This is a genomic window from Klebsiella sp. HMSC25G12 (assembly GCF_001807705.1).
Taxonomy (GTDB): Bacteria; Pseudomonadota; Gammaproteobacteria; order Enterobacterales; family Enterobacteriaceae; genus Klebsiella; species Klebsiella variicola.
The window spans coordinates 115,100-171,789 of record NZ_KV789804.1 but is presented as its reverse complement, the minus strand read 5'-3'; the positions used below and the strand labels follow the sequence as shown (position 1 = coordinate 171,789).

At 57.5% G+C, this 56,690-nt stretch carries 50 protein-coding genes and 1 pseudogene (1 of these 51 cut by a window edge); 24 read left to right on the top strand and 27 right to left on the bottom strand.

Annotated features, from left to right (window positions below; translation table 11 throughout):
- Window positions 1-166: 166 nt before the first annotated feature.
- On the bottom strand, window positions 167-1,117 hold the full coding sequence (gene pbpG / locus HMPREF3096_RS03380; protein ID WP_008804044.1) for a D-alanyl-D-alanine endopeptidase: 951 nt from the start codon (window positions 1,115-1,117) through the stop codon (window positions 167-169).
- Window positions 1,118-1,305: 188 nt separating this feature from the next.
- Entirely contained in the window at window positions 1,306-1,893 is a 588-nt protein-coding gene (locus HMPREF3096_RS03375) for a Yip1 family protein (protein ID WP_008804043.1), read from the bottom strand.
- 153 nt (window positions 1,894-2,046) lie between these two features.
- Between HMPREF3096_RS03375 and HMPREF3096_RS03370 the strand changes: the two genes are divergently transcribed.
- Window positions 2,047-2,616, top strand: coding sequence for a DedA family protein (locus HMPREF3096_RS03370; protein ID WP_023323029.1), 570 nt, complete (start codon window positions 2,047-2,049; stop codon window positions 2,614-2,616).
- A 32-nt stretch (window positions 2,617-2,648) separates the two neighbouring features.
- On the opposite strand, the gene mdtQ is transcribed toward HMPREF3096_RS03370, so the two are convergent.
- Complete coding sequence (gene mdtQ, locus HMPREF3096_RS03365; RefSeq protein WP_070544297.1) at window positions 2,649-4,088, bottom strand: multidrug resistance outer membrane protein MdtQ; 1,440 nt, start codon at window positions 4,086-4,088, stop codon at window positions 2,649-2,651.
- A 128-nt stretch (window positions 4,089-4,216) separates the two neighbouring features.
- On the opposite strand from mdtQ, the gene HMPREF3096_RS03360 reads away from it, so the two are divergent.
- Window positions 4,217-4,951 (top strand): class I SAM-dependent methyltransferase, encoded by a 735-nt coding sequence (locus tag HMPREF3096_RS03360; protein ID WP_008804040.1) that lies wholly within the window; start codon window positions 4,217-4,219, stop codon window positions 4,949-4,951.
- 33 nt (window positions 4,952-4,984) lie between these two features.
- Here the strand turns inward: HMPREF3096_RS03360 and HMPREF3096_RS03355 are convergent, their stop codons facing one another.
- The 5 genes and pseudogenes from HMPREF3096_RS03355 to dusC all read right to left on the bottom strand — a co-directional run bounded on the left by HMPREF3096_RS03355 (window position 4,985) and on the right by dusC (window position 12,042).
- Window positions 4,985-6,379, bottom strand: coding sequence for a glycoside hydrolase family 1 protein (locus tag HMPREF3096_RS03355; RefSeq protein ID WP_023323030.1), 1,395 nt, complete (start codon window positions 6,377-6,379; stop codon window positions 4,985-4,987).
- A gap of 15 nt (window positions 6,380-6,394) precedes the next feature.
- Window positions 6,395-8,369: pseudogene (gene bglF, locus HMPREF3096_RS03350) on the bottom strand (PTS beta-glucoside transporter subunit IIABC).
- Between the two features lie 30 nt (window positions 8,370-8,399).
- Window positions 8,400-9,233: a transcriptional antiterminator BglG gene (gene bglG, locus HMPREF3096_RS03345; protein WP_002912842.1), complete on the bottom strand. Its 834-nt coding sequence runs from the start codon at window positions 9,231-9,233 to the stop codon at window positions 8,400-8,402.
- Between the two features lie 155 nt (window positions 9,234-9,388).
- A complete protein-coding gene (locus tag HMPREF3096_RS03340; RefSeq protein ID WP_023323031.1) occupies window positions 9,389-10,753 on the bottom strand; it encodes a carbohydrate porin in 1,365 nt (454 codons plus the stop codon).
- Window positions 10,754-11,109: 356 nt separating this feature from the next.
- Complete coding sequence (gene dusC / locus HMPREF3096_RS03335; RefSeq protein WP_012541036.1) at window positions 11,110-12,042, bottom strand: tRNA dihydrouridine(16) synthase DusC; 933 nt, start codon at window positions 12,040-12,042, stop codon at window positions 11,110-11,112.
- Window positions 12,043-12,400: 358 nt separating this feature from the next.
- Between dusC and HMPREF3096_RS03330 the strand changes: the two genes are divergently transcribed.
- The 7 genes from HMPREF3096_RS03330 to HMPREF3096_RS03300 all read left to right on the top strand — a co-directional run bounded on the left by HMPREF3096_RS03330 (window position 12,401) and on the right by HMPREF3096_RS03300 (window position 17,189).
- Entirely contained in the window at window positions 12,401-12,805 is a 405-nt protein-coding gene (locus tag HMPREF3096_RS03330; protein WP_004201620.1) for a CidA/LrgA family protein, read from the top strand.
- A complete protein-coding gene (locus HMPREF3096_RS03325; RefSeq protein ID WP_008804035.1) occupies window positions 12,795-13,490 on the top strand; it encodes a CidB/LrgB family autolysis modulator in 696 nt (231 codons plus the stop codon). The genes HMPREF3096_RS03330 and HMPREF3096_RS03325 overlap by 11 nt, the downstream gene beginning before the upstream one ends.
- A gap of 128 nt (window positions 13,491-13,618) precedes the next feature.
- Window positions 13,619-14,503, top strand: coding sequence for a cytidine deaminase (gene cdd / locus HMPREF3096_RS03320; RefSeq protein ID WP_012967554.1), 885 nt, complete (start codon window positions 13,619-13,621; stop codon window positions 14,501-14,503).
- 292 nt (window positions 14,504-14,795) lie between these two features.
- Window positions 14,796-15,527 (top strand): outer membrane permeability protein SanA, encoded by a 732-nt coding sequence (gene sanA / locus HMPREF3096_RS03315; RefSeq protein WP_008804033.1) that lies wholly within the window; start codon window positions 14,796-14,798, stop codon window positions 15,525-15,527.
- A gap of 114 nt (window positions 15,528-15,641) precedes the next feature.
- On the top strand, window positions 15,642-16,163 hold the full coding sequence (locus HMPREF3096_RS31300) for a hypothetical protein (RefSeq protein ID WP_023297992.1): 522 nt from the start codon (window positions 15,642-15,644) through the stop codon (window positions 16,161-16,163).
- Window positions 16,096-16,746, top strand: a complete 651-nt coding sequence (locus tag HMPREF3096_RS31295) for a HipA domain-containing protein (RefSeq protein ID WP_227538828.1) — start codon at window positions 16,096-16,098, stop codon at window positions 16,744-16,746. Before HMPREF3096_RS31300 ends, HMPREF3096_RS31295 begins: the two co-directional genes overlap by 68 nt.
- Complete coding sequence (locus tag HMPREF3096_RS03300; protein WP_012541033.1) at window positions 16,743-17,189, top strand: helix-turn-helix transcriptional regulator; 447 nt, start codon at window positions 16,743-16,745, stop codon at window positions 17,187-17,189. Before HMPREF3096_RS31295 ends, HMPREF3096_RS03300 begins: the two co-directional genes overlap by 4 nt.
- 41 nt (window positions 17,190-17,230) lie before the next feature.
- Here the strand turns inward: HMPREF3096_RS03300 and mglC are convergent, their stop codons facing one another.
- The 6 genes from mglC to folE form a co-directional block, all read right to left on the bottom strand.
- The gene (gene mglC, locus HMPREF3096_RS03295; RefSeq protein ID WP_002912871.1) at window positions 17,231-18,241 is read right to left on the bottom strand and encodes a galactose/methyl galactoside ABC transporter permease MglC; all 1,011 of its coding nucleotides are present in this window, start codon (window positions 18,239-18,241) and stop codon (window positions 17,231-17,233) included.
- Between the two features lie 15 nt (window positions 18,242-18,256).
- Entirely contained in the window at window positions 18,257-19,777 is a 1,521-nt protein-coding gene (gene mglA, locus HMPREF3096_RS03290; RefSeq protein ID WP_008804029.1) for a galactose/methyl galactoside ABC transporter ATP-binding protein MglA, read from the bottom strand.
- Between the two features lie 118 nt (window positions 19,778-19,895).
- The gene (mglB, locus tag HMPREF3096_RS03285) at window positions 19,896-20,894 is read right to left on the bottom strand and encodes a galactose/glucose ABC transporter substrate-binding protein MglB (protein ID WP_008804028.1); all 999 of its coding nucleotides are present in this window, start codon (window positions 20,892-20,894) and stop codon (window positions 19,896-19,898) included.
- Window positions 20,895-21,190: 296 nt separating this feature from the next.
- The gene (gene galS / locus HMPREF3096_RS03280; RefSeq protein WP_012967553.1) at window positions 21,191-22,213 is read right to left on the bottom strand and encodes an HTH-type transcriptional regulator GalS; all 1,023 of its coding nucleotides are present in this window, start codon (window positions 22,211-22,213) and stop codon (window positions 21,191-21,193) included.
- 155 nt (window positions 22,214-22,368) lie between these two features.
- Window positions 22,369-23,526 (bottom strand): DUF418 domain-containing protein YeiB, encoded by a 1,158-nt coding sequence (gene yeiB / locus HMPREF3096_RS03275; RefSeq protein ID WP_008804026.1) that lies wholly within the window; start codon window positions 23,524-23,526, stop codon window positions 22,369-22,371.
- A 15-nt stretch (window positions 23,527-23,541) separates the two neighbouring features.
- Entirely contained in the window at window positions 23,542-24,210 is a 669-nt protein-coding gene (gene folE, locus HMPREF3096_RS03270; protein ID WP_008804025.1) for a GTP cyclohydrolase I FolE, read from the bottom strand.
- A 360-nt stretch (window positions 24,211-24,570) separates the two neighbouring features.
- On the opposite strand from folE, the gene fghA reads away from it, so the two are divergent.
- Window positions 24,571-25,404, top strand: a complete 834-nt coding sequence (gene fghA, locus HMPREF3096_RS03265) for an S-formylglutathione hydrolase (RefSeq protein ID WP_008804024.1) — start codon at window positions 24,571-24,573, stop codon at window positions 25,402-25,404.
- Between the two features lie 70 nt (window positions 25,405-25,474).
- Here fghA and cirA read toward each other — a convergent pair whose 3' ends face one another.
- From cirA to yieE, 3 genes are all read right to left on the bottom strand, one after another.
- On the bottom strand, window positions 25,475-27,448 hold the full coding sequence (gene cirA, locus HMPREF3096_RS03260) for a catecholate siderophore receptor CirA (RefSeq protein ID WP_016161549.1): 1,974 nt from the start codon (window positions 27,446-27,448) through the stop codon (window positions 25,475-25,477).
- Window positions 27,449-27,743: 295 nt separating this feature from the next.
- On the bottom strand, window positions 27,744-29,213 hold the full coding sequence (locus HMPREF3096_RS03255; RefSeq protein ID WP_008804022.1) for an amino acid permease: 1,470 nt from the start codon (window positions 29,211-29,213) through the stop codon (window positions 27,744-27,746).
- 176 nt (window positions 29,214-29,389) lie between these two features.
- Window positions 29,390-30,256: a DNA-binding transcriptional regulator YeiE gene (gene yieE / locus HMPREF3096_RS03250; RefSeq protein WP_008804021.1), complete on the bottom strand. Its 867-nt coding sequence runs from the start codon at window positions 30,254-30,256 to the stop codon at window positions 29,390-29,392.
- A gap of 265 nt (window positions 30,257-30,521) precedes the next feature.
- Here yieE and HMPREF3096_RS03245 point away from each other — a divergent pair, with 265 nt between their 5' ends.
- Together HMPREF3096_RS03245 and nfo are read left to right on the top strand one after the other, a co-directional pair.
- Window positions 30,522-31,571 carry a YeiH family protein gene (locus tag HMPREF3096_RS03245; RefSeq protein WP_002912935.1) on the top strand — a complete coding sequence of 350 codons (1,050 nt, stop codon included), beginning with the start codon at window positions 30,522-30,524 and terminating at the stop codon, window positions 31,569-31,571.
- 71 nt (window positions 31,572-31,642) lie between these two features.
- Window positions 31,643-32,497, top strand: a complete 855-nt coding sequence (gene nfo / locus HMPREF3096_RS03240; protein ID WP_012967549.1) for a deoxyribonuclease IV — start codon at window positions 31,643-31,645, stop codon at window positions 32,495-32,497.
- 51 nt (window positions 32,498-32,548) lie between these two features.
- Here nfo and fruA read toward each other — a convergent pair whose 3' ends face one another.
- The 3 genes from fruA to fruB are packed head-to-tail and all read right to left on the bottom strand — an operon-like array spanning window position 32,549 to window position 36,329.
- Complete coding sequence (gene fruA / locus HMPREF3096_RS03235) at window positions 32,549-34,243, bottom strand: PTS fructose transporter subunit IIBC (RefSeq protein ID WP_012541027.1); 1,695 nt, start codon at window positions 34,241-34,243, stop codon at window positions 32,549-32,551.
- Window positions 34,244-34,259: 16 nt separating this feature from the next.
- Entirely contained in the window at window positions 34,260-35,198 is a 939-nt protein-coding gene (gene fruK / locus HMPREF3096_RS03230; RefSeq protein ID WP_004103928.1) for a 1-phosphofructokinase, read from the bottom strand.
- Complete coding sequence (gene fruB, locus HMPREF3096_RS03225) at window positions 35,199-36,329, bottom strand: fused PTS fructose transporter subunit IIA/HPr protein (protein WP_008804018.1); 1,131 nt, start codon at window positions 36,327-36,329, stop codon at window positions 35,199-35,201.
- 334 nt (window positions 36,330-36,663) lie between these two features.
- On the opposite strand from fruB, the gene setB reads away from it, so the two are divergent.
- On the top strand, window positions 36,664-37,845 hold the full coding sequence (setB, locus tag HMPREF3096_RS03220) for a sugar efflux transporter SetB (RefSeq protein WP_008804017.1): 1,182 nt from the start codon (window positions 36,664-36,666) through the stop codon (window positions 37,843-37,845).
- Between the two features lie 34 nt (window positions 37,846-37,879).
- On the opposite strand, the gene HMPREF3096_RS03215 is transcribed toward setB, so the two are convergent.
- Together HMPREF3096_RS03215 and HMPREF3096_RS03210 are read right to left on the bottom strand one after the other, a co-directional pair.
- The gene (locus HMPREF3096_RS03215) at window positions 37,880-39,016 is read right to left on the bottom strand and encodes an HlyD family secretion protein (protein WP_070544294.1); all 1,137 of its coding nucleotides are present in this window, start codon (window positions 39,014-39,016) and stop codon (window positions 37,880-37,882) included.
- A 1-nt stretch (window position 39,017) separates the two neighbouring features.
- Entirely contained in the window at window positions 39,018-39,362 is a 345-nt protein-coding gene (locus HMPREF3096_RS03210) for a DUF3302 domain-containing protein (RefSeq protein WP_016161554.1), read from the bottom strand.
- Window positions 39,363-39,575: 213 nt separating this feature from the next.
- Here HMPREF3096_RS03210 and HMPREF3096_RS03205 point away from each other — a divergent pair, with 213 nt between their 5' ends.
- Window positions 39,576-40,508: a LysR family transcriptional regulator gene (locus tag HMPREF3096_RS03205; protein ID WP_070544292.1), complete on the top strand. Its 933-nt coding sequence runs from the start codon at window positions 39,576-39,578 to the stop codon at window positions 40,506-40,508.
- 2 nt (window positions 40,509-40,510) lie between these two features.
- Here the strand turns inward: HMPREF3096_RS03205 and HMPREF3096_RS03200 are convergent, their stop codons facing one another.
- A complete protein-coding gene (locus tag HMPREF3096_RS03200) occupies window positions 40,511-40,765 on the bottom strand; it encodes a YkgJ family cysteine cluster protein (protein WP_008804013.1) in 255 nt (84 codons plus the stop codon).
- Between the two features lie 147 nt (window positions 40,766-40,912).
- Between HMPREF3096_RS03200 and yeiP the strand changes: the two genes are divergently transcribed.
- The gene (gene yeiP / locus HMPREF3096_RS03195; protein ID WP_002912951.1) at window positions 40,913-41,485 is read left to right on the top strand and encodes an elongation factor P-like protein YeiP; all 573 of its coding nucleotides are present in this window, start codon (window positions 40,913-40,915) and stop codon (window positions 41,483-41,485) included.
- Window positions 41,486-41,556: 71 nt separating this feature from the next.
- Here yeiP and uxuA read toward each other — a convergent pair whose 3' ends face one another.
- Complete coding sequence (gene uxuA / locus HMPREF3096_RS03190) at window positions 41,557-42,747, bottom strand: mannonate dehydratase (RefSeq protein ID WP_016161555.1); 1,191 nt, start codon at window positions 42,745-42,747, stop codon at window positions 41,557-41,559.
- 207 nt (window positions 42,748-42,954) lie between these two features.
- Between uxuA and HMPREF3096_RS03185 the strand changes: the two genes are divergently transcribed.
- The 9 genes from HMPREF3096_RS03185 (at window position 42,955) to yejF (ending at window position 54,611) form a co-directional block, all read left to right on the top strand.
- Entirely contained in the window at window positions 42,955-44,421 is a 1,467-nt protein-coding gene (locus HMPREF3096_RS03185) for a mannitol dehydrogenase family protein (protein ID WP_049162199.1), read from the top strand.
- A gap of 120 nt (window positions 44,422-44,541) precedes the next feature.
- Entirely contained in the window at window positions 44,542-45,519 is a 978-nt protein-coding gene (locus HMPREF3096_RS03180) for a CobW family GTP-binding protein (protein WP_070544290.1), read from the top strand.
- 37 nt (window positions 45,520-45,556) lie between these two features.
- Window positions 45,557-46,270, top strand: coding sequence for a phosphatase PAP2 family protein (locus tag HMPREF3096_RS03175; RefSeq protein WP_162494464.1), 714 nt, complete (start codon window positions 45,557-45,559; stop codon window positions 46,268-46,270).
- 426 nt (window positions 46,271-46,696) lie between these two features.
- Entirely contained in the window at window positions 46,697-47,266 is a 570-nt protein-coding gene (mepS, locus tag HMPREF3096_RS03170; protein WP_004201653.1) for a bifunctional murein DD-endopeptidase/murein LD-carboxypeptidase, read from the top strand.
- 188 nt (window positions 47,267-47,454) lie between these two features.
- Window positions 47,455-49,017, top strand: a complete 1,563-nt coding sequence (locus tag HMPREF3096_RS03165) for a cyclic di-GMP phosphodiesterase (RefSeq protein WP_012541019.1) — start codon at window positions 47,455-47,457, stop codon at window positions 49,015-49,017.
- A 68-nt stretch (window positions 49,018-49,085) separates the two neighbouring features.
- Entirely contained in the window at window positions 49,086-50,891 is a 1,806-nt protein-coding gene (locus tag HMPREF3096_RS03160) for an extracellular solute-binding protein (protein ID WP_063105985.1), read from the top strand.
- A 9-nt stretch (window positions 50,892-50,900) separates the two neighbouring features.
- The gene (locus HMPREF3096_RS03155) at window positions 50,901-51,995 is read left to right on the top strand and encodes a microcin C ABC transporter permease YejB (RefSeq protein ID WP_008804006.1); all 1,095 of its coding nucleotides are present in this window, start codon (window positions 50,901-50,903) and stop codon (window positions 51,993-51,995) included.
- Window positions 51,995-53,020, top strand: a complete 1,026-nt coding sequence (locus HMPREF3096_RS03150) for a microcin C ABC transporter permease (RefSeq protein ID WP_012541016.1) — start codon at window positions 51,995-51,997, stop codon at window positions 53,018-53,020. Before HMPREF3096_RS03155 ends, HMPREF3096_RS03150 begins: the two co-directional genes overlap by 1 nt.
- Before the next feature lies 1 nt (window position 53,021).
- Window positions 53,022-54,611, top strand: a complete 1,590-nt coding sequence (gene yejF, locus HMPREF3096_RS03145; protein ID WP_022065452.1) for a microcin C ABC transporter ATP-binding protein YejF — start codon at window positions 53,022-53,024, stop codon at window positions 54,609-54,611.
- A gap of 3 nt (window positions 54,612-54,614) precedes the next feature.
- Here the strand turns inward: yejF and HMPREF3096_RS03140 are convergent, their stop codons facing one another.
- The 3 genes from HMPREF3096_RS03140 to rsuA form a co-directional block, all read right to left on the bottom strand.
- Entirely contained in the window at window positions 54,615-54,959 is a 345-nt protein-coding gene (locus HMPREF3096_RS03140) for a YejG family protein (protein WP_002912974.1), read from the bottom strand.
- 330 nt (window positions 54,960-55,289) lie between these two features.
- Window positions 55,290-56,486 carry a Bcr/CflA family multidrug efflux MFS transporter gene (locus HMPREF3096_RS03135; protein WP_008804003.1) on the bottom strand — a complete coding sequence of 399 codons (1,197 nt, stop codon included), beginning with the start codon at window positions 56,484-56,486 and terminating at the stop codon, window positions 55,290-55,292.
- Window positions 56,483-56,690: the 3' end of a 16S rRNA pseudouridine(516) synthase RsuA gene (rsuA, locus tag HMPREF3096_RS03130; RefSeq protein ID WP_023298006.1), read on the bottom strand. 512 nt of this gene lie beyond the right edge of the window; 208 of the gene's 720 nt are visible here — the last part of the coding sequence; its start codon lies off the right edge, out of view — the gene reads right to left on this strand; it ends in the stop codon at window positions 56,483-56,485. The genes HMPREF3096_RS03135 and rsuA overlap by 4 nt, the downstream gene beginning before the upstream one ends.

The window sequence follows — 56,690 nt, the reverse complement described above, 5'->3', positions numbered from 1 at the left end:
GCCCGGATAAGGCGCAATGCGCCGCCATCCGGCACAAACGCGGCACGGTGTCGGGTATATTGCCCGGCGGTGCTGCGCTTGCCGGGCTTGCGAAGGGGGCGAACCCGGTGCCAAATCACGTAGCCCGGATAAGGCGCAATGCGCCGCCATCCGGGGGACAGGCAGATTAATCGTTCTGCGCGGTCTGCGCGCCGCCTTTCAGCATCGCCTCTGCCATCTGCGCTTCGCGCTGCTTTTTATAGCTCAGCGCCGAGGCGGGTACCGGCATCACCTTCCCGGTTTCAATCCAGGTCCGCAAGCGGCTGGCGTCGGCGAAGTGGGTGTATTTACCGAAGGCATCCATCACCACCAGCGCCACCGGGCGTTGGTTAATCACCGTACGCATAATCAGGCAGTGGCCGGCAGCGTTGGTGAAGCCGGTTTTAGTCAGCTGGATATTCCAGTTATCGCGATACACCAGATGGTTGGTGTTGCGGAACGGCAGGCTGTAGGCCGGATGGGCGAAGGTGGCGGTCTCTTCTTTGGTGGTGCTCAACTGACCGATCAGCGGATACTGCTCGCTGGCGATCAGCAGTTTGGTCAGATCGCGGGCGGTGGAGACGTTATGCACCGACAGGCCCGTCGGCTCCACGTAGCGGGTATGAGTCATGCCCAGCGCCTGGGCTTTGGCGTTCATCGCGCGAATGAAGGCATCGTAGCCGCCTGGATAGTGATGCGCCAGGCTGGCGGCCGCGCGGTTCTCGGAAGACATCAGCGCCAGCAGCAGCATCGTGCGGCGGCTGATTTGGCTGTTGAGGCGCACGCGGGAGTAGATCCCCTTCATTTCCGGCGTATGGCTGATATCCACCGTCAGCATCTCATCCATCGGCAGATGGGCATCGAGCACCACCATGGCGGTCATCACTTTGGTGATTGACGCCATCGGGCGCACCAGATCCGGCTGGCTGGCATAGATGATTTTTTTGGTTGCCAGATCGACGATCATGGCGCTGCCGGAGGCGATATCCGGCTGCGAGGCGGCAACCGCCGCGGAGGTTTTTGCTAACGCCTGGGGCGCAAAAGGCACAGCCAGCAGCAAGGTCAGGCTGAGCAAAGAGACTCGAAATTTCGGCATCATGGGCATTCTGAAAAGTATTTTTGCACGTTATGGAACGTACGCCGCGAGGTTAAGTGGGCAACATCGCTGGCAAACGCCATCATACCGCGCCGTAAGGCCCTGTGCCTAATAAGAATCGTGAAGAAATGCTGCATTGCCGACACAAAATACATATTTGCCGGCAATGCATATTATCCAGTGACGTGCGATCAGAAGAGTCGGTAACCATACCCCCACAGTACCACGGTGATCGCCAGCAGCACTTCCAGTACCAGCACTCCGATGGCCAGCGTCGAACTGGCGAAGCTTAAACCCTCTTCCCGGTTAATGCTCAGGAAGGTCGGGATGCCCAGATAGAGCAGATAGCCGGTGTAAAACAGCGCGATGGTACCGATCAGCGCGCACAGCCAGACCAGCGGATAGAGCGCCACAATCCCGCTCAGGAACAGCGGCGTGGCCACATAGCCTGCAAACACCATGCAGCGTTTCAGCGAAGGCTGCTGCGGATACTGCCTGGCCATCCACCAGATAACCCGCCCCATGATCGCCACCCCGGCCAGCATCACGGCGTAAAACAGTACCGCCAGCGCCAGACCGGTCAACATCGACAGTTTAATAACGGTGCCGTCGCCGAAGTTCCAGCCCAGCTGCGTAGTGCCGATAAAGGCGCACACCACCGGAACCGCCGCCATCAGCAGCACATGGTGCGTATAGTGATGAGAAATGGTTTCATTCTCGCTCTTTATCACGCTCATCTCCCGGTTGGGATGAGCGAAGAGCCCCCAGACATGGTTCATAGCGTCCCCCTTGTCACGGCTTCGTACTGCACTGATCCAAGTATAATTCACCCTGTAGATTATTTTGTGTACAGCGCAAAAAAACTGCGTCGCCGCGTTTTGGTCAGCAGGGTGTATGATTAACAGGTGATGAGATAAGGAGATAAGCTGTTTATGGATATCAATCACCTGATTTCCCAGTATGGCTACGCGGCGCTGATCCTCGGCAGCATGGCGGAAGGTGAGACCATTACCCTGCTGGGCGGCGTCGCAGCGCATCAGGGGTTACTGAAGTTTCCCCTGGTGGTGATCGCCGTCGCCCTCGGCGGGATGATTGGCGATCAGCTGCTCTATCTGGTCGGCCGCCGCTTCGGGGGACGCATTCTGCGCCGTTTCGCCAGCCAGAAGGCGCGAATACGTAAAGCGCAGCGCATGATCCAGCACCGGCCGTGGCTGTTTGTCATCGGCACCCGCTTTATGTATGGCTTCCGGGTAATCGGCCCCCTGCTGATCGGCGCCAGCCGCCTGCCGCCGCGCATTTTCCTGCCGTTGAATATTGTCGGAGCGCTGGTGTGGGCCCTGCTGTTTACCACCATTGGCTATCTCGGCGGCGAGGTGGTTGGCCCGTGGCTGCACCATCTGGACGCCCATCTGAAGCACTGGATCTGGCTGATCCTCGCGGTAGGACTGGTGGTCGCCGCCCACTGGTGGCTCAGGCGGCGAGAAAGGAAGAAGAAAGACTAAACGGCGCCCCCGCAGGCGCGCCGTTGCGCCGGTTATTTCACGCTCTGGTGATAGCCGCCGCCGAGAGCAGAAGTCAGCTGAATGCTGGCGTCAATCCACTGGCCGTGCAGGCGCAATGCGGTAATGCGCTCCTGCAGCGCCGGGAGCTTCGCCATACTGACTCTGGAGCCGGGTAAGATCCCCGCCGCCATTCGGGCCTGCGCCAGGTTCACCACCCGCTGGGCGTCTTTTTCAACCTGCTGCTGCTGCTGGCTTTTGGCCATCAGCGTCTCGACCTGGCTGGCGGTTTTCGCCACCTGGTTGACGGCATCCACTACCGCTTTGTTGTACTGCGCTATCGACAGGCTGTTCTGCGCGCTGGCAATATCCAGATTGGCATTGAGGCGGCCGCTGTCAAAGATCGGCAGCGTCAGTCCGGCGGTGACGCCCATCTGCTGCGCCGAGTGACGGAAAAGATCGCTTAAGTGCAGGGCATCCTGCTGCAGGAACGCCATCAGATTGATGTCGGGATAAAACGCCGCTTTCGCCGCGTCCACTTCGCTCAGCGATGCCTCAATGTACCAGTGAGCAACCTGCAGATCCGGGCGGCGCGCCAGCAGCTCATAGCCGAGGGTATCAGGCAGCTGCGCGCTGACCGTCGGCAAGCTGACCGGTTTGAGGTTCAGCGACTGGCTCTGGCTGTTGGTCAGGGCCATCAGGCGCGCTTCAATCTCTTTCATCGTGCCCGCCACGTCCGCCAGCTGCTGGTCGGTTTTGCTGACGTTAATATCGTTCTCCGCCCCCTCGGCGGAGTTGGTGATCCCGCGCTGCAACAGGGCCTTGTCGACCGTCACGATATTATTTTGCTCACCCTTCACCTGCTGCAGCACCGCTTTAATCGCCGCTTCCGTCTGCCACTGCCAGTACAGGCGCGCCACGCTGCCAGAAAGCAATTCGCGGGTCTGGGCCTGCTCCGCCACCTGGGCTTTCAGCTCGCCGATGCGCGCTTTCACCAGCGCGCGGTTTTTACCCCACAGGTCCAGAACCCAGCCAGCGGTCAGGCCGAAGGTGCCGTTGGTGTACCACGGGCCGGTATTGCCGTCGGTGTCGGTGGCGAACGGCCCCATCAGGCCTTCGGCCGACATGCGCTGGCGTTCAACATCGGCGGAGAAATCCATCTCCGGGCCAAGATTCGCCTGCGACATTCGCGCCTGCGCTTCGGCAAGCCTGATGCGCTGTTCGGCAATTTGCATATCCGGCGCATTGGCGAGTGCGCGCTGAATCAGATTATCCAGTTGGGCATCGTGGTAGTCTTTCCACCAGTCGGTCTGCGGCCAGCCATTTTTGACGGCGGCAGGGAGATCCATGGAAACATGGGAGGCTGGAATTTGCTGCTGCGGCGGATTAGCAACCTCATGAGATGGCGCGCAGCCAGCCAGCGCGATGGCCAGGGGCAATGCCGCCAGCACGCTTTTATTTAATATCAATTTCATTAGACAGGTCAGATAACTTAATCAGGTTGGTTATCATAAGTTAATTGAATTAAACGCGTTTAGTAAAGCGTGTGACTAAATTATTAGTTAGCTAAAAATAAACAACCTTATCAATTCAAGGGATGAATATGAGTCAGAATATTTATGACGACCCGCAGTTTTTTGCCGGCTATGCGACCCTCGATCGCTCGGTGAAGGGGCTGGATGGCGCACCGGAGTGGCCTTCCCTGCAGGCAATGTTGCCGCCGATAACCGGTTTGCGGGTGGTGGATCTCGGCTGCGGCTACGGCTGGTTTTGCCGCTGGGCACAGCAGCAGGGAGCCAGCCAGATAACCGGTTTTGATATCTCCCAGCGCATGCTGGCGCAGGCGCGGGAGATGACCCGCGGGGATGAGATTGTCTACCGCTGCGCCGATCTGCAAACCCTGACGCTGCCCGCCAACAGCTGCGATCTGGTCTACAGCTCGCTGGCGCTGCATTATTTACCGGACATTGCCCCGCTCTTCGCCACCCTGCAGCAGGCGCTGGTTCCCGGCGGCACCCTGGTCTTTTCCGCCGAACATCCCATCTATACCGCCCCCTTGCAGCAGGGCTGGCGGGTGGATGACCAGGGACAGAAAAGCTGGCCGGTCAGTCACTATCAGCAGGAGGGTGAGCGCGTCAGCAACTGGTTTGCCGAGGGCGTCATCAAGCAACATCGCAAGCTCTCAAGCTGGATAAACGCGCTTATCGCCGCGGGTTTTGTGCTGGAGCAGCTGGATGAGTGGGGTCCGAGCGCCGAACAGATTGTCCAACAGCCCGCCCTGGATGAAGAGAAAGAACGTCCGATGATCTTTTTACTGCGCGCGCGTAAACCGGGCTAATCCCCCGCCCGGCGATGGCCGGGCGGGCATCCTTTACGCTTTCAGGCTGGCGCCGCGGCTGGCAATCACCTCTTTATACCAGTCAAAACTCTTCTTCTTACTGCGCGCCAGGGTGCCGGTGCCGTCATCATGGCGGTCAACATAGATAAAGCCATAGCGCTTCGACAGCTCCGCCTTCGAGGCGCTCACCAGGTCAATCGGCCCCCAGCTGGTAAAGCCCATCAGCTCAACGCCATCGTCAATGGCTTCCCGCGCCTGCACCAGATGGTCGTTCAGGTAACTGATGCGGTAGTCATCGTTAATGCTGCCATCGGCTTCCACCTTATCCTTGGCGCCCAGACCATTTTCCACGATAAACAGCGGCTTCTGATAGCGATCCCACAGCACGTTCAGCAGCGTACGCAGGCCCAGCGGGTCTATCTGCCAGCCCCATTCCGAGCTCGCCAGGTGCGGGTTCGGCACCATGCTGAGAATATTGCCGCGCGCCTGCTGGTTCAGCGCCTCGTCGGCGGTGACGCAGCCGGTCATGTAGTAGCTAAAGGAGATAAAGTCGACGGTGGTTTTCAGCGCCTCGCGATCGGCATCGGTGATGGTGAGCGTGATGCCGTTGTCGCGGAAAAAGCGCAGCATATAGCCCGGGTACGCGCCGCGCGCCTGCACGTCGCCAAAGAACTGCCAGCTGCGGTTCTCCTGCAGCGTCTCAAACACATCTTCCGGTTTGCAGCTCAGGGGATACATCAGCCCGCCGAGCAGCATATTGCCGATTTTGCCCTCGGGCACCAGCTCGTGACAGGCTTTAACCGCCAGGGCGCTGGCCACCAGCTGGTGGTGAATCGCCTGATACACCTCGCCTTTGCTGCTGCCGGCCGGCAGGCCGACGCCGGTCATCGGGGCATGCAGCGACATATTGATTTCGTTAAAGGTCAGCCACAATTTGACCTTATTTTTATAGCGGCTGAACACCGTGCGGGCATAGCGCTCAAAGAAACCAATCACCTCCCGGCTGCCCCAGCCGCCGTAGTTTTTTACCAGCGCCCACGGCATTTCATAATGCGACAGCGTCACCAGCGGGGTGATGTTGTGCTTCACCATCTCGTCGAACAGCTTGTCGTAGAACGCGAGACCGGTTTCGTTGGGCTCGGCGTCATCGCCGTTGGGATAGATGCGGGTCCAGGCGATGGACACCCGCAGGCAGTTAAAGCCCATCTCGGCGAACAGAGCGATATCTTCCGGGTAGCGATGGTAAAAATCGATCGCCACATCCTTAATACCGCTGTCGCCGGGTACGCGCTCGACCACCTCGCCGAACACGCCGTGCGGCTGCACATCGGAGGTGGATAAGCCTTTGCCCTCTTCCAGATAAGCCCCTTCCACCTGATTCGCCGCGGTCGCGCCGCCCCATAAAAAATCCGCCGGGAATGTTTTCATCTCTCTCTCCTGTGATTAATGGCTGACTGACAACAGCGGCTGGCCGGCTTCGACGGCGCTGGACGCCACCGTATCAATTTCCCGGTAGTCGTCGCTGTTGCTGATAATGATCGGGGTCGCCAGGTCGTAACCGGCATCCAGAATCGCCTGACGATCGAACTCGATCAGCAGATCGCCGGCCTGCACCCTGTCGCCCTCTTTGACATGTGCGGTAAACGGCACGCCGTCGAGTTTGACCGTGTCGATGCCGACGTGGATCAACAGCTCAATGCCGCTGTCGCTCTGCAGGCCGATGGCATGTTTAGTCTGAAACAGGGAAGCCACTTCGCCCGGGAACGGGGCAATCACTTGGCCCACCGCCGGGATAATGGCGACCCCTTTACCGAGCAGGCCGCTGGCGAAGGTGCTATCCGGCACCTGCTCGAGGGCGATAACGCTGCCGCTCATCGGCGCCAGAATATCGTTTGCCGAGGCCGGGGCTACCGTCACGGCGCCCGGTGCAGCGCTGGCGCGCGGCATGCCGGCGAAGAAGGTCAGCACGCAGGCAAGCACGAAAGCCACGCCGGTGCCGATAAGCCCGCCCCAGACGGTGGCGTCAATCCCGCCAGGCGGGATCATCTGCGCCGGGAAAAAGATATTCGGCACACCGAACGAGTAAGCATGGCTATTACTGAAGGCAGTGATCGCCCCGCCGATGGCGCCGGCGATACAGCCGAAGATAAACGGACGACGCAGCGGCAGGGTCAGACCGTAGATAGCCGGCTCGGTGATGCCAAACAGCCCGGCAGAGAAGGCGGAACCGGCCAGCATCCGCTGACGCGCATCGCGGGTGGCCAGCAAAATCCCCAGAACCGCCCCCACCTGGGCAATCACCGCCGGAAGAATAATCGGCAGCATGGAGTCGTGACCAAGTACCGTCATGTTGTTGATCATCAACGGCACCAGCCCCCAGTGCAGGCCAAAAATAACGCACACCTGCCACATGGCGCCCAGTACCGCGCCCGCCAGCCATGGGGCAAACGCATAAATGAACTGGTAGCCGTTGGCCAACAGATGGCTCAGCCAGGTGGCGACCGGGCCAATCACCAGGAAGGTGAGCGGGACCACCACCGCCAGGCAGATCGCCGGGGTGAAGAAGTTTTTCATTGATGACGGCAACAGCGCGTTGCTCTTGCGCTCCAGCCAGCAGCAGACCCACGAGGCGAGAATAATCGGGATCACTGACGAGCTGTAGTTGATAAAGGTCACCGGAATGCCGAGAAAGTGCTCCACCGCCGCGCCCGGCGCCTGGCTGGCCTCAAAGGCCTGAATCATCAGCGGGTGGGTTAACGCCCCGCCAATCACCATCGAGATAAACGGGTTGCCGCCAAACTTCTTCCCAGCGGTATAGCCAAGAAACAGCGGGAAGAAAAAGAACAGCGCGTCGCTGGCGGCAAACCAGATTTTATAAGTCCCCTGCTCCGGCGTAAGCCAGCCGCAGGTCACCGCCAGCGCCAGCAGGCCTTTCAGCAGACCGGTCGCCGCCATCACGCCGATAAACGGTGTAAAAATGCCGGAAATGATGTCGATAAGCTGGCTTAACACCGATCCTTTAGCCGCTTTTTCCCCGGTAACCGGTTCGCTGTCATCGCTTAACCCCGCCTCCTGGCGCACCGCCAGCCAGACGTCGTGAACGTGGTTGCCAATCACCACCTGAAACTGGCCACCGCTCTCCACCACCATAATGACGCCCGGATTGGCCTTCAGCCCTTCGGCATCGGCTTTGCCGTTATCTTTCAGTTTAAAACGCAGACGTGTCGCACAGTGAACCAGACTCACAATGTTCTCTTTGCCGCCGACGCGGTTGAGAATATCCTGCGCGAGTGCTTTATATTCCATGCTCTTTTCCTTACTGCCGCTGCCCGCAGACAACCGGCGACTGAGTAGTAAAAAATAAAAAAACCCGAGAACCACGCCGGTGGGCGTCGCGCTCAGGTTTTGCCTGCATCATGCAGTAACAATCCAGTTTTGTTGGGGGGAATTAACGCCCCTCTTTTCTTACCCGTTCGATATGAATGGCAAGAAACATAATCTCTTCGGTGGTCAGCGACCGCTGATACTGCTTTTGCAGATGCGTCGCCACCGTTTCCGCACACTTCCACGCTTTAGCGTAGTTATCTTTCACCGCGCTGTGCAGCGAGACGTCGTCATCTTCCACCACCGTGCGCGTCAGCATCCGCTGGGCGAAGAACTTGAGATGAGTGACAAAGCGCTGATAGCTCAATGACTCTTCGTCATAGTTAAGCTGCAGCTGATACTTCACCAGCTGCAGGATCTCCTGCATCACCCGGGTCACGTGCATGACCTCCGGCATTTCGCTGTTGAGCTGCGCCGTCACCAGATGCAGGGCGATAAATCCGGCTTCATCCTCCGCCAGCTCCACACCAAGCCTTTTGGCAATAATGGCCCTTGCCTCCTGACCCAGCGCGAACTCCTTCGGATACAGCCGCTTAATCTCCCACAGCAGCACGTTACGCAGTGCGATGCCCTTTTTCTGCCGCTCGATAGCAAAATGACAGTGATCCGTTAATGTGATGTACAAACTTTCCTGTAGCTTGCCCAGCCGCCCGCGTGCCAGGTCGATAATGCGATCGCAGGTGGTCATCACTTCTAACGGTATCTGACTGAGTAACTCACCTAAGCGGCCTACCAGTTCATCGCTCTGTAAGGCGAAGACTTTTTCAATTTTACTGTCGTCCAGCACGTCGCCCGGGCGTTTCTGAAAGGCCAGCCCTCGCCCCATCACCACCTGTTCGCGCCGGTGCTCGTCAAGAACCACCACCACATTGTTATTGAGTACTTTGGCGATTTGCATATAGACCCCAGAAACAAAAAAACCTGACCCCCGACGAAACGCCAGGTGATCAGGTTTTGCCTGCCGCAGCAGTTGCAATCCAACACCCGCACTGTAACAACTTCTGCTGCGCGCTCAACCTGACAAGTGAAAAAACGTGATTAAGATCGCGACTATCAGAAAGTCACCACCGTTTTCCACTCCACCACCCATGCGTCCTGGGTCTGCGCAACGCCGCCCGGACGGTGCCAGTACTGCAGGCCCGGCTGCAGCTCCAGCCAGGAAACCGGGCGGAAGCGATAATAGAGCTCGCCGTTCAGCGAATGACCGGCCACCGGCTGGTAAGCCGGATCGTTATAGTCGGTGGCGCCGCTGAGTTGATTCATATAGCGCTGGTTACGTGCGTAGTGGCTGCTCATGTCGATCCACGTCAGACCAAAGCCAATCCAGTCCTCCGGGCGGGCGTCAAACAGCCCGCGGTAGCGCATGGAGGCGGCGACGGCGGAGTGGATATAGTTGCTGCGCTGGTCGCTGAGGCTGCCGCTCAGCGAGACGCTCATCCCCCGCAGCGGGTCGTCGGCGTGGCGGGTGATCTGCTGGTTCAGACCAGCGTACATAAACCAGGTGCTGTCGTGCTCGGCGTAGCCTTGCGGATCGGTCGCCCCGGCGCCGCCGGATTTGCCGCTGTAGAGGTCGGTTTGCGGCGCGTTGGTCCAGACCACACCCAGGTTATAGGCTCCCGGCAGGCCATTCATCAGCGGACGGGTTTCGATCTCCATCGGCAGTAAAATGCCTTTGCTGCCCTTCGTCGACCCGCTCCAGGCGTGACTGCGCGCGGTAGCCTGCGGGTTTTGCTCCATCACCCCGCCTTTCAGGGTGACCGTCGGCGTCAGCTTGTACTCCAGGGTGGTGCCCCAGGTGTGGATGTTCCAGTTATTCCAGGTCAGCGAGTTGGCCGATTTCCCACCGCACTGGGTCAGTAGCTGAAAATCGCAGGGAATGATCTGGTCGAAAGTTTGCACCTTGTTCATCATACCGATGCGCCAGGTCAGGCGACGGTCGTCAAAGCTGCGGGCAAAGGTCAGCCAGCCGAGGCGGGTGATCGACCCGCCGCCCCAACTCTCCTGCGACAGATCGTTGAAACTCACCCGCGGATCCTGCAGCCGTTTCGTGGTGAGGTTATCATCGTGGTTACGGTTGACGATGTTGCCTTCGAGACGCGCATCCGGTATGCCGGTCCAGCGCTCCAGATCCTGGGTAAAGGTCAGCGCCACCTGGTCAATATAGGCCAGGTGTTTATCATGGTCGTAACCGCCGCTGGCGTTGTAGGCCATCTCGTTAAGATACCCGAGATTATAATGAAAGCCGTTCTCTTCGAGGATCGGACGAATGCCCAGCATATCGCCCAGCAGCCCCTGCTGCCCGGCTTCGAACCCCAGCACGCTGCCGTTCCACGCCGGAGTTTCCGCGGCGCTCACGGCAGGCACCATTGTCGCCAGCGCCGCGCCGATCAAAAGCTGATTTATTTTTTTGTTATGCATTGTGATATCCACCGTGACTGAATAAAAACAAAGGGGATCCCCAGGCTATTTATTTATCTGTTTTCTTTTTTAAAAAATGAATGGCAAAGGGCGTCCGCCGGTAATAAAACCGCGACGATGCCAGAGAAAACGTTAATTACAACCTATTGTTTTACATAACCATTTTTTCACCATTGAATTTTAGCCAAAAAAAAACCTAAGCACTTTCCGCCACGAATGACGAAAGTGCTTAGGTTTTGCCTGGGTTCAGTAGCAATCCTGAATTGATTGACCGCACATTATCACTTTATTCAACTCATGCCTACCAGCAATAGGCAGGCAAGTAATAATATGTGAAGCAAATAACAGTATGGTGTTTAATAGCGGGCGATGGCCGCCGCTATTTCAGCAGACGTTTGCAGGGCGCGAATTTCATTAAACAGAGTCAGCGCCTCACTATATTCCTTGCGTAAATAGCCTAACCATTGCTTAATTCTCGCCACATGATACAGACCGGTGTCGCCCTGCTTTTCCAGGCGGGTATATTTTTGCAACAGCTGAACCACCTGCGGCCACGGCATGCGCGGTTCGTTGTATTTGATCACCCGGCTGAGGTTCGGCACGTTGAGCGCCCCGCGGCCAATCATCACCGAATCGCAGCCGGTGACGGCCATACAATCCTGGGCGCTTTGCCAGTCCCAGATCTCGCCGTTGGCCACCACCGGAATGGTCAGACGCTGGCGGATCTCACCGATCGCCTGCCAGTTAATGCGTTCGGCTTTGTAGCCATCTTCTTTGGTGCGGCCGTGAACCACCAGCTCGCTGGCCCCGGCCTGCTGCACCGCATCGGCGATTTCGAAGCGCCGTTCGCCGCTGTCCCAGCCGAGTCGCACCTTGACGGTCACCGGCAGATGATCGGGAACCGCTTCGCGCATGGCTTTCGCACCGCGATAGATCAGCTCCGGATCTTTCAGCAGCGTCGCCCCGCCGCCGCTGCCGTTCACCAGCTTAGACGGACAGCCGCAGTTTAAATCCACCCCCCACGACCCCAGCTCCACCGCGCGGGCGGCGTTTTCCGCCAGCCACTCGGGATATTGTCCCAGCAGCTGGACGCGCACGCGGGTGCCGGACGGCGTGCGGCTCTGATGATGCAGTTCCGGGCACAGCCTGTAGAACGATTTTACCGGCAGCAGTTGATCCACCACGCGCAGAAATTCGGTGATGCACAGATCGTAATCGTTAACCTCGGTCAGCAGCTCGCGCACCAGCGAATCGAGCACGCCTTCCATCGGCGCCAGTAGAACACGCATATCGTTATCCGGAAAAAAAAGAGGCGCTATGGTAGCGCCTCCAGGCATTGGTGGAAAGCGCTCAATGCGTCCGGCCTGCCGTACGCCATTCCCCGTTCGGCGAATGCGGCAAAGCGAGGAGATAATCTCTATGCTTTACAGGAGTCTGCGGCGTCTCATGCCGCCTTTATTTGCCGCGCCTCGTTCAAAAAGGTAGCGTGGGACTCCATATACCCTAAGCTGCGAGCTGTCGGGTCCTGCCGGGAGAGGCTATTGTTCCCGTACGCTATCAGCGCTATGCGTAGAATTCATGATGTGATCGGTAGCACATTTTAGGGATTAATTGTATGATGAATGCACTTCATCAAGGGTTATTACCATGAGTAAATCGCTGACTATTATCTGGCAGTACCTGCGGGCCTTCGTCCTGATTTACGCCTGCTTATACGCCGGAATTTTTATCGCCGGACTGCTGCCCATCACTATCCCCGGCAGCATCATCGGCATGCTGATCCTCTTCGTGCTGCTGGCGCTGCAAATTATGCCGCCGCAGTGGGTCAATCCTGGCTGCAATATCCTGATCCGCTATATGGCGCTATTGTTCGTGCCCATCGGCGTCGGCGTGATGCAATACTGGGATCTGCTGCGCGCCCAGCTGGGGCCAGTCGTCATCTCCTGCGCCATCAGCACGCTGGTGGTGTTTGTGGTGGTGAGCTGGAGCTCTCACCTGGTGCATGGCGAACGTAAAGTGATTGGGCAAAAGGAAAAGAAAAATGATGCATGAAATCTGGTGGTCGCTGCCGCTAACCCTGATCGTCTTTTTTCTCGCCCGCAGGCTGGCCGCCCGCTTTAAGTTCCCGCTGCTCAACCCGCTGCTGGTGGCGATGGTAGTTATAATTCCGTTTCTGCTGCTGACCGGGATCTCCTATGAGCGTTATTTTGCCGGCAGCAAAGTCCTGAACGATCTGCTGCAGCCGGCGGTGGTCGCGCTGGCCTTTCCACTGTATGAGCAACTGCACCAGATCCGCGCGCGCTGGAAATCAATCATCACCATCTGCTTTATCGGCAGCTGCGTGGCGATGATCACCGGTACTACCGTCGCCCTGCTGATGGGCGCCACGCCGCAAATCGCCGCCTCTATTCTGCCTAAGTCGGTCACTACGCCAATTGCCATGGCGGTCAGCGGCAGCATCGGCGGTATTCCGGCCATCAGCGCCGTGTGCGTGATTTTTGTCGGCATCCTCGGCGCGGTATTCGGCCATACGCTGCTTAACCTGATGCGCATTCGCACCAAAGCGTCACGCGGCCTGTCAATGGGTACCGCCTCGCACGCCCTCGGCACCGCCCGCTGTGCGGAACTGGACTACCAGGAAGGGGCGTTTAGTTCGCTGGCGCTGGTGCTGTGCGGGATCATCACCTCGTTGATGGCACCGTTCTTATTTCCGCTGATCCTCGCGGTAGTGGGATAAATTGTGATTTAAATCACATTTTTTAATGCAACAAATCAAAGTTGCATAAACAATGAGATATTCGTCACATATGAGACTGCTGGACGCCCGTACACTGGCTTCCCATTACATTGTTATGAGGCAACGCTATGCACTCACGTTTTCAAGCTGCTTTGACGACTCTGGCAGCAGACCTGCAGGCGGCCATCGCCCCGATGCTCGCCGACCCGCACTTCCCGGCGCTGCTCGAAGCCGATCAGGTGGCGACGCTGCAGCAGGCGACAGGTCTGGACGAAGACGCGCTGGCCTTTGCGCTACTGCCGCTTGCTGCCGCCTGCGCGCGCGCCGACCTTTCTCATTTTAACGTCGGGGCGATCGCCCGCGGCGTCAGCGGCCGCTGGTACTTTGGCGGCAATATGGAATTTCTCGGGGCGACCATGCAGCAGACCGTTCACGCCGAGCAGAGCGCCATCAGCCACGCCTGGCTGCGCGGCGAGACCTCCCTGCGCGCTATTACGGTGAACTACACGCCGTGCGGCCATTGCCGTCAGTTTATGAACGAACTGAACAGCGGACTGGCGCTGCGCATTCATCTGCCGGGCCGCGAAGCGCATGCCCTGGAGCACTATCTGCCGGACGCCTTTGGTCCGAAAGATCTGGAGATAAAAACCCTGTTGATGGATGCACAGGACCATGGCTACCCGGTGAGCGGCGATGCCCTGACCCAGGCAGCCATTCAGGCCGCCAACCGCTGCCATGCGCCCTACAGCCACTCGCCCTCCGGCGTGGCGCTGGAGCTGAAAGACGGCACCATTTTCAGCGGCAGCTATGCGGAAAACGCGGCGTTCAATCCGACGCTGCCGCCACTGCAGGGGGCGCTGAATCTCCTGAGCCTCAACGGCTATGATTATCCCGCTATCCAGCGGGCAATCCTCGCGGAGAAAGCCGACGCGGCGCTGATCCAGTGGGATGCCACCGTCGCCACCCTGAAGGCGCTGGGCTGCCAGAATATCGAGCGCGTCCTGTTAGGTTGATCAGCCTGAGCAGATTGCCGGATGACGGTTTCGCCTTATCCGGCCGACCTGATATACCGTCGACCTGATATACCGAGATGTTGTCGGGTGGCGCTACGCTTACCCGACCTACGGTTCGCGCCATGGCGAGCTGAAGATCACTATGCCGGGTGTCGGCTCACGCCTTACCCGACCTGCGTTCGGCGATCTGTCTGTATTGCTGAAAATCCCCGCAATCAAACGCGGGTTTCTTGCGCTTACCCGGCGGGTAAAGTAGCCTGAAGACTCCGTTGTCTATTATTGAGCCAAGTTCATGTTAAAGCGTGTGTTCTACAGCCTGTTAGTCCTGCTCGGCCTGCTGCTGTTGACCGTGCTGGGCCTTGACCGCTGGATGAGCTGGAAAACCGCGCCCTATATCTATGATGAGCTGCAGGACCTGCCCTACCGTCAGGTCGGCGTGGTGCTGGGCACCGCCAAATATTACCGCACCGGCGTCATCAATCAGTATTACCGCTACCGCATCCAGGGCGCGCTGAACGCCTACAACAGCGGCAAGGTCAACTATCTGCTGCTGAGCGGCGATAATGCTCTGCAAAGCTACAATGAACCGATGACCATGCGTCGGGACCTGATTAAAGGCGGCGTCGATCCTGCCGATATCGTGCTGGACTATGCCGGCTTCCGTACGCTCGACTCGATTGTCCGCACCCGCAAAGTGTTCGATACCAACGACTTCATTATCATCACCCAGCGCTTCCACTGCGAACGGGCGCTGTTTATCGCCCTGCATATGGGGATCCAGGCCCAGTGCTACGCGGTGCCGTCGCCGAAGGATATGTGGAGCGTGCGGCTGCGCGAGTTCGGCGCCCGCTTTGGCGCGCTGGCGGACCTCTATATCTTCAAACGGGAACCGCGCTTTCTCGGCCCTCTCATCCCGATTCCGGCTCAACAGCATGACGTACCGGATGACGCCCAGTCCTACCCGGCAGTCACTCCGGAGCAGCTGCTGGAACTGCAGAAAAACACAAAACCCGCCAATGAGTGATATAAGATGCATTAATCATGCGATGCCAAAACAATGCGTATTATAAGTAACGTTAATTGCATGAATGCTCTTTAATGCGTAATATTTCACTCATCATCCTTTTTGGAGGGCGCGATGGAAACATTAACGGTACAAGCCTTTCTCAATGCGGAGTGGCAAGACATTGCGTTGATAAAATTCCCCGGTAGTGAGCAAGGGGACTGGTTTACAACACAAATCGACTATCTTACCGATTACGCCATCGACTTTCTGGAACGCGATGACTTTCACGCCGTGTCGCTCAACCATCCCGTTTCGCTTTATTTTGAGGATCACGGAAATCCTGGATGGTTAAGATTTATAGACGATATCATTCCAGGCGGCGCCAGCCGACGTTACTGGGTTAACTTTTTAGATATCAGTGAACTTCCTCAGGGCCAGCAGAATTTCATCTTGCTCAAATTCGGCACGATGTCGCCAGTGGGAAATTTACGCATTAAAGACTCGGTGCCGGACTGGGATAGTCTGGCAAGCAGTAAAACGTTCTCTGTCACTGATGTCATGAATCGTGCCAGTGATTTTCTCGACTATGACCAGGAACGAGGAGCCGCAGCAGGAGGGGCTACATTATCCCTCTCTCTGGTTGCCGCGATTTGATATCAGAAGAGACGGTGATGGCCGGATAATGAGATTGGGAATGGAGTCAGTCTATTCTCTGTTACAAAAAGCGCCAGCGACGATACTTGATCATGAAACCACGCTGCGGATCCTAATCGAAAAGATCACATCCAGTAATATGGTAAGAGTACAGAATTATCGCTTTGATGTTCAAGGATTTACCATCGATTGGGTACGTCGAGACTTATTAAACATTATTTTTGGCAATAGTGATAACCATGGACGTAATACTGCATTTATGAAAGCAGATAATGAAATTATCCTTGCGCCAATCTACGATTTTGCACCAATGAAAGCCGACCCGGAAGGTATACCGCGCACGATGAAGTGGTCATTAGCCTGCGAATCAGGAGGAGAATATAACTTTGGCGCCATCGCACAAGCTTTGGCTGAATGGATCGCCCCTGACACATTGCTTAATGCTTTAAGTGAAACCGCATCTCAACTCGTTGATTTACCATCCCGTCTTAAAGCACGCGGCGTTCCTGTTCAGATTCTGGAAATGCCATCAATTGGTTTTAAATTTATACCTGACAAACTCGCTCGCTGGGGGCTGTTATGAAGACCCTGAATAAAAAAGAAACAGAAATCCAAAATACCTTAGCCAGGCTGCGGGCGGATAACCCACCATCCCTACCCGCCACCGGGGTAACGGCTACGGAAAAAAAAGCTCGTTCAGAGATAAGCAGACAACGCGTCTCGGCTGGTTTAAAAAAAGTCAAAACGGTCGATCGTCAGGCGGTCATTCACGCCATTATCCATGACATCATGCTAGGCGCCATCAGCCAGGGAGAGGCCCTGAAAAAACTGAGAGTAGAAGTTCTGGGTTTACGCCAGGATGAATATGCCCGGCTAGTGGATGTCTCTCGTAAGACCTTATCTGATGTGGAAAATGATAAAGGCAATTATTCTGCCGAGATCATTAATAAAATCTATAAGCCGTTTGGCCTTGAAACAGGACTCGTCCCTATTTCTAAAACACTTATTTCTTCTCTATTTAAATAGTAAAAACCCGCGCCAGGCGCGGGTTTTTGATGCGTTCAATCTTATTTCTTACGGGCGTATTTCAGGGAGTCCAGCGCCACGGCGAAGATAATAATCGCCCCCTTAATAATGTACTGCCAGTAAGGGTTGACGCCGATATAGGTCAGGCCGTAGTTGATGACGGTGAAGATAATCACCCCTGTCACCACGCCGAATACGGTCCCTACCCCGCCGCTGAACGAAACGCCGCCCACTACGCAGGCGGCGATGGCGTCCAGTTCGTACATAAAGCCGAGGTTATTGGTCGCCGAGCCGATACGCCCGGCTTCCAGCAGGCCGCCGAAGGCGTAGAACACCCCGGAGAGGGCATAGATCATCAGCAGGTTCAACGCCACGTTAACCCCGGAGACTTTCGCCGCTTCCGGGTTACCGCCGATAGCGAAGATGTTTTTACCAAAGCGCGTCTTGTTCCACAGGATCCAGACAAAGAAGACGGCAATCAGCGCGTAGAAGGTAATGTAGGACAGGCGGAACGAGCCCAGCGCCACAAACCCCTGGGCAAAATGGGAGAAGTGGCTGTCAAAACCGGAGATCGGCGACGCGCCCACGAAGTCGTAGTACAGCGAGTTAATGCCGTACACGATGATCATAGTGCCGAGGGTGGTAATAAACGGCGTCACGTTCAGGTAGGCGATGACGATCCCGTTAATCAGGCCGATGACCGCCCCGATGGCGCACACCAGCAGGATCACCAACGGGATCGGCATGGTCGCCATATCCGGGAACACCTTGTTGGCATTATCCACCGCCTGCAGCATGGTGGCGGCAATCACCGCCGCCAGTCCCACCTGACGGCCGGCGGAGAGGTCGGTCCCCTGCGTGACGATAAGTCCGGCCACGCCCAGGGCAATAATAATACGCACCGAAGACTGAGTCAGGATATTACTCAGGTTGAGCAGACTTAAAAATGTCGGATCCTGGAAAATAATAATGGCCAACAGGACCAGAAGGACGACATATATCCCACCCTCTTTCAGGTAAGTGAGAAAACTCTTTTTATTTAACGCACTCATGTGAAGCCCCTGATCTTAAAGGTGCAATGACGCAAGACGCAGTATTTCGTTTTGCGTGGTGGTTTTAGTCTCTACAATGCCCGCGACAAGGCCATTGCTCATCACCAGAATGCGGTCGGTAATCCCCAGCAGTTCCGGCATTTCGGAAGAAATAATAATGATCCCTTTGTCTTTTTTAGCCAGCTCGGCAATCAGCTGGTAGATCTCGAATTTGGCGCCGACGTCGATACCGCGCGTTGGCTCATCCAGCATCAGGATCTCCGGCTGGGTCAGCAGCCAGCGGCCTATAATGACCTTTTGCTGGTTACCACCGGAAAGCGAACCGATCTGCGTATGCTGGCCGGGGGTTTTAACGCGCATCGAGTCAATAACCCACTGGGTGTCGCTCTTCATTCGCGAGTTATCCAGCAAGCCGATGCTGTTTTTATATTTCTTAATATTGGAGATCAGCGAGTTAAAACCGATATCCAGATAGGCATAAATCCCGGTGGAGCGCCGCTCCTCGGTCACCAGTGCAAAACCGTGGTTAATCGCCTCGTTGGCGCTGTGGTTGTTGATCTTCTTACCGTGCAGGGTGATGGTGCCGCTGGCCTTCTCACGGATCCCGAACAGGGTCTCCACGATGTCGGTGCGTTTAGCGCCTACCAGGCCGGCGATACCGAGAATTTCGCCCTTATGCAGATCAAAGGAGACATCGCGAATGGAGGGTTGACGCAGCGAGGTGAGATTGCGCACCTGGAGGATCACTTCTCCCGGGGTATTTTCGCGATCCGGAAAACGCTGGTTGAGCGAGCGCCCGACCATCATGGCGATAATCTTGTCCATATCCAGCCCTTCCAGCGGCTGGGTGGCGATCCACTGGCCGTCGCGCAGGATGGTTATTTCATCGCACAGCTGGAAAATTTCTTCCATTTTATGCGAGATATAGACGATACCGCAGCCGCGATCTTTCAGCTTGCGGATGATCTTAAACAGATGGTTGACCTCTTTTTCCGTCAGCGATGACGTCGGCTCGTCCATGATGACGATTTTGGCGTCATAGGAAAACGCCTTAGCGATCTCAATCATCTGCATCTGGGATACCGATAAGGTACCGACGCGGGCACGCGGGTCGATATCAATATCCAGCTCATCAAAAATGGCCTTGGTATCCCGGTACATTTTGTCCTGATCGACAAACATGCCTTTGGTGGGATAGCGTCCGAGCCACATGTTATCCATGACTGAACGCTGTAAAACCAGGTTTAATTCCTGATGCACCATCGATATACCGTTTTCCAGGGCTTCTTTCGCCGAATGGAAATCGATCTCTTTTCCCTGAAAAAGAATGCTACCGGAATCTTTTTGATAGATCCCAAAAAGGCATTTTAATAATGTCGATTTGCCGGCGCCGTTCTCACCCATTAACGCATGAATGGAGTGCGGACGAACCTTCAGGTTGACATTATCAAGAGCCTTGACGCCAGGAAACGATTTGTTGATGTTGGTCATTTCCAACAAATATTCGCCTGACCGTTCGCTATTATTGCTGACCATAGTTATACCTGGCTGCGTTCATGCACGCCCCGTCCGGCGCAATTACGCCAGCAGGAGTCTGGTTCTGTATCAGGAATAATCGGGCGTGGTTAAACCACGCCCGCAACTCACATCACGATTACTTGCCGGTAAACTGGCTCAGGTTGTCTTTATCGACGCCCACGTACGGTACGCGAACAATCTTGTTGTCAATTTTCCAGTTGGTGCCCGCCGCGGCTTCTTTACCTTCCGCGAGGTTTTTCGCCAGATCGAAGGTCGCTTTCGCCTGGTTGTTGGCATCGTTCAGCACGGTACCGGCCATCGCGCCGGATTTCACCAGCGCCAGCGCTTCTGGCAGGGCATCGACGCCAAACACCGGAATGCTGCTCTTGTTGTGCGCTTTCAGCGCTTCAACCGCGCCCATCGCCATGGCATCGTTGTTCGCGATCACTACTTCAATCTTGTTCGCATTCGGGCCGGAGAGCCAGGCGTCCATTTTGTCTTTCGCCTGCGCGGTATCCCACATGGCGGTATCCAGTTGCAGCTGCTGGGTCTTCAGACCTTTATCATTCAGCTCTTTGATAACGTAGGTGGTACGCGCTTCCGCATCCGGATGGCCCGGCTCGCCTTTCAGCAGGACGAACTGGATCTGACCGTCTTTATTCAGATCCCAGTTCGGGTTGGCTTTCCAGTGCTTGGCGATCAGATCGCCCTGAATAATCCCGGACTCTTTCGAATCGGTACCGACGTAATAAGCTTTGTCATAACTATCCAGCGCTTTGCGGGAAGGCTCTTTGTTGAAGAACACCACCGGAATATTCTGCCCGCGCGCTTTTTCAATCACCGTTCCCGCTGCCGCCGGGTCAACCAGGTTAATCGCCAGCGCCTTCACGCCTTTCGCCAACAGCACGTCAATCTGATCGTTTTGCTTCGACTGGTCGTTCTGCGAGTCATTCATCAGCAGCTGGACGTCAGGCGCGGATTTGCCATCTTTTTCAATCGCCTTACGCACCACCGACATAAAGTTGTCGTCATATTTATAAATCGTCACGCCGATACGGGTATCTGCTGCGTGTGCGGCGGCGCCAAATAACAGACCAGCCATTACAGCAGACAGGGTAAACACCTTCTTATTCATGGAATCTCCGGTTTTATTATGCAGGGTCATTATTGTGAAAAAGTGCGGGCGGGGTTTGTTGCATTAGTGTTACCGCACAACGCATTTCACGACGAAAATTCGGTCTTCCGTGTCGGGTAACGCTCCAGAAAGATACGGCTCTAAAACTCGTTTAACGCCTTGTTCCTACTTAAAAAAGTGAGGATAACCCATCACCTCGTGGTTCAGACTGGTAAACGCTGCCATCATAATCAGGCGAATGTTAATATACTGTGAATTTACTCACAAATTGAAAGCGGTTACATCCCATCACCGCTTCAGTTAGTGATCGGCCCCACAGTTTGCCGCTGGGCAACGGAATGACGGCGCACCAGCGTCGGCATAAAGCAGTGCGTTGCCTCGCGATCCAGCTTGCCGGCCGCCCCCAGCAGCGCCAGCTCGGTGGCCAGCTTTGCCATCGACATTACCGGATAGCGCACGGTAGTGAGTTGAGGATCGGTGTAACGGGAAATAGGAATATCATCAAAGCCAATTAGCGACAGATGCTGCGGCACGACAATGCCGTTGTCCTTCAGGGTCGTCAGCGCGCCGGCCGCCATGCTGTCGTTATAGGCGAATACCGCGGTGAGACCGAGATTACGCCCCAGCAGTTCGACCATCGCCGCCTCGCCGCCCTGCATATCCGGGGAGCCAGAACCGACCCAGCTGTCCGGGGCGATGATGCCCTGCTCCTGCAGCGCTTTGCTCCACCCTTCCCGGCGCATATCGTCATCTTCAATGCCGTGGTTTGAGGAGAGATAGCCGATGCGCTGGTGACCGTGATTGAGCAGCATGCGGGTGGCCATCAGCGCGCCGCTGACGTTGTCGAGCCCGACGCAGCGATGGGCAAAGCCTGGCACAATGCGGTTGATCAGCACCATTCCCGGGATATGTTGCATAAAGTCGCTCAGTTCATCATCGCTGAGCGCTTTCGAATGGACAATCAGCGCCGAGCAGCGCTGGCGGATCAGCACCTCGATGGCGTGGCGCTCTTTTTCCGCCTCGTGATAGCTGTTGCCGATCAGCACATACTTCTGATGCTGCTGGGCGACGGTATCCACCGCTTTCACCAGCGCGCCGAAGAAGGCGTCGGAGACGTCCATCACCACCACGCCGATGGTATCGCTCACCTGGGTGGCCAGCGCCTGGGCGTTGGCGTTGGGTCGGTAGCCCAGTTGGGTCACCGCTTTCATCACGGCGTCGCGCGTATCCGGACTCACCAGCGCGCTGTTGTTCAGCACCCGCGACACGGTGGCCACGGATACACCCGCCTGGCGGGCGACATCACGAATGGTGATCATACTCAGCGACCTTAAGAGAATTACAGCACGTCACATTCACCTCCTGTGCTCAGCAAGGAGGCTATTCTGGCAGCGACCCGCGGTCCGCTACGTGAGTGAGGTCACACGGCTGGAAACGTTTACATCCGTTTTGTTAATGATTGTGATCGAGATCGTTATCTGGATGTGTCTTTCAATGATGTGCCTGACGCACGCAGGGTTAACTGACGCCACAGCCATTCCACCGGCCCCTGGCGGAAGCGGCGCAGCCACAGCGATGAGACAAGGAGGTTAACGGCCCAGATGGGGGGAACAAAGGCCAGCAGCTGCAGACGATCGAAGCGCATAAACAGCCCGAGATGATAAAACAGGGTGGTGCAGATCAGGGTCTGCAACAGGTAGTTGGTCAGCGCCATGCGTCCGACGCAGGCGATAGCGCCCACCAGGCGGAAACGGCACAGCTGCGGCCAGTAGCCCCAGGCCAGCGAGGCATAGCCGATCGCCTGTAAGGGGGCGCTCAGTTCGCGCGGCGCCTGCAGCAAAAACGCGCACCAGCGATAGTCCCAGGCCAGATACCACTGGGCGAATATTGCCGGCAGATTTACCGCCATGCCGGCAACCACCAGCAGGGCACCCGTGCGCCGGTAGTGACGCAGACTGAACTGCCCTTTGAGCCAGCCGCTGCGCATTAGCGCCGCGCCCATCAGCATCATCCCCGCCAGCTGCCAGCCATACTGGGCGCCCAGCGCCAGCAGATTGTCCGATAGCATATCCGCCCGGTTGCTGACCGCCTCCATGCCGCCGTGCAGCTTCCAGTACTGCTCATACTGCAGGTTCGCCGCATCCGGCACCCAGGAGCGATTCGCCGCCGTCCCGGAGATGACTCCCAGCAGGACCAGCACCGCAATGCCGATGAGGTAGAGCACCACCCCGGTATTGAACAGCGATTTGACATGGTGCGCCTCACGCACCATGCGCCAGCTCACCAGCCCCACCAGGGCGTAGGCCAGCAGAATGTCGCCATCCCAGAAAAAAAGACCGTGAATGAAACCGAGCAGCGCCAGCAGCGTCAGCCGCGACTGGATCCAGCGCTTCCCTCGCGGGAGCAATAGCTGCAGACCGGCGCCAAACAGCAACGCGAACAGGGTGAGAAACTTCACCTGCGCCAGCAGGTCGAGGAGTGCCCACGTCCAGGCATCGCTGAGGGTCGCGCTTCCTGACCAGGCGGGATTGAGGTAAGCGGCCTTCGGCAAGCCGAAGGCGCTGATATTGAGAAGCAGGATACCGAGGATGGCGACGCCGCGGACAAAGTCCAGCGTGACATTTCTCTCCATGTACCCTGCTCCGTTTTAGTTGTGGTGACGTACTGCGCGCAGGAATTCCTGGCGGGTATTCTGGCTGGATTTAAACAGGCCGCCGAGAGAGGTGGTGGTGGTGGCGCTGGTCGCATCGCGAATGCCGCGCGCCTTCACGCAGTAATGCACCGCGTCAATGGATACCGCCACGTTGCTGGTGCCGAGCAGCGTCTGCAGCGCGATCAGGATCTGCTGGGTCAGACGCTCCTGGACCTGCGGACGCTGAGCGAAAAACTGCACGATGCGGTTGATTTTCGACAGCCCGATCACCGCATCTTTCGGGATATAGGCTACTGTCGCTTTACCATCGATGGTGACGAAATGGTGTTCGCAGGTGCTGGTCAGGGTGATATCGCGCACGGTCACCATTTCATCAACCTTCATTTTGTTTTCAATGACGGTGATTTTTGGGAAGCGGGAGTAATCCAGCCCGGAGAAGATCTCATCGACATACATTTTGGCGATGCGATGCGGGGTCTCCATCAGACTGTCATCACTCAGATCCAGATTCAGCAGTTGCATAATCTCGGTCATATGACCGGTAATCAAACGCTTGCGTGTTTCGTTATCAATTTCTTGTACTGGCGCACGCATCGGCGTCTCCAGCCCACGAGCGACCAGCGCTTCATGAACGAGGACGGCTTCTTTACTCAGTGATGACATTTGGGTTTCTCCTGCAGGTGTGGCGCTCTTTGCTTTTTCTGGGGGCAAAGTTTGTATTCATTGTGCGTGAGGTGGCGCACAGAATCCAGTAGCCGTAACGATAATTATTGAAATTGGCGCAGCCTTTTATTAGGGCCTGAAGCCGCGCCTCAGGCGCGGCGCCAAATCCTTATCGCCGAATCCGGAATGATCTAACCGCTGTACGCATCCATAAGCGCCATCGCTACACCGGTATGTTGGCTATAAGTTGCATTAATGATGCAGTAAGTTCTCAAAAGGAGAAAGTGAAAGTTACTCACCGGCTAATGAAATATCTGTATTATGAACGTTTACGCGCACCCCCCTTTCGAGGAGCCTTGCATGGAACTGCTTGAAGAGCATCGCTGTTTTGACGGTCGGCAACAACGCTGGCGTCATCACTCCCCTGTCCTGAACTGCGCCATGACGTTCAGCATTTTTTTACCGCCTGAGCGCGAAACGCCGCCGCCGGTACTGTACTGGCTGTCCGGGCTGACCTGTAACGACGAAAACTTTACCACCAAGGCGGGCGCCCAGCGCATTGCCGCTGAGCTGGGCATCGCGCTGGTGATGCCGGATACCAGCCCACGCGGTGATGAGGTCGCCAACGATGATGGATACGATCTGGGGCAAGGCGCCGGCTTCTACCTGAATGCCACCGAGGCGCCGTGGGCAGCGCACTATCGGATGTATGATTATCTGCGCGATGAACTGCCCGCGCTGATCCGTAGCGAGTTTAGCGTCGGCGAACGCTGCGCCATCAGCGGCCATTCGATGGGCGGTCACGGCGCGCTGGTAATGGCGCTCAAAAATCCGGGCCGCTACGCCAGCGTCTCCGCCTTTGCGCCGATCGTCAATCCCGGCCAGGTGCCGTGGGGCAAGAAAGCGTTTACCGCCTATCTGGGCGCGGATGAATCGACATGGCAGTCGTGGGACAGCTGCGCGCTGATGCAGGCCAGCCAGCCGGCTGACGCCGTGCCGACGCTGATCGACCAGGGCGATAACGATCCGTTCCTCGCCGGGCAATTACAGCCGGCCGTACTGGCGGAAACCGCCCGCCAGAAGGCCTGGCCGTTAACGCTGCGTATCCAGCCTGGCTACGACCACAGCTATTACTTCATTGCCTCGTTTATTGAAGACCATCTGCGCTTCCATGCGCAGCATCTCTTTGCCTAAACGCCACTGCGCCGCGAAGCAGCTTCGCGGCGCATGCTCAGGCCCGCAGGCCACGTTTTAGTGCCGACGATCAGAAGCGATAATCCACCGCCATAAAGTAGCGACGGCCCTCTTCGGTATAGCTGTAGTCGTCCCGGCTCAGATCTTTATCACCCACGTTCTGCACCCCGGAGCGCAGTTTCACGTTTTTGGTCACCTGCCATGCCGCGCCAACGTCAAACAGGGTGTAGCCGCCCGGCGTTTTGCCGGTGGCGCTTACCGCGCGTTGCTGGCCGGTATAGTTGGCCGTCACGTAGAAGGACCAGTCGTCCAGCGGTTTCCAGTCAAGCGTGCCGTTGGCGGTATGGAACGGCAGCGTCTGCAGCGGTTTGTCGCCGCCATTGCTCAGATCGCGGCCATCGTTATAGGTGTAGTTCATCGTCAGCTTCCACTCATCGCCAAACGGGATCTTCACCTCCGTCTCCACCCCTTTGATGCGGGCTTTGTTGACGTTGAAATAGCGGAAGATCGGCACGCGCTTGCCGTTGACGGTTTTCCAGCCGACAAAGTTCGGGTAGCCCGGCGCTTCGCTGGCGCTGGAGGTGCGCAGAACATCGATCATATCGTCGACATTATTCTGGAAGGTGGTGATGCTGCCTTCAACATCCTGCAGCCAGCCCTCTTCCCCACGGTAGTAGAGACCGAGCTCGAAACTTTCACTGGTTTCCGGTTTCAGGTCCGGGTTACCGATGATGCTGCACGACCCGCGGCAGGAGTTGGTGGTCCAGTCGGGGTTAAGCTGCAGCAGCGACGGGGCTTTAAACGCCGTCGCCCAGCCGCCTTTGACGGTGACGGTATCGGTGGCGTTATACACCAGATAGGCACGTGGGCTCCAGTGATCGCCATAGGTCTGATGGTCGTCCATACGAATGCCGGTGGTCAGCGCCAGCGGCTCGATGATGCGCCATTCGTCTTCGATAAACAGGGCGTACTGACTGGCGGAGGTCGACTGGCCGCCACTGCTCAGGTTGACCGGATCTTTGAGTTTATCGTGGCGCCATTCGCCGCCGAAGGTCACCAGCTGGTTAATCATGTCCAGCGGCAGGACATACTTGCCGTCGATGGCATTGCTTTCCGAGGTGATGGTCCCGTTCTGCCCCGGATTTTTGTTATCCACCTTTTCGCCGTAGAACTTGAGCTCGCTGTTACCCATATCCCAGCGGCCATTATGGCTCAGGGAGTAGTTCTCACGCTCAAGGCGGTTGCGGTCAAGGGAATCGGAATCACGATCCTGACGGTCAAAGCCATAGCCCGCCGTAAAATCATGGTTTTCGCCCGGCGTCCAGGCGAATTCAACATTGCCATCGCGGCTGGTGAAGCCCTCGATGCGCGGCGTCTCGCCGGTGGCGCTGCTGGAAGACTGCGGATCGTCCTTAGCGCGTTTTGCCAGGCTGCCGTAGGCCTTCATCCCGAGCACGCCGTCGATCAGCGGACCGCTGGTGAAGAACTGACCGTTCCAGGTATCGCCGCGATCGCGGTGTTCCTGAATGGTGGTATCGGCGCTCAGCGTCCCGGTCCATTTCTGGCCGATTTTTTTGGTAATAATGTTGACCACGCCGCCGAGCGCATCGGAACCGTAAAGGGAGGACATCGGGCCGCGCACCACCTCGATACGTTCGATGGCATCCACCGGGATCCAGTTCAGGTCGAAGTCATTGTGGCGGAAGACGGCGTTGCGGGAGTTGACGCGTTTCCCGTCGACGAGGATCAGGGTATAGCTGCTGCTCAGACCGCGAATGCTGACGCCCTTGCGGTTATCCCCTTCGTTAGTGAGCTGGACCCCAGGGACATCGCGCAGTACGTCTTTCAGGTTCTGGACGGGCTTACGTTGTAAATCCTGCTGGGTGATGACGCTGATGCTCGCCGGCGCGTCTTTGACGCTCTGTTCAGTGGCCGAGGCGGTCACCACCAGCGTTTCTTCATTTACATCGGCGAGAGCCGGAAACGCCAATGATACGACGGACGCAGACAATCCCGCCCGGATAAAAGGGTTTAACCTGAACATTCCAAATCTCCATGAGGTGTACAACCAAACAAAAAGGTGCTGCTCACACGCGCTGGCGGCCTGTCGCTCTGTCGGCGGCATGCTCGCGCTGTTTTCTCGTCGATGTGGCTGGTCGCCCGATGTCAGTCTGACCCAATGGCAGAGACGGGGAGTGGCTTCATCCGTAATGGGCGAAAATGATAAAGATAATGATTACGATTATCAATATAATTATGAAGAATTGTGTCAAGCTGTAACCGTGCGGACATAAAAAAAGCCCTCTTTTCAGAGGGCTTTTATCGCACAATTGCGAAGATTAACGCTTAAAGCGGTCCGGGAAGGTCATTTCGCTGTAGCGAACAAAGCGGGTGCCTTTCGCCAGCTTGTAACCAAACCAGATGACGAGGAACAGCGGAATACCGATGTAGGTCGCCGCCACGCCGCCCCAGTCAATGGTGTCCTTGAGGAACGCTTCGTAGTTCTGTCCGAGGGTGATGATCAGGCACAGCACGAAAGCGAAGATCGGCCCCAGCGGGAAGAACCCGGAACGATACGGCAGATTATTAATATCGTTACCCTGCATGACGTAGCCACGACGGAAACGATAGTGGCTGATCGCAATCCCCAGCCAGGCGATAAAGCCGGTCATCCCGGAGGTGTTCAGCAGCCACAGGTACACCGTCTGGTTGCCGAACATGGACGTCAGGAAGCACAGCGCCGCGATAACAGTGGTCGCGTACAGCGCGTTGCGCGGCACGCCGCCACGCGACAGCTTCGAGAAAATACGCGGCGCTTTGCCGTCGCAGGCCAGGGTGTACAGCATACGCGTGGAAGCGTACATCCCGGAGTTACCGGCCGACAGAACGGCAGTCAGAATAACCGCGTTCATGATCGCCGCCGCCGACAGCAGACCAGCATGCTGGAAGACCAGCGTGAACGGGCTGACGGAGATATCCTTCACATCGTTGCGCAGCAGGCTCGGGTCGGTGTACGGAATGATCAGGCTGATAATCAGAATGGCGAAAACGTAGAACAGCAGGATACGCCAGAAGACCTGGCGCACCGCGCGCGGGATGTTCTTCTCCGGATCCTCAGACTCACCGGCCGCGATGCCGATAAGCTCAGTGCCCTGGAAGGAGAAGCCGACAATCATCGCCACGCCGATCATCGCCGAGAAACCACCGGCGAATGGCGCATCCGCGATCCCCCAGTTGCTCCAGCCAGTGGGCTGCGACCCTTTGAAGATGCCGACAATCATCATCACGCCGACAATAATAAAGATAATGACGGTGGCGACTTTGATCAGCGAGAACCAGTATTCCGCCTCGCCAAAGCCGCGCACCGAGATCCAGTTCAGCAGGAACATAATGCCAAGGAACAAGGCGCTCCAGATCCAGCCCGGGGTATCAGGGAACCAGTAGCTCATCACCAGTTGCGAAGCCACGAGGTCAACGGCGATCGTCACCGCCCAGTTGTACCAGTAGTTCCAGCCCAGCGCGAAGCCGAAGCCTTCTTCAACATAATTCTGGCCGTAGGTGGCGAAGGAACCGGACACCGGCATAAACGCCGCCAGCTCGCCCAGGCTGGTCATCAGGAAATAGACCATCAAACCGATCAGAATATAAGACAGCAGCGCCCCGCCGGGACCTGCTTGCGAAATGGTTGCGCCAGAGGCAACAAAAAGACCCGTACCGATGGAACCGCCAATGGCGATCATGGTCAAGTGGCGCGCCTTCAGTTCACGACGTAGCGTGGGCGCTTCTGTGGTTTTAGTTTCCGAAACCATGTGATAATGCTATCCATCCAAAAAATGAGGCGCGATTGTAGCAGACGATCGGGGTTCCATCCGGTACAAATGCAAAGTTATAAGAGAGCTTCATGATCGCCCGCAAATTATTAGTAAAGCACTAACCTGCGGAATTGCCAGCGAATTCCCCCGTTATGAGGCGTAAAAACCGGGTGCTACACCTGGCAATATTGCAGAAAACGTTGTAATGCTTTGGAAATATGCTTCTGCCGATGATGGATGCGCCACAGCGTGCGCGTCAGCCGGGGCAATGGCACTTTCAGCTCCGCCAGCGTGCCCGAGGCCAGCTGTTCGGCAATCACCCGGCGCGATAAACAGCTGATGCCCAAGCCATGCCGGACGGCGTGCTTGATCGCCTCCGAATTGCCCAGCTCCATGCCCATATGAAACGCCGGCAGATGCGACAGCAGTACATAATCGACAATCTCCCGGGTACCGGACCCATGCTCGCGCAGGATCCACGGCGCCTCAGCCAGTTGCTGCAGGGTCACCTCCCCCGCCAGCAGCGGCGAATCAGGCGCAGCAAACACCACCAGCTCATCTTCCAGCCACGGCTCGGCAATGATGTCGGCGGCATGGCACGGCCCCTCAATCAGACCGAAATCCACCCGCAGGTCGGCGACGGCGTTGATCACATCCAGGCTGTTGCCGACGCTCAATTCCACCGGCAGTTCCGGGAAGTCATGGCGATAACGGGCGATGATCTCCGGCATAATATAGTTGCCGATGGTGCTGCTGGCGTAGACCCGGATCGCCCCGTTATCGCCGCGAAACAGCTGTTCGATCTCCAGCGCCCGCTCCAGCAGCGCCAGCGCACGCGGGTACAGCAGCCGTCCGTGCTCATTCACCACCAGTCGTTTACCGACGCGGTCAAACAGCTGCACGCCGAGCTGCCCTTCCAGATCGGTCAGCGCGGCGCTGACCGCAGATTGCGAAAGCGCCAGCATCTGTGACGCCTGAGTGGTTGACCCACTCTTATGGACTTCGGCGAACACTTCCAGCTGCCGCAGCGTAATATGCATAACCCACCCGTTTAGTAATCCAACCTGAATAACCTTCCTTACTATGGTGACACAAATCGAGGCGGCTGAAGGAAGGAAAATCCGCTTATGTCACAAAATCATCGTCTTGCCGGGAAACCACCCCGCTTTCGCCGCATCGCTCCCCTGCCCCCTTGTCAGCGACGATGCGGTCCTTAACCACTTATTACGATTGATTATAAACATATAATCAATTTTATATTTAACCGCGCGCGGCGTAACCTTTAGGCAGACAAAGGAGAAGGTTATGACAGCACTCACTTTACCCACCAAACATCGTTCCCTGTGGCATTTTGTCCCAGGCCTGGCGCTGACCGCCGCGCTGACCGGCGCCGCCCTGTGGGCCGGGAGTTTCCCGGCCATCGCCGGCGCAGGCTTTAGCGCCCTGACCCTCGCTATCCTGTTCGGGATGGTCGTCGGCAACACGGTCTACCCGAAAATCTGGCAGCCCTGCGACGGCGGGGTGATCTTCGCCAAGCAGCACCTGCTGCGCCTGGGGATCATCCTCTACGGCTTCCGCCTGACGTTCGCCCAGATTGCCGACGTCGGCGTGAGCGGTATTTTGATTGACGTTCTGACGCTCTCCAGTACCTTTTTCATCGCCTGCTTCCTTGGCCAGAAAGTGTTTGGTCTCGACAAACACACCAGCTGGCTGATCGGCGCCGGCAGCAGCATCTGCGGCGCGGCGGCTGTGCTCGCCACCGAACCGGTGGTCAAAGCCGAAGCCAGTAAAGTGACGGTCGCCGTCGCCACGGTGGTTATCTTCGGTACCATCGCCATCTTCCTCTACCCGGCGATGTACCCGCTGCTGGCGCACTGGTTTACTCCGGAGACCTACGGGATCTATATGGGTTCCACCATGCATGAAGTGGCGCAGGTGGTTGCCGCCGGCCATGCGGTCAGCCCGGACGCCGAGAACGCGGCGGTTATCGCCAAAATGCTGCGCGTCATGATGCTGGCTCCGTTCCTGCTGTTCCTGGCGGCGCGTGTTAAACAGCTGACCCCGGCAGGCAACGGCGAGAAAAGCAAAATCACCATTCCATGGTTCGCGATTATGTTCATCCTGGTGGCGGTGTTTAACTCCTTCCATCTGCTGCCGAAAGCCGTGGTGGATATGCTGGTGACGCTGGATACCGTTCTGCTGGCGATGGCAATGGCCGCCCTCGGGGTTACCACTCACGTCAGCGCGCTGAAAAAAGCCGGGGCGAAACCGCTGCTGATGGCGCTGATGCTGTTCGTCTGGTTGATTGTCGGCGGCGGGGTCATTAACGTCGCTATCCACAGCCTGATGGCATAAAGCACTACATCTTTCTCCAGTTAAGCCGCTATCATTACCCACCCCCCAGCGGCTTTAACTGGAGTTTTTTTATGAAATACGTAGGAGCGCACGTGAGCGCCTCAGGTGGACTGGCCAATGCCGCCATTCGCGCCGCCGAAATCGAAGCAACCGCCTTCGCCCTCTTCACCAAAAACCAGCGCCAGTGGCGCGCCGCGCCGCTCAGCGACGAAACCATCGCCGAATTCAAAGCCGCCTGCGAAAAGTATCACTTTGGCCCCGGGCAGATCCTGCCGCACGACAGCTACCTGATTAACCTCGGCCATCCGGTGGAAGAGGCGCTGGAAAAATCCCGTGATGCCTTCATTGATGAGATGACCCGCTGCCAGCAGCTGGGGCTGACGCTGCTCAACTTCCACCCCGGCAGTCATCTGCAGCAGATCCCGGAGGAGGCGTGCCTGGCGCGCATCGCCGAATCGATCAATATCGCGCTGGCGAAGACCGAAGGCGTTACTGCGGTTATCGAAAATACCGCCGGCCAGGGCAGCAACCTCGGCTTTAAGTTCGAGCACCTCGCGGCGATTATCGACGGCGTGGAAGATAAATCCCGCGTCGGCGTCTGCATCGATACCTGCCACGCGTTCGCCGCCGGCTATGACCTGCGCAGCGCCGAAGCCTGCGAGAAGACCTTTGCCGACTTCGAGCGTATCGTCGGCTTCCAGTATCTGCGCGGCATGCACCTGAATGATGCCAAGAGTACGTTTGGCAGCCGCGTTGACCGTCACCATAGCCTTGGCGAAGGCAACATTGGCCACGACTGCTTCCGCTGGATCATGCAGGACAGCCGCTTCGACGGCATTCCACTGATTCTGGAAACCATCAACCCGGATATCTGGGCGGAAGAGATTGCCTGGCTGCGGGCGCAGCAGATCGCCGAAGTGGCGTAAAACAGAGACAAAAAAGGGCCGAACAATCGGCCCTTTTTTATTACGGTAAGATTATGCCGCTTTTTCGACGTCCACTACCTGCGCTTCCGGGCGTTTCAGCACCGCGTAGGAGAGGCCCGCCACCAGCGTCCCGGCAACAATCGCCAGCAGGTAGCCCAGCACCGGCGTAATCGCTCCCGGGATCAGCAGGACAAACAGACCGCCGTGCGGCGCCATCAGTTTCGCGCCAATCGCCATCGAGATTGCGCCGGTTACCGCGCCGCCGACGATGCAGCAAGGCAGCACGCGCATCGGGTCACGGGCGGCAAAAGGAATTGCCCCTTCAGAGATAAAGCACAGGCCGAGAACCAACGCGGCTTTCCCCCCTTCACGCTGCCCTTTGTCGAACTTATTGCGGGCAACCAGCGTCGCGATACCCATCGCCAGCGGAGGCACCATACCGGCCGCCATGATCGCCGCCATCGGCGCGTAGGTCTGGGTACTCAGCAGGCCCACGCCAAAGGCATAAGCCGCTTTATTCACTGGCCCGCCCATGTCGGTACACATCATCGCGCCGAGGATTGCGCCTAACAGAACCGCGTTCGCGGTGCCCATGGTTTGCAGCCAGTGGGTCAGCCAGGCGAGAATACCGGCTACCGGTTTACCGATCAGGTAGATCATCGCCAGACCCACGATCAGGCTGGAGACCAGCGGAATGATCAGGATTGGCTTCAACGCTTCCATACTCTGCGGCAGTTTCAGCTTCGTGCTGATGGCTTTCGCCACGTAACCGGCAAGGAAACCAGCAATGATCCCGCCAATAAAGCCGGAGCCGCCGCTGACCGCCAGCATACCGCCGATAAGACCCGGGGTCAGGCCCGGACGGTCGGCAATGGAGAAGGCGATAAAGCCTGCCAGCACCGGTACCATCAGCGCGAAGGCCGAGCCGCCGCCGATCTGCATCAGCGCCGCCGCCAGGGTGTCTTTCACTTCAAACGCTTTGATCCCGAAGGCAAAGGAGAGCGCAATACACAGGCCCCCGGCCACCACCATCGGCAGCATGTAGGAGACGCCGGTCAGCAGGTGGCGGTAGGCGCCCGCCGACTCTTTTTTCCCTTCGCCAGCAGCCTGAGGTTTACCGGACGGCTGGTACGGTTTGGCTTCGGCCACCGCTTTATCCAGCTCCTGGGCGGTTTTCTTCAGCGCCAGACCGGTGGTGGTGCGATACATTGGCTTACCGGCGAATTTCGCCAGGTCCACCTCGATATCGGCAGCGACGATCACCAGATCCGCCTCGGCCACCTCTTCCGGGGTGATGGCATTGCCAGCCCCGACGGAGCCGCGGGTTTCCACCTTCACCCACCAGCCGCGTTTTTTGGCTTCGGTTTCGATGGCTTCTGCCGCCATAAAGGTATGAGCAACGCCGGTCGGGCAGGCCGTGACCGCGACAATACGTTTCGGTCCGCCGGTAGCCGCCGGGACTGCCGCAGCGGCAGGGGCCGCGTACGGCGTTGCGTGACCTTTGGCTTCGCTGAGGAACAGCTCCGGGTGCGCCACGGCGCGATTAATATCGCCGAGGTAGACCTGTTTGCCGTTCAGCGCGCTGTCGGTGGGCAGCGCCGCGCCCAGCACAATCACCAGTTCGGCGTCGTTCGGGTTATCAATCAGTTCAAGGTGCGCTTTAGGCGCTGCCGCTCCCAGCAGGGTTTTCGCCATATAGGCGCGCGCCTGTCCGAGTCCGGCATCAATAATCAGCAGCGTTTTCATTATGCCTCTCCTGCTGTCAATTAAAGGGTTGTAAGTCGACGCGCGCCATCATCGCGGCCAACTGGGTACGGTCGGTAATACCCACGTTGCTCTGGCTGACGGCCAGGGCAGCGACGGCAGTCGCCAGGCGCAGGGTATGCTCGCTGGATTCACGCATCAGCAGGCCGTAAATCAGGCCGCCAACCATCGAATCGCCGGCGCCGACGGTGCTGACCACTTCCACTGAAGGCGGTTTGGCAATCCACTCACCGGAGGCGTTCACCCACAGCGCGCCCTCTTCACCCAGGGAAATCACCACGTGGGCGATACCCTGCTCGCGCAGCGCATGGGCGGCTTCGATAACATCTTTCATCTCCGGCAGCTTACGCCCGGCCCAGATTTCCAGCTCGCGACGGTTCGGTTTCACCAGCCACGGCGCCGCTTTCAGTCCGGCAACCAGCGCTTCGCGGCTGCTGTCGAAAATAATGCATGGGCACTGGCTGCGCAGACGGGTCATCCAGTCGGTGAAGGCCTCCGGGCTGACGCCGGACGGCAGGCTGCCGCTGACGCAGACCATATCGAACTGCCCGAGCCAGCTCAGGGAGTCGTTGACGAAGCGTTCCCAGTCGCCCGGGGTGACTTCAAAGCCGGAGAAGTTGAAATCCGTCACTTCGCCATCTTTTTCCGTCAGCTTAACGTTGATGCGGGTCCGGCCCTGCACCACCTGGAAACGGTTGGCGATCCCCAGCTCGCTGAACAGCTGCTGAAAGCCATCCTGGTTGTCTTTGCCCAGGAAGCCGCCGACGGTGACATCAATGCCGAGATCTTTCAGCACTTTCGCCACGTTGATGCCTTTCCCGGCGGCATGCAGGCCGGTGGTGCGCACCAGGTTCACTTCACCGCGTTCAATCTCCGGGGTGAACCCCACCAGATCGTACGCCGGGTTTAACGTAATCGTTGCTACACGTCTGCTCATTTATGCGCCCTCCCCAAGGCCTGCGGCGATCGCTTCGCCAATCGCATCCAGCGCTTGTTGCGCATCCTCACCCTGCGCGGTGAAACGCAGACGGTGACCTTTTTTCACACCCAGCGCCACGACCTTCATCAGGCTGCGACCGTTGGCCGGCTTGCCGGAACCGTCGAGGTTGGTGACGGTGATGTCGCTGGAGAATTGTTTAATCGTATTGACCAGCATGGTGCCCGGTCGGGCATGCAGGCCGTGCTCATTGCGCACCACGAATTCGGCGCTCAGCACGTCTTCCGCAATGGCATCGTCGCTGGTCAGCAGCGCCAGCACGGTGGCGGCGTCGGCTTTCAGCAAACGGTCAGCTTTCTTATCCAGCAGCAGCTTGCTCAGGCGGTTCAGCACCGCAGTCGGCTGCTCATCGGCCATCGCCACCGTGACCAGCAGGGAAACCGGCTGATCGTCGCGGGTAAAGGCATTAGCCGCGCGGCTGACCGCTACGGCGCTGCGCAGATTGCCTTCCGCACTGTCGTTCAGCCAGACGCCCTGACCGAGGTTCAGCGGCGTATCGTTGATAGCGTGGCTTACGAATGCCGTGTCAGCGGCACCCACTTCTTTCAGTCGCGCCGCGTTCAGCGCCTGCAGGGTCAGCAGATCGCTGGCCGCCACGTCGAGGCTGAGGGTCTCGTTGTCCAGCTTCAGCGCTTCGCTCTGTTTTTCCCCCATCAGCAGCGCACGCAGCTCTTCCGCGGTGGTGGCGGACTGCAGCTGCGCGGCTACCGCGTCATCGCTTAGCACATGGGTCAGCTGACGCAGCAGGCCAAGGTGTTCATCTGAGCTGGCGGCAATCCCGATCGCCACATAGGCGGTCTGCCCTTCGCCCCAGGTGACGCCCTGCGGGAACTGAAATACCTGGACGCCGGTCTTCAGCACCTGGTCACGGGTGTCCGTCGTGCCGTGCGGGATCGCAATCCCGTTGCCGAGGAAGGTCGAGGTCTGCTGCTCGCGAGCCAGCATACCGTTCACGTAGCCATCAGCCACGTTGCCGGCGCTGACCAGCGCGGCGGCGACCTGCCGGATGGCCTCTTCTTTATTACCGGCCTGCTGGCCGGGATGAATATCCTGCACAGATAACTGGAACATGGTTCTCCTCTCCTGCTGAATTGAATCGTTTCAGCTAACTTGAGAAAAAAGGCGCCATCTGACGGGGAACGGATTGTCGAATGACGCTGAAACGTTTCAAGAATTTTGTACCTTTCTTGCTCAACGCGCAAGGTACGTCAGCGACTTGATTGCAGAACTTAGAGGTACTGCACACTTTTGCTGAAGCCTTTGCTATCGACCACCGCAAATGTCAGCTTTTTGCTGAACCTTATATTTTGAAACGCCTTTTTAATTATTCGTGCCATACTACTGTTTATTTTCAGCCAGCAGGCGTAAACTCCGCGCCGTCTCCTGAAACTACAGAAAACCGAACATGCAAAACCGTAGCGCCGCTCTTCCCCGACGCGGGTTCGATGTAACCTCTTCAGCATTCTTGATCGTCGCCTTTCTGACAGGCATTGCCGGGGCGTTGCAAACCCCAACCCTGAGCCTCTTTTTGACCAACGAAGTGCACGTCCGCCCGGCGATGGTCGGCTTCTTTTTTACCGGTAGCGCCGTCATTGGCATTCTGGTCAGCCAGTTCCTCGCTGGCCGCTCCGACCGCCGGGGCGATCGCAAACAGCTGATTGTCGTCTGCTGCCTGCTGGGGGTGCTGGCCTGCCTGCTGTTTGCCTGGAACCGGAACTACTTCATTTTGCTGTTTATCGGCGTCTTCCTTAGTAGCTTTGGCTCGACCGCCAACCCGCAGATGTTCGCCCTCGCGCGCGAGCACGCCGACAAGACCGGTCGCGAAGCGGTGATGTTCAGCTCCATTTTGCGCGCCCAGGTCTCCCTGGCATGGGTGATTGGTCCCCCGCTGGCCTACGCCCTGGCGATGGGGTTTGGTTTTACCGCAATGTATCTCAGCGCTGCGGCGGCGTTTATCGTCTGCGGGATCATGGTCTGGCTGTTCTTACCCAGCATGCATAAAGCGGCGGCGGTGGCGACGGGCCGGCTGGAAGCCCCGCGCACGCACCGCCGCGATGCGCTGCTGCTGTTTAGCATCTGCACGCTGATGTGGGGCACCAACAGCCTGTACATCATTAATATGCCGCTGTTTATCATTAATGAGCTGCATCTGCCGGAGAAGCTGGCCGGGCTGATGATGGGCACCGCGGCCGGACTGGAAATTCCTACCATGCTGATTGCCGGTTATTATGCCCGGCGCTTTGGTAAACGCTTTCTGATGCGCCTTTCGGCAGTGGCCGGTGTGTTGTTTTACGTGGGCATGTTGACGGTGCATACGCCGGCGCTGCTGCTGGCGATGCAGGTGCTGAACGCCGTCTATATCGGGATCCTCGCCGGGATCGGCATGCTCTATTTCCAGGATCTGATGCCGGGGCAAGCGGGCGCGGCCACTACCCTCTACACCAATACCACCCGCGTCGGCTGGATCATCGCCGGTTCACTGGCGGGGGTAGTAGCGGAGATCTGGAGCTATCACGCAGTGTTCTGGATAGCGCTGGTCATGGGTATCACCGCTCAGGTCTGCCTGTGGCGGATCAGGGACGTGTAGGCAAGACGGCCCGGCCTCGACCGGGCCATCCTGATTAATGATCCAGATAGAGGTAATGCAGCCAGCTGGTCATTCGTAGCAGGACTTTGCGCATAATCGACACATGGGCAAAATAATCGGTATAAACCGCCGCCTGCGCACTGACCCCGTCCGGTAAATGTTCCACTTCCGGGTGGGGATCGAGGTCGATCAGCACATAGATGCCCTCTTTTCCTGCCCCGGCGCTCAGCCCCTGCAGCGCACCGCTGGCCTGATAGCTGCCATTCGGGATCGCCGGCAGCACCCGCGATACCTTACCGCTATAGACGCTGCCCGGCAGACCATTAAACACCACCTCCGCGCTATCCCCGGCCGTCAGACGCAGAACCGAGTTCTGGCGGAATACCGCCACCACCTGGCGCTTTTGCTGGGGAATAAACACCAGCACCGGCTTGAAGGGCAGACGTACCGCGGTCATCCCCGGCCGCGCCAATAGCTGGGTAACGTAGCCATCGCTCGGCGCACGAACCACAGTTTGCGCCAGATTATACTCCGCCTCGAGGATCTGCGATTTCAGACTGGCAATGTTGGCATCAAGCCCGTTATAGCGGCCAGACACCTGCTCTCTGGCGTTTTGTAATTGCGCTTTCGCCGCCTGCAATACCGCCGTCTGGATCTGCACCTGCTGCCTGGCGTGAGTCACATCCTGTTCCGAGAAAGGATTGACCGGCATGGCCGCCCCCTGTGCATAACGCTGGTAGTCACGGGTAACACGATCGTACTCGGCCTGCGCCTGCTGCACTCTGGCGCTGGCATCGTCAATGGTCGCCTGCTTCGCCCGCAGCGTCGCCTCCTCGGCCGCCAGATCGGCCTGCAGTTTGTTCAACCGCGCGCGGTAGCGGGTGTCATCGATGCGGAACAGCAGTTCGCCCTTCTTCATTAACACGTTGGTTTTAGTCGTAACCTCAACCACCTCGCCTGAGACCTGAGGCACCATCGGAATAGAAACGACAATTTTTTGCGCCCGCAGCGTATAGGGATGGTTATAGTTCATCGTTAATATTAACGCGCCTACGACCACTATTCCGCCTAATATGGCAGTGGGTATTGTCCATTTATTTACTGGAATGCGAAATATCTTAAAAACACCCCAGGCGATGGCGACATAGCAAAGGATAATTAACAGATCCATATTATTTATCTTTATTCCCCGCTGACGCCTGCTGGCTGTTTTTTAACGCCGCTTCGAGTAATGCGATACGTTGCTCCAGTTCCTCGCGTTGCAGACTATCCTCGGTCTGCGAAGCCATCCCCCACCCGCGGTCAGGGCGGTACAAGGTGGCCCAGATCCACAGAAAAGGCCAGATAGCATGCAGGGTAAACAGGCTTATCCAGCCCGCCACATGAATCGCGTCCTGATGGGGGTGCTGCCGTTTTTGCGCGATATGATAGGGAATATCGTGGATAATAATCACTCCATAAAATAATATGAGAAAAACCAGTATTAATACAAACAAAGCAAAATAATTAAGCAGCATGGTGCATATACACTCAGTAAGCCAGCGGGAAGATCGTTATTTTTAATGACGTCGAGGACCACAAAAGAAGCGATAAAACGCACAATTTTCCTTAAACAACGGACTGTTCAACGCAAAGGTCATCATACGTTTAGCTGATCAATAAATCACATGGCAATTCCGCCAAACTGGTATATCATTTTTGATATACCACAGATATCAGGCAGCGATAAGATGTTGAAAGACTTTAAAATGGATGAGCTGAGGATCATCTGCGCTATCGCCGAAACCGCCAGCGTCAGCCGGGCGGCCCAGCGCCTGAATATGCCCCAGTCTAACGTTTCGCGGACGCTGACCAGCGTGGAGCGGAAAGTCGGTCTGGCCATTTTCCTGCGCGCCGCCCGAGAACTGGTGCGCACCGAGTTCGGCGAGCAGTTTATTCACGCCAGCCGCGCCGTCCTTGAGCAACATGAGCAGCTTATCAACCTCGCCGACCGTTATAAGAACACGCTGCAGGGCGTGGTCACCCTTGGGGCGCCCATTGGCATCCACCAGTTTCTCGGGCGCTATATTCTGCCGGCACTGAGAAAAACCCTGCCAGAGCTACAGATCAATCTGGTCACCCGCAACGCCAGCGAGCGGGAACAGAAATACGGCGCCATCTTCAATAGCGACTGCGATCTGCTGATAAGCCCCTTTAAGCCACAGAATGAAAATCTCATCGCCCGCCCCTTTACCCGCTTTCGCACCGGCGTCTTCGCCTCTCCGGACTATCTGGCGCAACATCCTATCGCCGAGCCGGAGGCGCTGGTGGATCATGAGTGCATTACCCTGCGCATGTTGGGCGGCAGCGACAATGTCTGGACCTTCAAAAGCAAAAACGGCGAACCGCTTAATCTCACGGTAAAGGGGGGATTCGTTTGCGATAACACGCTACCGGCGGTGGAGCTGGCGAAGCTGGGGATGGGGATCGTCTATGCGCCCTACTATTCACTTGCCACCGAGCTGGCGGCGGGACAGCTGGTTCCCTGCCTGAAAAAGGAGCGCTGTATCGACCTGCAGGCCTGGCTTATCTTCCAGCGGCGGGACATTCTCCCCCTGCGCGTACAGGCGCTACTCGACGGCCTCAGCGCCCATATCAAAAACCTGTCTCATCTGCTGCTTTAAGCTCAGGGCGCGGTGGCCAGCTCAAGATCCAGCAGCCAGGTGATGGCGTCATCGCGGTGGGTGAAGCACATCTCGGGCGAGGGCTGCAGGCTGGCGCACACCTTCGGGCGCAGAGGGGAGCCGAAAATCAGGCACAAGTTGTGCTCGGAAAGCTGAATACAGCGGGTATTGGCGGGCTTGCCCTGCGGCATTCCGGGTATTGGCGATGATATAGAGGGAGCGATGCAACATGCGCCACAATCGGTACGACATTCCACAACCCAGCTCCCAAACGCTCATTTTGTGCCACAGCCTAAACGTTTTGCCAGAAGATAGCAAAACTCGCGAATTCCGCTTGCCTGAAGGCGCGGGCGCGAGTAGTTTTACGCGATATTTTTGACTCGTTAAGTGACAGGATTACTGCAATGCCAAGAGCGAATGAAATTAAAAAAGGTATGGTGCTGAATTACAACGGCAAGCTGCTGATTGTGAAAAATATTGATATTCAGTCACCCAGCGCCCGTGGTGCTGCGACACTGTATAAAATGCGCTTCTCCGATGTGCGTACCGGCCTGAAAGTGGAAGAGCGCTTCAAAGGTGACGATATCGTCGATACCGTGACCCTGACCCGCCGTTTCGTTGACTTCTCCTATGTCGATGGCAACGAATACGTGTTCATGGATAAAGAAGACTATACCCCTTACACCTTTACCAAAGAGCAGATCGAAGAAGAGCTGCAGTTTATTCCGGAAGGCGGGATGCCGGATATGCAGGTGCTGACCTGGGACGGCCAGCTGCTGGCCCTGGAGCTGCCGCAGACTGTTGACCTGGAAATTATCGAAACCGCGCCGGGTATTAAAGGGGCGTCCGCCAGCTCCCGCACCAAGCCAGCCACCATGAGCACCGGCCTGGTGATTCAGGTGCCGGAATACCTGACTACCGGTGAGAAAATTCGCATTCATATCGAAGAGTGCCGCTATATGGGCCGCGCGGATTAATCCTCTGTGACGCCCCGACAGTAAAAAGGGACAGCCGCTGGCTGTCCCTTTTATTATCCCTGTTACCGCGATTACAGCAGTTCAGGGTATTTGGTCATTTTCAGCGCCAGCTCGACGCCACGCACTTCCGCCATCCCCTTGAGACGGCCAATCGCCGAATAGCCTGGGTTGGTTTTCTTGCGCAGATCGTCAAGCATCTGATGACCATGATCCGGACGGAACGGGATCGGGCGCAGATCGCCAGCCTGCTTACGCCGCTGCTCTTCACGCAGAATCGCATCCACCACCGCCACCATATTGACGTCGCCGCTAAGGTGCGCCGCCTCGTGGAAGGTTTTCGGGTTCGCTTCACGACAGGTAGATCGCAGATGGGTGAAATGGATGCGATCGCCAAAGGTCTCCACCATCTTCACCAGATCGTTATCGGCGCGGACGCCATACGATCCCGTACACATGGTGAAGCCATTATTGATGCTGTCCACTGTCTCTTTCAGCCACTGCATATCTTCGATGGTCGACACGATACGCGGCAGGCCAAGGATCGGCCGCGGCGGATCGTCCGGATGCACCGCCAGGCGGATGCCTACCTCTTCGCACACCGGCACGATAGCCCGCAGGAAGTAGGCCATATTCTCGCGCAGCTGCGCTTTATCAATGTGGTCATATTCCGCCAGGCGCGCGCGGAACTGGTCAAGAGTGTAACCCTCTTCCGCTCCCGGCAGGCCGGCGATGATATTGCGGGTCAGTTTCTCGATGTCCGCTTCGCTCATCGCCTTGAAATAAACCTCAGCCTGACGCTGCTCTTCTTCGCTGTAATCTCCTTCCGCGCCCGGGCGTTTGAGGATATGCAGTTCAAAGGCGGCGAAGGCGATCTGATCGAAACGCAGCGCCCGGGAACCGTCCGGCAGCTCATATTCCAGATCGGTGCGCGTCCAGTCGAGGATCGGCATAAAGTTGTAGCATACGGTATCGATGCCGCAGGCCGCGAGGTTGCGGATACTCTGCTGATAGTTGGCAATCCAGGTCGCATACTGCCCGCTATGGGTTTTAATATCCTCATGCACCGGAATGCTCTCGACGACCGACCAGGTCAGCCCTTTTGCCGCTAACAGCGCCTGACGCGCTTTAATCTCCTCTACCGGCCAGACCTGACCGTTTGCAATATGGTGCAGCGCAGTCACGACGCCGGTCGCCCCTGCCTGCCGTACATCATCAAGCGATACCGGATCGTTCGGCCCATACCACCGCCAGGTTTGTTCCATCGCTATGCCCTCACAAAAGTTGTTATACCAATAATGGCGACACTCATGACGACTACCATACATGTTTCTTCTCAGGCTGCAAACAGTGCCGGCGCATTGATTGATCCAGCTCACAGTCAGCGGATAATTTCGGCTTACCAATTTAATTTCCTGTCATATAACTTTAGACTGGCATTGTTAATAAGCAGTTAAACAGGTGTGTAAAGAATGACAACAATTGCAACCGCTACGCTACCGGAAAACGTGCAACGTCCTCAGTACGATCGCAGCCAGCTCCGCTCGCGTATTGTCCATTTCGGCTTTGGCGCGTTTCATCGCGCGCACCAGGCGCTGCTGACCGATCGCGTGCTGAATAACGTCGGCGGCGACTGGGGGATCTGCGAAATCAGTCTGTTCAGCGGCGATACGCTGATGAGCCAGCTTCGCGAACAGGACCACCTGTTTACCGTGCTGGAAAAAGGCGCCGACGGTAACCAGCCCATCGTGATCGGCGCAGTGCACGAATGCCTGAACGCCAGGCTCGATTCGCTGGCGGCAATTATCGAAAAATTTTGCGAGCCGCAGGTGGCGATTGTCTCGCTGACCATCACCGAAAAAGGCTATTGCATCGATCCGGCGACCGGCAAGCTGGATCCGACGCATCCGCGTATCGTTCACGATCTGGAAAATCCGACGCTACCGCAGTCGGCTCCCGGTATTTTAGTGGAAGCGCTGGCCCGCCGCCGGGAACGGGGCCTGCCGCCCTTTACCGTGCTCTCCTGCGATAACATTCCCGACAACGGCCACGTGGTGAAAAATGCCGTCCTCGGTATGGCGGAAAAACGCAGCCCGGCGCTGGCGAACTGGATCGCCGATAATGTCAGCTTCCCGGGCACCATGGTGGATCGCATTGTTCCTGCGGCCACCGCCGAGTCGCTGGCGGAAATCGCCGCCGTGCTGGGGGTCGACGATCCCTGCGCCATCAGCTGCGAACCCTTCATTCAGTGGGTGGTCGAAGACCACTTCGTCGCCGGACGACCGGCCTGGGAGACGGCCGGCGTGCAGATGACCGACGACGTGCTGCCCTGGGAGCAAATGAAGCTGCGGATGCTCAACGGCAGCCACTCTTTTCTCGCCTGGCTTGGCTATCTGGCAGGTCATGCGCACGTCAGCGACTGCATGCAGGATAACGTTTTCCGCCGCGCCGCTCGCCAGCTGATGCTTGACGAACAGGCTCCGACGCTGACCATTACCGGCGTCGATCTCGAGGCCTATGCCGACAGCCTCATCGACCGCTTCAGTAATCCGGCGCTCAAACACCGCACCTGGCAAATCGCCATGGACGGCAGCCAGAAACTGCCCCAGCGCATGCTCGACGGCATCCGCGTACATCTTGAGCGCGGCAGCCGCTGGCCGCTGCTGGCCCTCGGCGTTGCCGGCTGGATGCGCTACGTCAGTGGTACGGACGACGCGGGTCAGACGATCGACGTGCGCGATCCGCTGGTCGACAAGATCCAGCAGCGGGTGGCGCAGAGCGATGAGCAGCAGCGCGTCGATGCGCTACTGGGTCTGGAGGTAATATTTGGCCGCGACCTGCCGCACAACGCGCAGTTTGTCGCCGGGATCCGCGCCGCCTGGCAGCAACTGGCGACGCACGGTGCCCGCGAGGCCGTGGCCCGCGCGCTAAATTCTTAACAATATTTGCGCTTATGCGGACAGAATCTTCTTCTGTCCGCCTCAGGACTTCTCTTTTCCCCCTTTTTTCGTCAGGATAGGCGTAACTGTTACAACATTACATTTATCCTGGAGAAAAGAGTGACCAGAACCAATTTGATCACCGGCTTTCTCGGCAGCGGTAAGACGACCTCAATTCTTCATCTGCTGGCGCAGAAGCCTGCGGATGAAAAATGGGCCGTACTGGTGAATGAGTTTGGCGAAGTCGGGATAGACGGCGCGCTGCTGGCCGACAGCGGCGCCCTGCTCAAAGAGATCCCCGGCGGCTGCATGTGCTGCGTTAACGGCCTGCCGATGCAGGTTGGGCTGAATACCCTGCTGCGCCAGGGTAAACCCGATCGCCTGCTGATCGAACCCACCGGCCTTGGCCATCCGAAGCAGATCCTCGATATCCTCACCGCAGCGGTGTATGAACCCTGGATCGATCTACGCGCTACGGTGTGCATCCTCGATCCCCGTCAGCTGCTGGATGAAAAAGTCGTCAATAACGACAATTTCCGCGATCAGCTGGCCGCGGCGGACATCATTGTGGCCAATAAAAACGATCGGGAAACGCCCGAAAGCGCCCAGGCGTTGGCCGACTGGTGGCAGCGCTGGGGCGGCGATCGTCGCAAGGTGTCGACAACCCAGGGTAATATCGACCTCGCCCTGCTCGATGAGCCGCGCCGCAACACCGCCCCGTTGCCGGCGAGCGCGGAGCATGTTCACCACTCTCGCCCGACCAGCGGTCTCGCCGCACTCAGCCTGCCCGAGCACCAGCGCTGGCGCCGCCACCTCAACAACGGCCAGGGCTATCAGGCCTGCGGCTGGATTTTCGACGCGGAAACGGTCTTTGAGACCATCGGCCTGCTCGAATGGGCACGGCTGGCGCCCGTGGCGCGCGTCAAAGGCGTGATGCGCATTGCCGAAGGGGCCGTGAGGATCAACCGCCAGGGCGAGGATTGGCATATCGAGACTCTGAGCGTCCCCCCACCCGATAGCCGAATCGAGCTTATCTCGGCGAACGAAGCCGACTGGAACGCGCTCCAGACCTCACTGTTGAGGCTTCGTTTAAGTTGAGGCGGCTAAGGTTGCCGCCGACTGTCACAAAATCGCAATGGCTATGATGAAAAACCGAATTCCTTTAATTCTGCTGCTTAACATCGCGGGTGTGGCGCTATTTTGCTCCTGGTATCTGCCGGTCAACCACGGCGCCTGGTCGCCGGTCGACTCCGCGATCTTCCATTTCTTTAACCATGGCGTCAGCCTCAGCCACGCCTATGCCTGGCTGCTGGCGATCATCAACAATCGCGCCTTCGACGCCTGTTCGCTGCTGGCGATGGGCTGCCTGATGCTCCGCTACTGGCTTAAAGCGCCGCCAGCAGGCCGTCGCCAGATTGCCATCATGGGCCTGGTGATGCTGCTGGCCGCGGTGATCATTAACCAGCTGGCGCAGCACCTGATGCCGGTACAGCGCGCCAGCCCGTCGCTGTTTTTCCACGATGTCACCCGCGTCAGCGATGTCGTCAATTTCCCCACCAAAGACGCCTCCAAGGACAGCTTCCCTGGCGATCATGGGATGATGCTGCTGATCTTCGCGAGCTTTATGTGGCGCTATTTCGGCCGCCGCGCGCTAACCGTGGCGCTGGTGATATTTGTGGTCTTTGCTTTCCCGCGCGTCATGATTGGCGCTCACTGGTTCAGCGATATTGCCGTCGGCTCCCTGACCGCCGTGCTGATTGGCGCGCCGTGGGTATTGATGACACCGCTGAGCGATAAATTGATCGCCCTTTTCGATCGCTCTCTGCCCGGCGGAATATCGGCCAAATAATGTCGTGGTCGCCGTCTGGCGTCATTATCTATAAGGGGACCTTTTGGGTCCCCTTTTTCAATTGCGCTTTTTTTCAACATGATGTTCATCTTCTTGTCACATTAATCCCGTGACAAATGAAGGAATTGTCTGTTTTTTACCCGATACTGGCGCTATTTTGTCCTTTCCCGATGATTCACTTTTTGTCACCAAAATACTTATAAGAAATCGCGCAAAACCGCTCGCCATGCGGCGTTTGATAGGGTAATCTCGTTCTCGTTTTGCCTTTTCCGCAACATTAATTCAGGGCATGAATAAATTTGTGCGTGACTGCACAAATTTAAGCTTAAGGAATTGTCTCATTGCGGATGGGTATTTAGGCTCTAACACGTTTGGCATTTTTTATAACGACATTGTCGTTAAGGACAACAAGGGAAAATAAACAGCATGGTCAAATCTCAGCCGATTTTGAGATACATCTTGCGGGTAGCCCCCGCGATTGCAGTAGCGGTTCTGCTTTCCGCGTGTAGTTCAACAAGTACCGCCAGGAATATGCATTCTGAGACGCATGCTGTGGGTAGTGGCGATTTATCATCACTGCAAGCCTCTCAGGATGAATTTGAAACGATGGTCCGTAACCTGGACGTGAAGTCCCGTTTAATGGATCAGTATGCCAGCTGGAAAGGCGTGCGTTACCGCCTCGGCGGCAGCACCCGTAAAGGTATCGACTGCTCAGCGTTTGTGCAGCGCACCTTCCGCGAACAATTTGGTCTGGAACTGCCGCGTTCAACCTCTGAACAGCAGGAAACCGGAAAATCGATTTCCCGTACCCAGCTGCGTACTGGCGATCTGGTTCTGTTCCGCGCCGGCTCTACCGGCCGCCACGTCGGGATCTATCTCGGCAACAACCAGTTCGTTCACGCCTCCACCAGCAGCGGGGTGACCATCTCCAGCATGGATGAACCGTACTGGAAAAAGCGCTACAACGAAGCGCGTCGAGTTCTGAGCCGCTCGTAAACTGTCCTCTACCGCCGCCGGTTATCCCTTGGCTGGAGGCGGGATAAAAAAACACTGCCCCGGCAGTGTTTTTTTTTGCCACCTGATTCTGAACGCCGCAAAATAAGCTATGTCTTTTAAGTGGGAATGAGAAAAACGACGACCGACAAACCGTTGATGGGATTCAATAACACGGAAAGACTATAGCTATGCTTACTCGCTACTTTTCACCCCAGCGTAAAATCTGGTTAACCAGCCTGTGCGTGGGGATTATCGTCGCGCTGCTGGCCGGCTGCATTCAGTTTATGGTGATTTACCATAACCGGGCAGAGCGTTTCGACGCCATTCTCAACAACGTTGACACTTACCTGAAAAGCTATTTTCACGATCTCCGTGAAACCATTGATGGCCTGCAGCCGCTGGTGGATCAGCCCTGCGAGAATATCGACTCCGGACTCACCTCCCATGCCGCTTTCAGCCCCAACGTTCGCGCGTTTCTGCTGGTTAAAAACGGCGTCGTCTTTTGCTCCTCGGCGACAGGGGCCATGAATACGCCCCTTACTCAGCTTATCCCGGCGATCGATATTCGCAAACCCGTTGATATGGCGATTTTGCCGGGTACGCCGATGATGCCGAAAAGCGCAGCGCTGGCGTTATGGGTCAGCAAACCCGATGATGCAAACAGCGGCATTTTCGTATCGATCAACGCCAATCTCACGCCGTACATCCTCTATTCCGCACGACAAAATGATTTCAGCGGTATTGCGCTGGCCATCGGTCACACCGCCATCTCCACCTTCAGTAATCGGCTGGTGGATCCGCAAACCCTGCATAACGAACCGATCCGCCAGGTACAGATCGACGGTTTACCGCTGAAGGTCTACCTGTATGCCAACAGCTGGCTGGCGGAAAATACACAGTTTGCCCTGTTGCTCGGGGTAGTGTGCGGCCTGCTGGCGGGGTTGCTCTGTTATTACGTGCTGACGATCAAATCCGATCCGCGAAAATCGATACTGCTGGGGATCAAAAATAACCAGTTCTACGTCGTCTATCAGCCGGTCGTGAATGCCCAGACCCTGCGTATCAGCGGCGTGGAGGTGCTCATGCGCTGGCGCCATCCGGTGGTGGGTGAAATCCCGCCCGACGTCTTTATTAATCTGGCGGAAACCCAGCAGATGATCGTGCCGCTGACCCATCACCTGCTGGCGCTGATCGCCAGCGATGGTCAAGTGCTTAAACGGATCCTGCCGCGCGGCGTCAAGCTGGGGCTGAATATTTCCCCTGCCCATCTGCAGGCTGACAGCTTCCGCGACGATATGCTGCGCTTTGCCGCCGCGCTGCCCGCCGACCATTTTCACGTGGTGCTGGAGGTGACCGAGCGGGCCATGATTGATAAAGAAAAATCGATCGCTAACTTCGCCTGGCTCCACCAGCAGGGTTTTGAAATCGCGATAGATGATTTTGGTACCGGGCATAGCGCGCTGATTTATCTCGAACGCTATAACTTCGATTATCTGAAGATCGATCGCGGCTTTGTGCAGGCGATTGGCACCGAAACCGTGACCTCGCCGGTGCTGGATGCGGTACTGACCCTCAGCCGCCGGCTGAAATTAATGACCGTCGCTGAAGGAGTGGAGACCCAGGAACAGGCGGAGTGGCTTCGTGCCCAGGGCGTCAATTTCCTGCAAGGGTACTGGATAAGCCGTCCGCTATCGCTGGAGGCGCTGGTCGCCGCGCATGATGAACCTGCGAATTATTTCACAACGCGCTAAGTCTCACATATGATGCGGGAACAGAGGTCGGCTATGGGGGCCGACCGTGACAAGGTATTCTGCCGCCTATGTATGCGCGCCTCTTTTTAATTCTGCTTGCTCTGTTTAGCCTTAGCGCTAAGGCGCAAACAATAAAAGAAAGCGTCGCCTTTGCGATTATCGGTGAACCCAAATACGCCGCCAGCTTCAGCCATTTTGATTATGTCAATCCTGAGGCGCCGAAAGGCGGCACCCTCACCCTGGCGGCGATCGGCACCTTTGATAACTTCAACCGCTACGCACTGCGCGGCAATCCCGCCGTGCGCACTGAGGCGCTCTACGATACCCTGTTCACCACCTCGGATGATGAGCCCGGCAGCTACTACCCGCTGATTGCCGAGCGGGCGCGCTATGCCGAGGACTATTCCTGGATGGAGATCGCTCTCAACCCGCACGCCCGCTTCCATGACGGCACGCCAATCACCGCCCGGGACGTTGCATTTACCTTCAACAAGTTTATGACCGAAGGGGTGCCACAGTTCCGTTTGTTTTATAAAGGCACCACCGTTAAGGCCATCGCCCCGTTGACCGTACGAATCGACCTCGGCCAGCCCGGCAAAGAGAACATGCTGAGTCTGCTGAGCCTGCCGGTGATGCCTGAGTCGTTCTGGCGCCAGCACAAACTCAGCGACCCGCTGTCGAAGCCGCCGCTGGCCAGCGGGCCATACCGCATCAGCGCCTGGCGAATGGGGCAATACATTACTTATTCACGCGTCGCCGACTACTGGGCGGCCGACCTGCCGGTCAACCGGGGTCGCTGGAATTTCGATACGCTGCGCTATGACTATTATCTCGACGACAATGTCGCTTTCGAAGCCTTTAAAGCGGGAGCCGTCGATCGCCGGGAAGAGACCGTCGCCAAAAACTGGGCTACCCGCTACGTCGGTCGCAACTTCAGCCGCGGCTACATTATTAAAGATGAGCATACAAATACCTCGGCGCAGGATACCCAGTGGCTGGCGTTCAATATTCAGCGCCCGGTTTTTGCCGATCGCCGGGTGCGGGAGGCCATTACCCTGGCGTTCGATTTTGAATGGATGAACAAGGCGCTGTTTTACAGCGCCTATCAGCGCGCCAACAGCTATTTCCAGAACACCGAATATGCCGCCCGCAGCCTGCCCGACGCCGCCGAGCTGGCCCTGCTGACGCCGATGAAAAACGAACTGCCCCCGGAGGTCTTCAGCCAGGTTTACCAGCCGCCGGTCTCCCGCGGCGATGGCTTCGACCGCGACAACTTACTCAAAGCCGATGCCCTGCTCAATGCGACGGGTTGGACGGTAAAAAACCAGCGCCGGGTCAACGCCGCCACCGGCAAGCCGCTGCGCTTCGAACTGCTGATGCCAGCCGGTGGCAATGACCGCTGGGTGCTGCCGTTTCAGCACAACCTGCAGCGCCTGGGGATCGTCATGGATATTCGTCAGGTTGATAACTCGCAGTACAGCAACCGTCGCCGCAGCCGTGATTACGACATGATGCCGAGCCTGTGGCGTGCCATGCCCTGGCCCGGCACCGACCTGCAAATCTCCTGGGCCTCAGACTATATTCACTCCAGCTATAACGCACCGGGGGTGCAAAGCCCGGTAGTGGATAAGCTGATTGCGCAGATCCTGCAGTGGCAGGGCAATAAGCAGAAACTGATCCCCCTCGGTCGGGCGCTGGACCGCGTGCTCACCTGGAATAACTACATGCTGCCGATGTGGTATATGGCGCAGGACCGCACCGCGTGGTGGAATAAGTTCTCTTTCCCCGAGACCCGCCCCATTTATTCCTCCGGGCTCGATACCTGGTGGTACGACGTGAACAAAGCGGCCACCCTCCCCGCGGACAGACGTTAAGGACATCCCATGGGCAGCTACCTGATCCGCCGTTTGCTGTTAGTGATCCCCACCCTGTGGGCCATCATCACCATTAACTTTTTTATTGTGCAAATCGCACCCGGCGGCCCGGTCGATCAGGCCATCGCCGCCATCGAATTTGGTCAGCACGGCGGGATGCCGGGTGCCGGCGACGGCGGGATGGGCGCCAGCCATGCCCGCACCGGCGCAGGGAACATCAGCGAGGGGCACTATCGCGGTGGGCGGGGCCTTGATCCGGAAGTCATCGCCGAGATCACCCACCGCTACGGCTTTGACAAGCCGCTGCACGAGCGTTACCTGAAGATGCTGGGCGATTATCTGCGCTTTGATTTTGGCGACAGCCTGTTTCGCAGCGCCTCAGTACTGCAGCTGATTAAAGACAGCCTGCCGGTCTCGGTGAGCCTCGGACTGTGGAGTACGCTGATTATCTACCTGGTTTCCATTCCGCTGGGTATTCGCAAAGCGGTCAGCAACGGCAGCCGCTTTGATATCTGGAGCAGTACGCTGATTATTATTGGCTATGCGATCCCCGCCTTTCTGTTCGCCATCCTGCTGATCGTGATTTTTGCCGGCGGCAGCTATTTCGACCTCTTCCCGCTGCGCGGTTTGGTCTCACCGAACTTCGACACCCTTCCCTGGTATCAGAAAATCCTCGACTACCTGTGGCACATCACCCTGCCGGTGCTGGCGACGGTGATCGGCGGCTTTGCCGCCCTGACCATGCTGACCAAAAACAGCTTCCTCGACGAGATCCGCAAACAGTATGTGGTCACCGCCCGCGCCAAAGGCGTCGGTGAGAAACAGATCCTCTGGGGACATGTGTTCCGCAACGCCATGCTGCTGGTGATCGCCGGCTTCCCGGCCACCTTTATTAGTATGTTCTTTACCGGTTCGCTGCTGATCGAAGTGATGTTCTCGCTGAACGGCCTGGGTCTGCTGGGCTATGAAGCGACGGTCTCCCGCGACTATCCGGTGATGTTCGGCACGCTCTATATTTTCACTCTGATTGGCCTGCTGCTGAATATCGTCAGCGATATCAGCTATACGCTGGTCGACCCGCGCATTGATTTTGAGGGCCGCTAATGTCTTTCTTCAGTCCCGTTAATCAGGCCCGCTGGGCGCGCTTTCGTCACAACCGTCGCGGCTACTGGTCGCTGTGGCTGTTTTTAATTCTCTTCTTCTGCAGCCTCGGCGCCGAGCTGCTGGCCAACGATCGCCCGCTGCTGGTGCAGTACCGGGGCCAGCTGTATGTGCCGGTGTTAAAAAACTACACCGAGCAAACCTTTGGCGGCGCATTTGCCACCGCCGCCGACTATCAGGATCCCTGGCTACAGCACCAGCTGGCCACCCACGGCTGGGCGCTATGGCCGCCGGTGCGCTTCGGCGCCACGACTATTAATTTTGCCAGCACCGTCCCCTTTCCATCACCGCCCTCGGCCAGCAACTGGCTTGGCACCGACGCCAACGGCGGCGATGTGCTGGCGCGGATCCTCTATGGTACGCGCATCTCGGTGCTCTTCGGTCTGCTGCTGACGCTGTTCTCCAGCGTGCTGGGAGTGCTGGCCGGGGCGATACAGGGTTACTATGGCGGCAAAATCGACCTCTGGGGCCAGCGCTTTATCGAAGTCTGGTCCGGGATGCCGACCCTGTTTCTGATCATCCTGCTCTCCAGCGTCGTGCAGCCGGGCTTCTGGTGGTTGCTGGCGATCACCGTCCTTTTTGGCTGGATGACGCTGGTGGGCGTGGTGCGCGCTGAATTTCTTCGCACCCGCAACTACGACTACATCCGGGCGGCGCAGGCGCTCGGGGTCAGCGACCGGCAGATCATCCTGCGGCATATGTTGCCTAACGCAATGGTGGCGACCCTCACCTTCCTGCCTTTTATCCTGTGCAGCTCCATTACCACCCTGACGTCGCTGGATTTTCTCGGCTTCGGTCTGCCGCTCGGCTCCCCCTCTCTCGGCGAGCTGCTGCTGCAGGGAAAAAACAACCTGCAGGCGCCCTGGCTGGGCATTGCCGCGTTTCTCTCCGTCGCCGTACTGCTGACGCTACTGATTTTTATCGGTGAAGCGGTTCGCGACGCCTTTGATCCGAGTAAGGCGGTGTAATATGACCCACCCGCTGTTAGCTATCGACAATCTCTCTATTGCCTTTCGCCAGCAGGGCGAGACGCAGACCGTGGTGCACAATCTGTCGCTCGAGGTGGCAGTCGGTGAGACGCTGGCGCTGGTAGGCGAATCCGGCTCAGGAAAAAGCATCTCCGCGCTGTCGGTGCTGCGGCTGCTCCCCACCCCGCCGGCCAGCTACCCCAGCGGCGATATCCGCTTTCATGGCCAGTCGCTGCTGCATGCGGATGAGTCGACCCTGCGCGGCGTGCGCGGCAACCGGATCGCGATGATCTTTCAGGAGCCAATGGTGTCGCTCAACCCCCTGCATACCCTGGAAAAACAGCTCTATGAGGTGCTGTCGTTACACCGGGGAATGCGCAAAGAGGCGGCGCGCGGGGAGATCCTCGACTGCCTGGAGCGCGTCGGGATCCGTCAGGCGCCGCGGCGTCTGGCGGACTATCCGCATCAGCTCTCCGGCGGCGAGCGCCAGCGGGTGATGATCGCCATGGCGCTGCTGACGCGCCCGGAGTTGCTGATCGCCGACGAACCGACCACCGCCCTGGACGTGTCAGTGCAGGCGCAGATCCTGCAGCTGCTGCGCGAGCTAAAGCGGGAGCTGAACATGGGGTTGCTGTTTATCACCCATAACCTGAGCATTGTCCGTCAGCTGGCTGACCGGGTAGCGGTGATGCAGAACGGCCGCTGTGTGGAACAAAATGACTGTCGGGCGCTGTTCAGCGCGCCGGCGCATCCCTACACCCAACGCCTGCTGGATAGCGAACCAGACGGTGAGCCGGTGCCGCTGGCCGTTGATGCCCCGGTGCTGCTGCAGGCGGACGATTTAAACGTGGCATTTCCTGTTCGCAAAGGGATCCTGCGCCGGGTGGTCGATCACCATCGGGTGGTCAACAGCCTCAGTTTTCAGCTACGCGCCGGCGAGACGCTGGGGCTGGTGGGCGAATCGGGATCGGGAAAAAGCACCACCGGTCTGGCGCTGCTGCGCCTGATCTCATCCGAGGGCAGGATAACCTTTGCCGGCCAGCCGATTCAGGGGCGTAACCGCCGACAGCTGCTGCCGCTGCGCCGACAAATGCAGGTGGTTTTTCAGGATCCGAACTCGTCGCTCAATCCGCGCCTGACGGCGCAGCAGATCATTGAGGAAGGCTTGCGCGTCCACCAGCCGACGCTGACGGCAGCCGAACGCGAACAGGCAGTGATCCTCGCCATGCAGGAGGTCGGCCTCGATCCGGCCAGCCGCCAGCGCTACCCGGCAGCCTTCTCCGGTGGTCAGCGCCAGCGTATCGCCATCGCCAGAGCGTTGATCGTCAAGCCGCAGCTGCTCGTCCTCGACGAGCCGACCTCATCACTGGATAAAACCGTTCAGGCGCAGATCCTGCACCTGCTGAAAGCGTTACAGCAAAAGCATCAGCTGGCCTATATTTTTATCAGTCATGATTTACGCGTAGTGCGGGCGCTGTGTCATCAGGTGATGGTGCTGCGTCAGGGAGAGGTGGTTGAACAGGGCGAGTGCCAGTCCGTCTTCAGCGCACCCCGGCACGAATATACCCGCCAGCTGCTGGCGCTGAGCTGACGGTCAGAAGGGGTTGTTGCCGGAGAAGGGCTCGGCGATGGCCACACCAAAATTTTTCAGACGACAGGTGGCGGCGAATTCATCCTGCAGGTTAACGAACAGGCAGGGTTCGCCTTCGCACTCAAGGACGGAACAGTCGACTTCGATGTCGCTTAACGCCTGGCTGAGCTTATGCATAACCGGCCAGGCTTTTTCACCGTCCGGACTCAGCAGTTTCAGGGCAACGAGACTGTTCTCGTTCTGCGCGCCGTTTTGCGGAATCGGTTCAACTCTGGAACCCGCAAAACCGGCCAGCCAGCGATAGCTCTGCGGCAGACGGTGTACGATAGAGAGTTGTTGTGTATTCACGTGGTTTCCCCGGAAGCAAAAGGCTTCACAATAAATTTACATCAATATTAACACACTGTTGACAAATAGTCCTGCCTTGACGCAGAAAACGTTTACAGCCGCGGCGGGCCAGGGCTAAGCACTTATAATCCAGCGCGTTATTTTTATACCCGGCGAGCCGATTGGCGCTATATGTACCCGTTTCTGTGATCCAAAACAACTTTTTTATCGCAACAATGCGACTTTTTACACTAATTGATTTTACATAAAGGAAACAAATCGCAGAACCCTGAAGCTCATTCTGGTTGACATGTATCAAGAAAGGGGCGATTTCGCCCCTGAAAATGTGACCTAGTGTGCGATTTTTCGCCGACGGGAAGCGTAAAGCGAGAAGAAAATAGAACAGGTTGCGCAGAAGGCAATAGAGATCAGCATTGGCCAGGCGGTGGTAAACGTCGCCATCGACAGCAGCGCGCCAATGATCGCCCCGATACCAAAACGAAACGTTCCGGCCAGTGACGAAGCGGTGCCGGCCATATGCGGAAACTCATCGAGGATCACCGCCATGGCGTTAGACGACACCATCGATACGCAGCCGACAAAGGCCGCCACGCCGATCACCAGCGACCAGAAGCCGACGTCCAGCAGCGCGCAAACCACCATCCATACCGCCATGGCAAACTGGATCCACAGCCCGGCCCGGAACATGCGCAACGCCCCCACCCGCCGCACAAACCGGCTGTTGAACATGGTCATCAGGAACAGGAAAACAATGTTCAGCGCAAAATAGTAGCCAAAGTGCTGAGGCGCGACGTGGTTAATATTGATGTAAACAAAAGGCCCGGCGCTGAGAAACGAGAACATCCCCGCGAAGCTAAAACCGCTCGCCAGCATATAGCTCAGAACCCGCTTGTGACGGAACAGAGTGGCAAAATTACCCAGCGTGGTGCGCAGATGGAACGGCTGACGCCTGTCAGCTGGCAGCGTTTCGCGGATAAACAGGCCGATCATCAGCGAGGCCAGCAGGGCCACCAGCGCGAGGATCCAGAAGATGGCATGCCAGCTAAACCAGACCAGCACCGCCCCGCCAACCATCGGCGCCACCAGCGGCGCAATGGTCGTCACCAGCATGACAAACGACATCATCCGTGAAAACTCATCTTTCGGATAGATATCGCGCATCAGGGCGTTGATCACCACGCTGGCGGCCGCGGCCGCCAGACCGTGGAAGAAACGCATGACAATGAGCATATCGATGGTCTGCGAAAGGGCGCAGGCCACCGCCGCCGCGGCGAACACCAGCGTCCCGCCGAGGATCACCGGCTTGCGACCAAGGCTGTCTGCCATCGGCCCGTACAGCAGCTGACCCAGCGCAAAGCCCAGGATATAGGTGCTGAGCGTCATCTGCGCGCTGCCGTCCGGGACGTTGTACTGGGCGGCGATCACCGGCAGCGCCGGAAGATACATATCGATCGACAGCGGCATCAGCATGGCCAGCAGGCCGAGGATAAACACAATTCCCAGAGAAGAATTCTGCTTCACTGTCACGTTTTACTCCGTGCCTGCGGGGCGCCTACGCTGGCGATTTCCGCTTCCGTCAGCGGACGATATTCACCCGGCGCCAGCGCGTCATCCAGCAGGATATCGCCGATGCGCTCCCGGTGCAGGCCAACCACATGGTTGCCCACGGCGGCGAACATGCGTTTCACCTGATGGTAGCGCCCTTCGCTGATGGTCAGGCGCACTTCGGTC

What these genes read in the sequence shown, in the direction of transcription:
- pbpG (WP_008804044.1), bottom strand. Translation starts at nt 1,117, where the DNA reads ATGATGCCGAAATTTCGAGTCTCTTTGCTCAGCCTGACCTTGCTGCTG.
- HMPREF3096_RS03375 (WP_008804043.1), bottom strand. Translation starts at nt 1,893, where the DNA reads ATGAACCATGTCTGGGGGCTCTTCGCTCATCCCAACCGGGAGATGAGC.
- HMPREF3096_RS03370 (WP_023323029.1), top strand. Translation starts at nt 2,047, where the DNA reads ATGGATATCAATCACCTGATTTCCCAGTATGGCTACGCGGCGCTGATC.
- mdtQ (WP_070544297.1), bottom strand. Translation starts at nt 4,088, where the DNA reads ATGAAATTGATATTAAATAAAAGCGTGCTGGCGGCATTGCCCCTGGCC.
- HMPREF3096_RS03360 (WP_008804040.1), top strand. Translation starts at nt 4,217, where the DNA reads ATGAGTCAGAATATTTATGACGACCCGCAGTTTTTTGCCGGCTATGCG.
- HMPREF3096_RS03355 (WP_023323030.1), bottom strand. Translation starts at nt 6,379, where the DNA reads ATGAAAACATTCCCGGCGGATTTTTTATGGGGCGGCGCGACCGCGGCG.
- bglG (WP_002912842.1), bottom strand. Translation starts at nt 9,233, where the DNA reads ATGCAAATCGCCAAAGTACTCAATAACAATGTGGTGGTGGTTCTTGAC.
- HMPREF3096_RS03340 (WP_023323031.1), bottom strand. Translation starts at nt 10,753, where the DNA reads ATGCATAACAAAAAAATAAATCAGCTTTTGATCGGCGCGGCGCTGGCG.
- dusC (WP_012541036.1), bottom strand. Translation starts at nt 12,042, where the DNA reads ATGCGTGTTCTACTGGCGCCGATGGAAGGCGTGCTCGATTCGCTGGTG.
- HMPREF3096_RS03330 (WP_004201620.1), top strand. Translation starts at nt 12,401, where the DNA reads ATGAGTAAATCGCTGACTATTATCTGGCAGTACCTGCGGGCCTTCGTC.
- HMPREF3096_RS03325 (WP_008804035.1), top strand. Translation starts at nt 12,795, where the DNA reads ATGATGCATGAAATCTGGTGGTCGCTGCCGCTAACCCTGATCGTCTTT.
- cdd (WP_012967554.1), top strand. Translation starts at nt 13,619, where the DNA reads ATGCACTCACGTTTTCAAGCTGCTTTGACGACTCTGGCAGCAGACCTG.
- sanA (WP_008804033.1), top strand. Translation starts at nt 14,796, where the DNA reads ATGTTAAAGCGTGTGTTCTACAGCCTGTTAGTCCTGCTCGGCCTGCTG.
- HMPREF3096_RS31300 (WP_023297992.1), top strand. Translation starts at nt 15,642, where the DNA reads ATGGAAACATTAACGGTACAAGCCTTTCTCAATGCGGAGTGGCAAGAC.
- HMPREF3096_RS31295 (WP_227538828.1), top strand. Translation starts at nt 16,096, where the DNA reads ATGACCAGGAACGAGGAGCCGCAGCAGGAGGGGCTACATTATCCCTCT.
- HMPREF3096_RS03300 (WP_012541033.1), top strand. Translation starts at nt 16,743, where the DNA reads ATGAAGACCCTGAATAAAAAAGAAACAGAAATCCAAAATACCTTAGCC.
- mglC (WP_002912871.1), bottom strand. Translation starts at nt 18,241, where the DNA reads ATGAGTGCGTTAAATAAAAAGAGTTTTCTCACTTACCTGAAAGAGGGT.
- mglA (WP_008804029.1), bottom strand. Translation starts at nt 19,777, where the DNA reads ATGGTCAGCAATAATAGCGAACGGTCAGGCGAATATTTGTTGGAAATG.
- mglB (WP_008804028.1), bottom strand. Translation starts at nt 20,894, where the DNA reads ATGAATAAGAAGGTGTTTACCCTGTCTGCTGTAATGGCTGGTCTGTTA.
- galS (WP_012967553.1), bottom strand. Translation starts at nt 22,213, where the DNA reads ATGATCACCATTCGTGATGTCGCCCGCCAGGCGGGTGTATCCGTGGCC.
- yeiB (WP_008804026.1), bottom strand. Translation starts at nt 23,526, where the DNA reads ATGGAGAGAAATGTCACGCTGGACTTTGTCCGCGGCGTCGCCATCCTC.
- folE (WP_008804025.1), bottom strand. Translation starts at nt 24,210, where the DNA reads ATGTCATCACTGAGTAAAGAAGCCGTCCTCGTTCATGAAGCGCTGGTC.
- fghA (WP_008804024.1), top strand. Translation starts at nt 24,571, where the DNA reads ATGGAACTGCTTGAAGAGCATCGCTGTTTTGACGGTCGGCAACAACGC.
- cirA (WP_016161549.1), bottom strand. Translation starts at nt 27,448, where the DNA reads ATGTTCAGGTTAAACCCTTTTATCCGGGCGGGATTGTCTGCGTCCGTC.
- HMPREF3096_RS03255 (WP_008804022.1), bottom strand. Translation starts at nt 29,213, where the DNA reads ATGGTTTCGGAAACTAAAACCACAGAAGCGCCCACGCTACGTCGTGAA.
- yieE (WP_008804021.1), bottom strand. Translation starts at nt 30,256, where the DNA reads ATGCATATTACGCTGCGGCAGCTGGAAGTGTTCGCCGAAGTCCATAAG.
- HMPREF3096_RS03245 (WP_002912935.1), top strand. Translation starts at nt 30,522, where the DNA reads ATGACAGCACTCACTTTACCCACCAAACATCGTTCCCTGTGGCATTTT.
- nfo (WP_012967549.1), top strand. Translation starts at nt 31,643, where the DNA reads ATGAAATACGTAGGAGCGCACGTGAGCGCCTCAGGTGGACTGGCCAAT.
- fruA (WP_012541027.1), bottom strand. Translation starts at nt 34,243, where the DNA reads ATGAAAACGCTGCTGATTATTGATGCCGGACTCGGACAGGCGCGCGCC.
- fruK (WP_004103928.1), bottom strand. Translation starts at nt 35,198, where the DNA reads ATGAGCAGACGTGTAGCAACGATTACGTTAAACCCGGCGTACGATCTG.
- fruB (WP_008804018.1), bottom strand. Translation starts at nt 36,329, where the DNA reads ATGTTCCAGTTATCTGTGCAGGATATTCATCCCGGCCAGCAGGCCGGT.
- setB (WP_008804017.1), top strand. Translation starts at nt 36,664, where the DNA reads ATGCAAAACCGTAGCGCCGCTCTTCCCCGACGCGGGTTCGATGTAACC.
- HMPREF3096_RS03215 (WP_070544294.1), bottom strand. Translation starts at nt 39,016, where the DNA reads ATGGATCTGTTAATTATCCTTTGCTATGTCGCCATCGCCTGGGGTGTT.
- HMPREF3096_RS03210 (WP_016161554.1), bottom strand. Translation starts at nt 39,362, where the DNA reads ATGCTGCTTAATTATTTTGCTTTGTTTGTATTAATACTGGTTTTTCTC.
- HMPREF3096_RS03205 (WP_070544292.1), top strand. Translation starts at nt 39,576, where the DNA reads ATGTTGAAAGACTTTAAAATGGATGAGCTGAGGATCATCTGCGCTATC.
- yeiP (WP_002912951.1), top strand. Translation starts at nt 40,913, where the DNA reads ATGCCAAGAGCGAATGAAATTAAAAAAGGTATGGTGCTGAATTACAAC.
- uxuA (WP_016161555.1), bottom strand. Translation starts at nt 42,747, where the DNA reads ATGGAACAAACCTGGCGGTGGTATGGGCCGAACGATCCGGTATCGCTT.
- HMPREF3096_RS03185 (WP_049162199.1), top strand. Translation starts at nt 42,955, where the DNA reads ATGACAACAATTGCAACCGCTACGCTACCGGAAAACGTGCAACGTCCT.
- HMPREF3096_RS03175 (WP_162494464.1), top strand. Translation starts at nt 45,557, where the DNA reads ATGGCTATGATGAAAAACCGAATTCCTTTAATTCTGCTGCTTAACATC.
- mepS (WP_004201653.1), top strand. Translation starts at nt 46,697, where the DNA reads ATGGTCAAATCTCAGCCGATTTTGAGATACATCTTGCGGGTAGCCCCC.
- HMPREF3096_RS03165 (WP_012541019.1), top strand. Translation starts at nt 47,455, where the DNA reads ATGCTTACTCGCTACTTTTCACCCCAGCGTAAAATCTGGTTAACCAGC.
- HMPREF3096_RS03160 (WP_063105985.1), top strand. Translation starts at nt 49,086, where the DNA reads ATGTATGCGCGCCTCTTTTTAATTCTGCTTGCTCTGTTTAGCCTTAGC.
- HMPREF3096_RS03155 (WP_008804006.1), top strand. Translation starts at nt 50,901, where the DNA reads ATGGGCAGCTACCTGATCCGCCGTTTGCTGTTAGTGATCCCCACCCTG.
- HMPREF3096_RS03150 (WP_012541016.1), top strand. Translation starts at nt 51,995, where the DNA reads ATGTCTTTCTTCAGTCCCGTTAATCAGGCCCGCTGGGCGCGCTTTCGT.
- yejF (WP_022065452.1), top strand. Translation starts at nt 53,022, where the DNA reads ATGACCCACCCGCTGTTAGCTATCGACAATCTCTCTATTGCCTTTCGC.